The sequence below is a fragment of the Salinarimonas chemoclinalis genome (genome assembly GCF_041514305.1).
Lineage (GTDB): Bacteria > Pseudomonadota > Alphaproteobacteria > Rhizobiales > Beijerinckiaceae > Salinarimonas > Salinarimonas chemoclinalis.
In genome coordinates, this window is sequence record NZ_JBGMWH010000018.1 from 1 (window position 1) to 54,099 (window position 54,099).

Annotated in this window: 58 protein-coding genes (1 of these 58 only partly in view); 26 read left to right on the forward strand and 32 right to left on the reverse strand. The window is 72.7% G+C overall.

Annotated elements, in window-relative coordinates:
* The 5 genes from AB9M23_RS19230 to AB9M23_RS19250 form a co-directional block, all read right to left on the reverse strand.
* The coding region (locus tag AB9M23_RS19230) for a translation initiation factor IF-2 associated domain-containing protein (RefSeq protein WP_372426196.1) at positions 1-477 on the reverse strand (477 nt) is incomplete at its 3' end.
* Complete coding sequence (locus AB9M23_RS19235; RefSeq protein WP_443726257.1) at positions 470-1,138, reverse strand: RNA-binding protein; 669 nt, start codon at positions 1,136-1,138, stop codon at positions 470-472. The genes AB9M23_RS19230 and AB9M23_RS19235, both read right to left, overlap by 8 nt.
* A 98-nt stretch (positions 1,139-1,236) precedes the next feature.
* Positions 1,237-3,021: a transcription termination factor NusA gene (gene nusA / locus AB9M23_RS19240; RefSeq protein ID WP_372426198.1), complete on the reverse strand. Its 1,785-nt coding sequence runs from the start codon at positions 3,019-3,021 to the stop codon at positions 1,237-1,239.
* Between the two features lie 7 nt (positions 3,022-3,028).
* Positions 3,029-3,694 carry a ribosome maturation factor RimP gene (gene rimP, locus AB9M23_RS19245; RefSeq protein WP_372426265.1) on the reverse strand — a complete coding sequence of 222 codons (666 nt, stop codon included), beginning with the start codon at positions 3,692-3,694 and terminating at the stop codon, positions 3,029-3,031.
* Between the two features lie 278 nt (positions 3,695-3,972).
* Entirely contained in the window at positions 3,973-7,023 is a 3,051-nt protein-coding gene (locus tag AB9M23_RS19250; protein ID WP_372426199.1) for an EAL domain-containing protein, read from the reverse strand.
* Between the two features lie 344 nt (positions 7,024-7,367).
* Here AB9M23_RS19250 and AB9M23_RS19255 point away from each other — a divergent pair, with 344 nt between their 5' ends.
* Complete coding sequence (locus AB9M23_RS19255) at positions 7,368-8,489, forward strand: DUF2336 domain-containing protein (protein ID WP_372426200.1); 1,122 nt, start codon at positions 7,368-7,370, stop codon at positions 8,487-8,489.
* A 16-nt stretch (positions 8,490-8,505) separates the two neighbouring features.
* Here the strand turns inward: AB9M23_RS19255 and AB9M23_RS19260 are convergent, their stop codons facing one another.
* From AB9M23_RS19260 to AB9M23_RS19270, 3 genes are all read right to left on the reverse strand, one after another.
* Positions 8,506-9,156: a LysE family translocator gene (locus tag AB9M23_RS19260; RefSeq protein WP_372426201.1), complete on the reverse strand. Its 651-nt coding sequence runs from the start codon at positions 9,154-9,156 to the stop codon at positions 8,506-8,508.
* Between the two features lie 116 nt (positions 9,157-9,272).
* Positions 9,273-10,310, reverse strand: a complete 1,038-nt coding sequence (gene trpS, locus AB9M23_RS19265; RefSeq protein ID WP_372426202.1) for a tryptophan--tRNA ligase — start codon at positions 10,308-10,310, stop codon at positions 9,273-9,275.
* Between the two features lie 99 nt (positions 10,311-10,409).
* Positions 10,410-11,279, reverse strand: a complete 870-nt coding sequence (locus tag AB9M23_RS19270) for an NmrA family NAD(P)-binding protein (RefSeq protein WP_372426203.1) — start codon at positions 11,277-11,279, stop codon at positions 10,410-10,412.
* Positions 11,280-11,387: 108 nt separating this feature from the next.
* Between AB9M23_RS19270 and AB9M23_RS19275 the strand changes: the two genes are divergently transcribed.
* The 4 genes from AB9M23_RS19275 to AB9M23_RS19290 all read left to right on the forward strand — a co-directional run bounded on the left by AB9M23_RS19275 (position 11,388) and on the right by AB9M23_RS19290 (position 15,026).
* On the forward strand, positions 11,388-12,341 hold the full coding sequence (locus tag AB9M23_RS19275) for a LysR family transcriptional regulator (protein WP_372426204.1): 954 nt from the start codon (positions 11,388-11,390) through the stop codon (positions 12,339-12,341).
* A 133-nt stretch (positions 12,342-12,474) separates the two neighbouring features.
* Positions 12,475-13,032, forward strand: a complete 558-nt coding sequence (locus AB9M23_RS19280; protein ID WP_372426205.1) for a Spy/CpxP family protein refolding chaperone — start codon at positions 12,475-12,477, stop codon at positions 13,030-13,032.
* A gap of 42 nt (positions 13,033-13,074) precedes the next feature.
* A complete protein-coding gene (locus AB9M23_RS19285; protein ID WP_372426206.1) occupies positions 13,075-13,779 on the forward strand; it encodes a response regulator in 705 nt (234 codons plus the stop codon).
* Positions 13,779-15,026, forward strand: a complete 1,248-nt coding sequence (locus tag AB9M23_RS19290) for a sensor histidine kinase (RefSeq protein ID WP_372426207.1) — start codon at positions 13,779-13,781, stop codon at positions 15,024-15,026. Before AB9M23_RS19285 ends, AB9M23_RS19290 begins: the two co-directional genes overlap by 1 nt.
* Positions 15,027-15,041: 15 nt before the next feature.
* Here the strand turns inward: AB9M23_RS19290 and AB9M23_RS19295 are convergent, their stop codons facing one another.
* The 4 genes from AB9M23_RS19295 to AB9M23_RS19310 all read right to left on the reverse strand — a co-directional run bounded on the left by AB9M23_RS19295 (position 15,042) and on the right by AB9M23_RS19310 (position 17,882).
* Positions 15,042-15,260, reverse strand: a complete 219-nt coding sequence (locus AB9M23_RS19295; protein ID WP_372426208.1) for a hypothetical protein — start codon at positions 15,258-15,260, stop codon at positions 15,042-15,044.
* On the reverse strand, positions 15,253-15,399 hold the full coding sequence (locus AB9M23_RS19300; RefSeq protein ID WP_372426209.1) for a hypothetical protein: 147 nt from the start codon (positions 15,397-15,399) through the stop codon (positions 15,253-15,255). The genes AB9M23_RS19295 and AB9M23_RS19300 overlap by 8 nt, the downstream gene beginning before the upstream one ends.
* 314 nt (positions 15,400-15,713) lie before the next feature.
* Positions 15,714-16,391, reverse strand: a complete 678-nt coding sequence (locus AB9M23_RS19305; protein ID WP_372426210.1) for a response regulator transcription factor — start codon at positions 16,389-16,391, stop codon at positions 15,714-15,716.
* Between the two features lie 225 nt (positions 16,392-16,616).
* On the reverse strand, positions 16,617-17,882 hold the full coding sequence (locus AB9M23_RS19310; RefSeq protein WP_372426211.1) for a CaiB/BaiF CoA transferase family protein: 1,266 nt from the start codon (positions 17,880-17,882) through the stop codon (positions 16,617-16,619).
* 139 nt (positions 17,883-18,021) lie between these two features.
* Between AB9M23_RS19310 and AB9M23_RS19315 the strand changes: the two genes are divergently transcribed.
* On the forward strand, positions 18,022-19,593 hold the full coding sequence (locus tag AB9M23_RS19315; protein ID WP_372426212.1) for a hypothetical protein: 1,572 nt from the start codon (positions 18,022-18,024) through the stop codon (positions 19,591-19,593).
* Between the two features lie 48 nt (positions 19,594-19,641).
* Positions 19,642-20,361, forward strand: a complete 720-nt coding sequence (locus AB9M23_RS19320; protein ID WP_372426213.1) for an endonuclease/exonuclease/phosphatase family protein — start codon at positions 19,642-19,644, stop codon at positions 20,359-20,361.
* Positions 20,362-20,373: 12 nt separating this feature from the next.
* Here AB9M23_RS19320 and flgI read toward each other — a convergent pair whose 3' ends face one another.
* The 3 genes from flgI to flgG are packed head-to-tail and all read right to left on the reverse strand — an operon-like array spanning position 20,374 to position 22,825.
* Entirely contained in the window at positions 20,374-21,519 is a 1,146-nt protein-coding gene (gene flgI / locus AB9M23_RS19325) for a flagellar basal body P-ring protein FlgI (RefSeq protein WP_372426214.1), read from the reverse strand.
* A complete protein-coding gene (gene flgA / locus AB9M23_RS19330; protein ID WP_372426215.1) occupies positions 21,519-22,010 on the reverse strand; it encodes a flagellar basal body P-ring formation chaperone FlgA in 492 nt (163 codons plus the stop codon). The genes flgI and flgA overlap by 1 nt, the downstream gene beginning before the upstream one ends.
* A 26-nt stretch (positions 22,011-22,036) precedes the next feature.
* Positions 22,037-22,825 carry a flagellar basal-body rod protein FlgG gene (gene flgG, locus AB9M23_RS19335; protein WP_372426216.1) on the reverse strand — a complete coding sequence of 263 codons (789 nt, stop codon included), beginning with the start codon at positions 22,823-22,825 and terminating at the stop codon, positions 22,037-22,039.
* 150 nt (positions 22,826-22,975) lie between these two features.
* Here flgG and AB9M23_RS19340 point away from each other — a divergent pair, with 150 nt between their 5' ends.
* The gene (locus AB9M23_RS19340) at positions 22,976-23,608 is read left to right on the forward strand and encodes a helix-turn-helix domain-containing protein (RefSeq protein ID WP_372426217.1); all 633 of its coding nucleotides are present in this window, start codon (positions 22,976-22,978) and stop codon (positions 23,606-23,608) included.
* Between the two features lie 58 nt (positions 23,609-23,666).
* Positions 23,667-24,242, forward strand: a complete 576-nt coding sequence (locus AB9M23_RS19345; protein ID WP_372426266.1) for an RES family NAD+ phosphorylase — start codon at positions 23,667-23,669, stop codon at positions 24,240-24,242.
* A gap of 8 nt (positions 24,243-24,250) precedes the next feature.
* Here AB9M23_RS19345 and fliE read toward each other — a convergent pair whose 3' ends face one another.
* Genes fliE through flgB form a run of 3 tightly spaced genes read right to left on the reverse strand, consistent with a single transcriptional unit; the run spans position 24,251 to position 25,397 of the window.
* Positions 24,251-24,604: a flagellar hook-basal body complex protein FliE gene (gene fliE, locus AB9M23_RS19350; RefSeq protein ID WP_372426218.1), complete on the reverse strand. Its 354-nt coding sequence runs from the start codon at positions 24,602-24,604 to the stop codon at positions 24,251-24,253.
* Positions 24,604-25,020, reverse strand: coding sequence for a flagellar basal body rod protein FlgC (flgC, locus tag AB9M23_RS19355; RefSeq protein WP_372426267.1), 417 nt, complete (start codon positions 25,018-25,020; stop codon positions 24,604-24,606). Before flgC ends, fliE begins: the two co-directional genes overlap by 1 nt.
* Positions 25,020-25,397, reverse strand: coding sequence for a flagellar basal body rod protein FlgB (flgB, locus tag AB9M23_RS19360; protein ID WP_372426219.1), 378 nt, complete (start codon positions 25,395-25,397; stop codon positions 25,020-25,022). Before flgB ends, flgC begins: the two co-directional genes overlap by 1 nt.
* A 280-nt stretch (positions 25,398-25,677) precedes the next feature.
* On the opposite strand from flgB, the gene AB9M23_RS19365 reads away from it, so the two are divergent.
* The 11 genes from AB9M23_RS19365 (at position 25,678) to ppa (ending at position 33,134) form a co-directional block, all read left to right on the forward strand.
* A complete protein-coding gene (locus tag AB9M23_RS19365; RefSeq protein WP_372426220.1) occupies positions 25,678-26,742 on the forward strand; it encodes an acyltransferase family protein in 1,065 nt (354 codons plus the stop codon).
* Positions 26,743-26,845: 103 nt separating this feature from the next.
* Entirely contained in the window at positions 26,846-27,103 is a 258-nt protein-coding gene (locus tag AB9M23_RS19370; RefSeq protein ID WP_372426221.1) for an AbrB/MazE/SpoVT family DNA-binding domain-containing protein, read from the forward strand.
* Positions 27,100-27,510 (forward strand): type II toxin-antitoxin system VapC family toxin, encoded by a 411-nt coding sequence (locus tag AB9M23_RS19375; protein WP_372426268.1) that lies wholly within the window; start codon positions 27,100-27,102, stop codon positions 27,508-27,510. The genes AB9M23_RS19370 and AB9M23_RS19375 overlap by 4 nt, the downstream gene beginning before the upstream one ends.
* 196 nt (positions 27,511-27,706) lie before the next feature.
* Positions 27,707-27,949, forward strand: a complete 243-nt coding sequence (locus AB9M23_RS19380) for a glutathione S-transferase (protein ID WP_372426222.1) — start codon at positions 27,707-27,709, stop codon at positions 27,947-27,949.
* A 2-nt stretch (positions 27,950-27,951) separates the two neighbouring features.
* On the forward strand, positions 27,952-29,544 hold the full coding sequence (ffh, locus tag AB9M23_RS19385) for a signal recognition particle protein (RefSeq protein WP_372426223.1): 1,593 nt from the start codon (positions 27,952-27,954) through the stop codon (positions 29,542-29,544).
* On the forward strand, positions 29,541-30,110 hold the full coding sequence (locus AB9M23_RS19390; protein WP_372426224.1) for a GNAT family N-acetyltransferase: 570 nt from the start codon (positions 29,541-29,543) through the stop codon (positions 30,108-30,110). The genes ffh and AB9M23_RS19390 overlap by 4 nt, the downstream gene beginning before the upstream one ends.
* 22 nt (positions 30,111-30,132) lie before the next feature.
* Positions 30,133-30,504 carry a 30S ribosomal protein S16 gene (rpsP, locus tag AB9M23_RS19395; protein ID WP_372426225.1) on the forward strand — a complete coding sequence of 124 codons (372 nt, stop codon included), beginning with the start codon at positions 30,133-30,135 and terminating at the stop codon, positions 30,502-30,504.
* 5 nt (positions 30,505-30,509) lie between these two features.
* Entirely contained in the window at positions 30,510-31,172 is a 663-nt protein-coding gene (rimM, locus tag AB9M23_RS19400; protein WP_372426226.1) for a ribosome maturation factor RimM, read from the forward strand.
* Entirely contained in the window at positions 31,169-31,882 is a 714-nt protein-coding gene (gene trmD, locus AB9M23_RS19405) for a tRNA (guanosine(37)-N1)-methyltransferase TrmD (RefSeq protein ID WP_372426227.1), read from the forward strand. The genes rimM and trmD overlap by 4 nt, the downstream gene beginning before the upstream one ends.
* A gap of 69 nt (positions 31,883-31,951) precedes the next feature.
* The gene (locus AB9M23_RS19410) at positions 31,952-32,461 is read left to right on the forward strand and encodes a GNAT family N-acetyltransferase (protein ID WP_372426228.1); all 510 of its coding nucleotides are present in this window, start codon (positions 31,952-31,954) and stop codon (positions 32,459-32,461) included.
* 133 nt (positions 32,462-32,594) lie between these two features.
* The gene (gene ppa / locus AB9M23_RS19415) at positions 32,595-33,134 is read left to right on the forward strand and encodes an inorganic diphosphatase (protein WP_372426229.1); all 540 of its coding nucleotides are present in this window, start codon (positions 32,595-32,597) and stop codon (positions 33,132-33,134) included.
* A gap of 127 nt (positions 33,135-33,261) precedes the next feature.
* Here the strand turns inward: ppa and AB9M23_RS19420 are convergent, their stop codons facing one another.
* The 3 genes from AB9M23_RS19420 to AB9M23_RS19430 all read right to left on the reverse strand — a co-directional run bounded on the left by AB9M23_RS19420 (position 33,262) and on the right by AB9M23_RS19430 (position 36,438).
* Positions 33,262-34,353 (reverse strand): TRAP transporter substrate-binding protein, encoded by a 1,092-nt coding sequence (locus tag AB9M23_RS19420; protein WP_372426230.1) that lies wholly within the window; start codon positions 34,351-34,353, stop codon positions 33,262-33,264.
* A gap of 204 nt (positions 34,354-34,557) precedes the next feature.
* Positions 34,558-35,685, reverse strand: a complete 1,128-nt coding sequence (locus tag AB9M23_RS19425) for an AbrB family transcriptional regulator (RefSeq protein ID WP_372426231.1) — start codon at positions 35,683-35,685, stop codon at positions 34,558-34,560.
* 246 nt (positions 35,686-35,931) lie between these two features.
* Positions 35,932-36,438 (reverse strand): ferritin-like domain-containing protein, encoded by a 507-nt coding sequence (locus AB9M23_RS19430; RefSeq protein WP_372426232.1) that lies wholly within the window; start codon positions 36,436-36,438, stop codon positions 35,932-35,934.
* A 334-nt stretch (positions 36,439-36,772) separates the two neighbouring features.
* Here AB9M23_RS19430 and rpsO point away from each other — a divergent pair, with 334 nt between their 5' ends.
* A complete protein-coding gene (gene rpsO, locus AB9M23_RS19435) occupies positions 36,773-37,042 on the forward strand; it encodes a 30S ribosomal protein S15 (protein WP_372426233.1) in 270 nt (89 codons plus the stop codon).
* Positions 37,043-37,256: 214 nt separating this feature from the next.
* Positions 37,257-39,479 carry a polyribonucleotide nucleotidyltransferase gene (gene pnp / locus AB9M23_RS19440; RefSeq protein WP_372426234.1) on the forward strand — a complete coding sequence of 741 codons (2,223 nt, stop codon included), beginning with the start codon at positions 37,257-37,259 and terminating at the stop codon, positions 39,477-39,479.
* A gap of 74 nt (positions 39,480-39,553) precedes the next feature.
* On the opposite strand, the gene AB9M23_RS19445 is transcribed toward pnp, so the two are convergent.
* The 3 genes from AB9M23_RS19445 to AB9M23_RS19455 all read right to left on the reverse strand — a co-directional run bounded on the left by AB9M23_RS19445 (position 39,554) and on the right by AB9M23_RS19455 (position 40,876).
* Positions 39,554-39,748: a type II toxin-antitoxin system HicA family toxin gene (locus tag AB9M23_RS19445; RefSeq protein ID WP_372426235.1), complete on the reverse strand. Its 195-nt coding sequence runs from the start codon at positions 39,746-39,748 to the stop codon at positions 39,554-39,556.
* Positions 39,745-39,993 (reverse strand): DUF1902 domain-containing protein, encoded by a 249-nt coding sequence (locus AB9M23_RS19450; RefSeq protein WP_372426236.1) that lies wholly within the window; start codon positions 39,991-39,993, stop codon positions 39,745-39,747. Before AB9M23_RS19450 ends, AB9M23_RS19445 begins: the two co-directional genes overlap by 4 nt.
* Positions 39,994-40,069: 76 nt before the next feature.
* Positions 40,070-40,876, reverse strand: a complete 807-nt coding sequence (locus tag AB9M23_RS19455; RefSeq protein ID WP_372426237.1) for a helix-turn-helix transcriptional regulator — start codon at positions 40,874-40,876, stop codon at positions 40,070-40,072.
* A 120-nt stretch (positions 40,877-40,996) separates the two neighbouring features.
* On the opposite strand from AB9M23_RS19455, the gene AB9M23_RS19460 reads away from it, so the two are divergent.
* A complete protein-coding gene (locus tag AB9M23_RS19460) occupies positions 40,997-41,434 on the forward strand; it encodes a hypothetical protein (protein WP_372426238.1) in 438 nt (145 codons plus the stop codon).
* Positions 41,435-41,456: 22 nt separating this feature from the next.
* On the opposite strand, the gene AB9M23_RS19465 is transcribed toward AB9M23_RS19460, so the two are convergent.
* Positions 41,457-44,144 carry a bifunctional diguanylate cyclase/phosphodiesterase gene (locus AB9M23_RS19465; RefSeq protein ID WP_372426239.1) on the reverse strand — a complete coding sequence of 896 codons (2,688 nt, stop codon included), beginning with the start codon at positions 44,142-44,144 and terminating at the stop codon, positions 41,457-41,459.
* A gap of 205 nt (positions 44,145-44,349) precedes the next feature.
* Between AB9M23_RS19465 and AB9M23_RS19470 the strand changes: the two genes are divergently transcribed.
* Positions 44,350-45,981, forward strand: a complete 1,632-nt coding sequence (locus tag AB9M23_RS19470) for an HAL/PAL/TAL family ammonia-lyase (RefSeq protein ID WP_372426240.1) — start codon at positions 44,350-44,352, stop codon at positions 45,979-45,981.
* Between the two features lie 285 nt (positions 45,982-46,266).
* A complete protein-coding gene (locus AB9M23_RS19475; protein ID WP_372426241.1) occupies positions 46,267-46,998 on the forward strand; it encodes a Bax inhibitor-1/YccA family protein in 732 nt (243 codons plus the stop codon).
* Positions 46,999-47,104: 106 nt separating this feature from the next.
* Here the strand turns inward: AB9M23_RS19475 and AB9M23_RS19480 are convergent, their stop codons facing one another.
* The 7 genes from AB9M23_RS19480 to AB9M23_RS19510 form a co-directional block, all read right to left on the reverse strand.
* Positions 47,105-48,421: an MATE family efflux transporter gene (locus tag AB9M23_RS19480; RefSeq protein ID WP_372426242.1), complete on the reverse strand. Its 1,317-nt coding sequence runs from the start codon at positions 48,419-48,421 to the stop codon at positions 47,105-47,107.
* Positions 48,422-48,485: 64 nt separating this feature from the next.
* Complete coding sequence (locus AB9M23_RS19485) at positions 48,486-48,740, reverse strand: DUF6460 domain-containing protein (protein ID WP_372426243.1); 255 nt, start codon at positions 48,738-48,740, stop codon at positions 48,486-48,488.
* A gap of 74 nt (positions 48,741-48,814) precedes the next feature.
* Positions 48,815-50,509 (reverse strand): alpha-amylase family glycosyl hydrolase, encoded by a 1,695-nt coding sequence (locus tag AB9M23_RS19490; RefSeq protein WP_372426244.1) that lies wholly within the window; start codon positions 50,507-50,509, stop codon positions 48,815-48,817.
* 138 nt (positions 50,510-50,647) lie between these two features.
* Positions 50,648-51,265, reverse strand: coding sequence for a DUF4276 family protein (locus tag AB9M23_RS19495; RefSeq protein WP_372426245.1), 618 nt, complete (start codon positions 51,263-51,265; stop codon positions 50,648-50,650).
* Complete coding sequence (locus AB9M23_RS19500; protein WP_372426246.1) at positions 51,262-52,470, reverse strand: AAA family ATPase; 1,209 nt, start codon at positions 52,468-52,470, stop codon at positions 51,262-51,264. The genes AB9M23_RS19495 and AB9M23_RS19500 overlap by 4 nt, the downstream gene beginning before the upstream one ends.
* A 115-nt stretch (positions 52,471-52,585) precedes the next feature.
* The gene (locus AB9M23_RS19505; protein WP_372426247.1) at positions 52,586-52,978 is read right to left on the reverse strand and encodes a DUF4149 domain-containing protein; all 393 of its coding nucleotides are present in this window, start codon (positions 52,976-52,978) and stop codon (positions 52,586-52,588) included.
* A 93-nt stretch (positions 52,979-53,071) separates the two neighbouring features.
* The gene (locus tag AB9M23_RS19510) at positions 53,072-53,863 is read right to left on the reverse strand and encodes an alpha/beta fold hydrolase (RefSeq protein WP_372426248.1); all 792 of its coding nucleotides are present in this window, start codon (positions 53,861-53,863) and stop codon (positions 53,072-53,074) included.
* A gap of 156 nt (positions 53,864-54,019) precedes the next feature.
* Here AB9M23_RS19510 and AB9M23_RS19515 point away from each other — a divergent pair, with 156 nt between their 5' ends.
* Positions 54,020-54,099 carry the 5' end (the start) of an ABC-F family ATP-binding cassette domain-containing protein gene (locus tag AB9M23_RS19515; RefSeq protein WP_372426249.1) on the forward strand. Its footprint extends 1,543 nt past the window's final position, so only the first 80 of its 1,623 coding nucleotides appear in the window; its start codon is at positions 54,020-54,022; its stop codon lies beyond the right edge, outside the window.

Here is a 54,099-nt window from a genome sequence, read left to right on the forward strand (position 1 = left end):
CGCCTCCCGGCGGGTGCGCTCCTCGGCCTCGCGGCGGGCGCGCTCCTCCGCCTCGCGGGCCTCGGCCCGGGCGCTGGCCTCGGCGCGGGCGCGCTCCTCGGCTTCGCGGCGGCGGGCGTCCTCCTGGCGACGACGCTCCTCCTCCTCGCGCCGACGGGCGTCGAGCAGGGCGGCGGCGCGGGCGTCCCGCTCGCTCTCGGAGAGCGAGCGCAGCACCTGCGCGCCGGGACGCGTCGGCGTACCCGGGCGTGCGGGCTTCGCCGCCGGCGCCTGCGGCGCGGCGGGCTTGGCGGTCGGTGCCGCCTCCTTCGCCTCCGCAGGCGGACGGGTGCCGCGCTTGCGCTCGACGACGACCTGCTTGGTGCGCCCGTGCGAGAAGCTCTGACGCACCGTACCCTGCTCGATGCGGGGCTTGATGCTCAGGGTCTTCTGCGGCGCTTGCAGCGTCTTGTCGCCCGGGGTCTTGGTATCACTCATTCCGCTCACGATCCTGCGGGTTCGTATCGTCGTCGAGGCCTGCGCCCTCGGGGTCGAGGGGCGCGGCGTTCATGGCGATGGCTCCGCGATAGACGCATAGCCGCCGCCAGCGCTCCAGGAAGATGCGACTTCCGGCGCCCGCGACGAGGGCTGCATGTATCACACGAGACCGGCCCAAAGCCAAATCCAAATCGTCGACGGACAGCTCCGTCACGACCGGAATCCGCTCCGCGGTCTCGCCCAGGCGCCGTCGCAGCGCCTGCGCGACCTTCCTCTTGCCGTCGTCCGCCGCCTCGGAGGCGTGGACGAGGCAAGCGATGGACTTCGAGCCGACGGTCTTCACCACGGTGTCGAAGCCCGAGACGACCCGCCCCGCCTTGTTGGCGAGGGCGAGCCCCTGGCGGAGGTCCTCCACGAGCGCGGCGTCGATCGCCGCTGCGAGGTCCTCCCGGACGGTGACGGCGGCCTTGAGCCCCCGCGCGAAGAGCCGGCGCTTCACCGCGCTCTCCACCGCCTCTCGCCTGGCCGAGACCCACACGCCCCGGCCGGGCAGCTTTCCCTTCAGGTCGGGCGTCACCGCACCGTCGGGCGCGGCGACGAACCGGATCAGCTCCTCGGGCGCGCGGACCTCGCGGGTGGCGACGCAGGTGCGCTGCGGCACGTGACGGCTCGCCCGCCCGGCACCCGCGGTCTCCCGCCGGCTCTCGCCCCGCTCTGCCTCGCTGCGCGTCACGCCCGCGTCGTCTCCTCTCGCCCGCCTCAGCGCGACTGCGCCCGGGCATCGTCCTCGCCGGCTTCGCCCACGGGAGCCTCGTCCACGGAAGCCTCGCCCACGGGAGCCTCGTCCACGGAAGCCTCGCCCACGCCTTCGGTCTCGCCGCCCTCGTAGACCTCGCCCTCGTAGGCCTCGCCCTCGTAGACCTCGCCCTCGTAGACCTCGCCCTCGGCGTCCTCGGCCTCCTCGGCGTACGCGTCCTCGGGGACCTCCTCGGCCGGCGGCGGCTCGATCCAGCCGGCGCGCACGCGCGCGTCCATGATCATCGCCTCGGCGTCGGCCCGCGACAGCTCGAAGCCGTCGAGGAAGCCCGCATGGCGCTTGGCCTCGGCCCCGCGTCCCTCGGTGTAGCCGACGAGATCGTCGGTGGCGCAGCCCGCGAGGTCCTCGATCGACTTGACGTCGTTCTCGCCGAGCGCCACCAGCATGCCGCTCGTGACGCCCACCACCTCGCGCACCTCGTCGGCGACGCCGAGCGCGATGCGCTTCTCCTCGTTCTCCGCCTCGATCTTCTCCAGATGCTCGTTCGCGCGCATCTGGATCTCCTGCGCGGTCTCCTCGTCGAAGCCCTCGATCGAGGCGATCTCGCCGAGGTCGACGTAGGCGATCTCCTCGATCGTGCGGAAGCCTTCCGAGGCGAGGAGCTGGCCCACCACCTCGTCGACGTCGAGCGCCTCCATGAACAGGTTCGTGCGCTCCACGAACTCCTTCTGGCGCCGCTCGCTCTCCTCGGCCTCGGTGAGGATGTCGATGTCCCAGCCGGTGAGCTGCGAGGCGAGGCGCACGTTCTGGCCGCGCCGGCCGATGGCGAGCGAGAGCTGCTCGTCGGGCACGACGACCTCGATGCGCTCGGCGTCCTCGTCGAGCACGACCTTGACCACCTCGGCGGGCTGGAGCGCGTTGACGATGAAGGTCGCCTCGTCCTGGCTCCAGGGAATGATGTCGATCTTCTCGCCCTGCAGCTCGCCGACCACCGCCTGCACGCGCGAACCGCGCATGCCGACGCAGGCGCCGACGGGGTCGATGGACGAATCGCGCGAGATCACCGCGATCTTGGCGCGCGAGCCCGGGTCGCGGGCCACCGCGCGGACCTCGACGATGCCGTCGTAGATCTCCGGCACTTCCTGGCCGAAGAGCTTGGCCATGAACTGCGGATGCGTGCGCGACAGGAAGATCTGCGGCCCGCGGGTCTCGCGGCGCACGTCGTAGAGATAGGCGCGCACCCGGTCGCCGGGGCGGAAGGTCTCGCGCGGGATCAGCTCGTCGCGGCGGATGATCGCCTCGGCGCGGCCGAGGTCGACGATGACGTTGCCGTACTCCACGCGCTTGACGAGGCCGTTGACGATCTCGCCGACGCGGTCCTTGAACTCGTCGAACTGGCGATCGCGCTCGGCGTCGCGCACCTTCTGGACGATGACCTGCTTTGCCGACTGGGCGGCGATGCGGCCGAAGTCGAAGGGCGGCAGGCCCTCGGCGATGAAGTCGCCGACCATGGCGGCGGGGTTCTTGCGGCGGGCCTCCTCGAGGGTGATCTCGGTGGCGTCGTTGTCCACCTGCTCGACCACCTGCAGCAGCCGCGAGAGCGCGATCTCGCCCGTCTTCGGGTTGATCTCGGCGCGCACCTCGGTCTCGCTGCCGTAGCGGGAGCGGGCCGCCTTCTGGATGGCGTCCTCCATCGCGGCGAGCACGATCTGGCGATCGATCACCTTCTCGCGGGCGACCGCGTCGGCGATCTGCAAGAGCTCGAGCCTGTTGGCGCTGACGGCCATGGTCCTGTCACTCCTTCGGGGAGGGATGGTTGTCGTTGTCCACGGTCGCGTCCGGGGCGTCGGGCTCCTCGCCCTCCTCCCCGGCGCTCTCGATGGTCTCGTCCGCGCCCTCGGCCGAGGGCGCCGTTCCGCGCCTGAGCGATTCGCGGACGAGGTCGTCGGTCAGCACGAGCCGCGCCTCGCCGATGTCGTCGAGCGGCAGCCGCGCCAGCGGGTCGACGCCGTCGGGAACGTCTGGAAGGAGGATGAGCGCGTGCTCGTCCTCGACGCCCCGCACGAGCCCGCGGAAGCGCTTGCGCGCCCCCACCGGCCGGGCCATCTCGACCTTCGCCTCGTGCCCGGCCCAGCGGATGAAGTCGGCGGGCCGCACCAGCGGCCGGTCGATGCCCGGCGAGGAGACCTCGAGATTGTAGGCCGTGGTGACGGGATCGTCGACGTCGAGCGCCGGCGAGATCGCCCGGCTCACCGTCTCGCAATCGTCCACGCCCATCGTGCCGTCGGGCCGCTCGGCCATGACCTGGACCGTGCAGCCGTTCTGGCTCGAGATCTTCACGCGCACCAGCCGGTAGCCGAGATCCTCGATCACGGGCTCGACGATCGCCGCCACGCGGGCGGCGAGGCCGGTCTCGGCGATCAGGCGCTCTTCCAGCCGGTCCTGAAGTCGGTCGTGCATGCGATCCGCCACGGCGGCAGGTTTCCTCGTCGTCGGGAGCGCACCCGTCGTCGCGGGCATCGCTCGAAATGGCTCTCGTCCACGGCACGTGCCGCGGCGGCCCCGGCGAACCCGCGTCCAATATGAGAAAGGAGCGGACCCGGTCAGGGTCCACTCCCGCGAGGCGACGCTCTCACGCCGCTACCAGAGCTGACAGGGAGGCATATACGCGCCTGCGGCGGCGGATTCAAGTGCGCCCGCGGTCGGGATCGATCCGGACGGCGCACTCGCCCCGCCGGTCACCCCGCAGCGCGCAGCGCCGCCCCCGCCCGCTCCCCGATCAGCCGCCGCACCGCCTCCGGCGCCTCCCGCACGACCTCCTCCAAGGGCGCCGGGCGGGCGACGAGGAAGCCCTGGACCTCGTCGCAGCCGCGCTCCATCAGGCGCGCGAGCTGGTCTGGCGTCTCCACGCCCTCGGCGACGACGCGCACGCCGAGCCCCTCGGACAGCCGCAGGACCGATTGCACGATGTGCCAGGCGCTCTCGTCCTCGCCCATGCCGCGAATGAAGGAGCGGTCGATCTTGATCGTGTCGAAGGGAAAGCGCGTGAGGTAGGAGAGCGACGAATAGCCCGTGCCGAAATCGTCGAGCGCGACGCGCACGCCCGCGCGCTCCAGCGTCTGGAGGATGGCGATCGCCCGCTTGTCGTCGTCGACGAGGACGCTCTCGGTGATCTCGAGCTCGAGCCGCTCCGGCGGCAGGCCGGCGTCCTCGAGCGCGCCGAGCACGGTGTCGAGGAAGTCCGGGTCGCGGAACTGGCGGGGGCTCACGTTGACGCTGATCGACGCGCCCGGGAAGGCGTCCGCGCCGGCGCGGCAGGCCTCGCGCAGGACGAAGGCGCCGATCGGGACGATCAGCCCCGTGTCCTCGGCGACGGGGATGAAGTCGGCGGGCGCGATCGCGCCGTCCTCGCCGTGCGTCCAGCGCAGCAGCGCCTCGTAGGAGACGATGGCGCCGTCGGCCAGCGAGAGCCGCGGCTGCCAATGCAGCACGAGCTCGCCACGGTCGAGCGCGCCGGCGAGCGCCGCCTCGATGCGCTGGCGCCGGCGCTGGGCCTCGCCCATGCCGGGCTCGTAGAGCGCCCAGCCGTTGCGCCCGGCGTTCTTGGCGACGTAGAGCGCCGTGTCCGCCTGCTGGAACAGGCTCGTCGCGTCCGCACCGTGATCGGGGAAGAGCGCGAGGCCGATGGAGGCGCAGGGGCGGATCTCCTGGCCGCTCGGCAGGGTCACGGGCTTGGCGATCTCGCGCAGGATGCGGTGGGCGAGGTCGGTCGCCTGCGCGGCGAGCACCACGCCCGCCTGAACGACGGCGAACTCGTCGCCGCCGAGCCGCGCGGCGCAGTCGCCCTCCCGGCACAGCGCCCGCAGCCGGCTCGCCACCGCGACGATGACGGCGTCGCCCGCGGGGTGGCCCCACAGGTCGTTGATGTCCTTGAAGCGGTCGAGGTCGACGAGGAGCAGCGCCGCCCCCGTCTTGGCCTCGGCGCCGGGGGCGACGCGCCGGGCGAGCTCGCGGTTGAAGAGCGTGCGGTTGGGCAGGTCGGTGAGGGGGTCGTGGAGCGCGAGGTGGTAGATGCGGGCCTCCGCCTCGCGCCGCTCGCGCTGGTCGGCGATGGCGAGGACCTGCGCCCGAGCCCCGTTGACCACGATGGTGCGCCGCCGGATCTCGACGGGCACGAGCGCGCCCTCCGCCCCGCGCACCCGCAGTTCGCAGGGCGGACCGTCGGGCGTCTCCAGGGCGCGGCGCAGCTCCGGCCAGTCGGCGCCGGCGACGAGGTCGCGCAGCGGCGCGCCCCGCAGCGCGTCCGCGGGGCGGCCGAAGAGCGCGTGCGCCGAGCCGTTGGCGTCGGCGACGATACCGTCGCGCACGATCAGGATGCCCTCGAAGGTCGCCTCCGCCAGCGCCGCGAGCCGGGCCGCCTCCTCCCGCGTGCGCCGCCGCTCGGTCTCGTCGCCGCGCCGCGCCTCCGCCGTCTGGAGCGTGTCCATCAGCCGGTTGAACAGCTCGGTGAGGCTCTGGGCGTCGTCGCCGTCGACCACGGGCAGGCGCGCGGCGAGGTCGATGTCGCCGCGCACCAGCGCCTGCATGGCGTCCTCGACGTGGCCGGTGCCGAGCCGGGTCGCGTGCTCGGCGAGATTCAGCCCCGCGGCCTCGTCGGCTGCGTCGACGCGAAGCGGCATCACGCGCCCGAGCGCACCGAAGACGAGCCAGGCGATGCCGAAGGCCCAGGCCGCGTTCACGCCGACGCCGAGCGCCTGCACGCCGAACTGCGTCCAGGCGTCGCCGGTCGGGAGCGCCGCGGCCGGGGCGAGGAGCGCGAGCGCCAGCGTCCCGAAGGCGCCCGCGGCGCCGTGCGCCCCGACCGCGCCGACCGCGTCGTCGACCCGCCACCGCGTCTCCAGCAGCCGGTTCGCCTCGTTGGCGACGATCCCGCCGAGGAACCCGACGAGCATCGCCGCGCCGGGCGAGAGCAGGTGGCAGCCGGCGGTGACGGCGACGAGGCCGCCGACGACGCCGTTGATCGGCCGCTCCGGCGGCAGGCGCCCGTCGCGCGTCCAGCCGGCGACGTAGCCGCCCGCGCCGCCGGCGGCGCCGGCGAGCACGGTCGCGAGCACGATCCCCGCGACGGCGGGCGAGGCCTCCAGCGTGGAGCCGCCGTTGAAGCCGATCCAGCCCACGAACAGCACGAGCGCGCCGGCCGCCGACAGGACCGGGCTGTGCCCGGCGATCCGCACCGGTCGCCCGGCGGCGTCGAAGCGCCCCGCCCGCGGGCCGAGCGCGAGGCAGGCCGCGAGGGCGATCCAGGCGCCGGTCGCGTGCACCACCGTCGCGCCGGCGAAGTCGACGAAGCCGAGATCGGCGAGCCAGGCGCCGGACGCGGGCGCGAGCGCGCCCCCCCAGGCCCAGTGCACGAAGACCGGGTAGATCAGACCGGCCGTCACCAGGGCGCAGGCGACGTAGGCGGACAGCCGCATGCGCTCGGCCACCGCCCCCGCGACGATCGTCGCCGCCGTGCCGCAGAACATCACCTGGAAGACGAAGAAGCCGATCTCCTCCGGGCCCAGGTCGGCGAGCAGCACGAACCGCGGCTCGGCGCCCACCGGCAGGAGGCTCGACGAGGCGCCGAAGGCGAGCGCGAAGCCGACGCCCGCGAAGGCCAGGGTGGCGAAGACGAAGTCGAGGAGGTTCTTCTGCGCCACGTTGACCGCGTTCTTGGTGCGCACGGCGCCCGCCTCGAGCAGCATGAAGCCGATCTGCATCAGGAAGACGAGTGCCGCCGCGGTGAGCACCCAGGTCGCATCCAGCCGATCGGCGAGATCGGACGGGGCGGCGGCGGCCGGTGTCGCCCAAACAACAGGCAAAATGATGCATAGACGAGCAGATCGAACGACTGGACGCTGCATGGCGGAATTCCGATTTCGGCGCGCGAGGCAATGTCGTCCGCCACGCCTTAACGCTGGGTTCCTGTCGCGATGTTTCACCGCGTGCGGATCGGCGGCCGTGGCGGCGCCGCCGCGAATCGGCGGGCGCCCGCCGCATTGAGCCCTCGCCCTCAACACATCGCTTACGAAAGGCCGTTAAGTTCCACTCGACGCGGCGGCGGGGATGGCCGGCGCCCGGGGCCGATCTCTCGATGGACATGCTGACCTCGCTCGTTTCGGACGTGGAGGACGCCGTCGCCAACGGCGATCCGACCCGGCGCGTCGAGACGCTGCGGCGCATGACGGACCTCTTCATCGAGCAGGCGCCGCACCTCGCCGACCTGCACGTCGCCGTCTTCGACGAGGTGATCCTGCGGCTGGCGCGGGGCATCGAGTTCCGCGTGCGCGTCGAGCTCTCCGAGCGGCTCGCCGATCTCGTCAACGCGCCCGCGGGCGTGCTGCGCGACCTCGCCTTCGACGACGAGATCGCGGTGGCCCGCCCCGTGCTCGAGCGCGCGGTGCGGCTCGGCGAGGACGATCTCGCCGAGGTCGCGGCCAGCAAGAGCCAGGAGCATCTGCTCGCACTCACCCGCCGCGCGCGCCTGTCCGCGCGCATCACCGAGATCCTGGTCGATCGCGGCGACGAGCGCGTGGTCTGCGCGGTGGCCGGCAACGAAGGCGCGGCGCTCTCCGACCGCTCGCTGTCGTGCCTCGTCGAGAAGGCCCGCGGCGACGAGGGCCTGCAGAGCCAGCTCCAGGCCCGCGCCAGCCTCGGCAACGAGCAGCTCCAGCAGCTCGTCGCCATCGCCCGCGAGAAGGCGCGCGTGTCGATGCGCGCCGCGCTCGGGGGGCTCGACGGGCTCTCGATCGACGCCGCCGCCTTCGACGACGCGGTGGACGACGCCGCCGAGGACGTGGCGCGCACCTCGAGCTACAAGGCGCTCGTCGACGACTTCGCCGACGCCGCGAAGATCGTCACCGAATGCGCCGGTTCGGGCGCGCTCGACGAGGAGACCATCGCCGGCTGGGCGCGCGACGGGCGCATCGAGGAGGCGCTCGCGGCGATCGCCCACCTCGCGCACGTGCCGCCGACGGTGGTGGCGCGCGCCTTCCACTCGAACCACTACGATCCGTTGCTCTTCATCCTGCGCTCGCTGCGATTCGGCTGGTCGACCTTCAAGACCTTCCTCGTCGCCAAGGCGGGGCGAGACCTCACCGAGGAGGTCCACCGCTCGGCCTTCGCCGCCTTCCAGCAGCTCTCGGTCTCGACGGCGCAGCGGATCGTGCGCTTCACGGCGATGCGCGAGCGCACACTCGAGGCCGAGGCGCTCTGACGCCGGGGCGGCGCGCTCAGCGCACGGTGGCGAGGATCTGCAGCGCGAAGAGCCCGAACACGCCCGCGAACACGATGTCGACGCCGCGCAGCACCCGCGGGCGGGAGCGCGCCAGCGCCACCACCTCGTCCGCCGCCAGGATCGCGAGCGCCGCGAGCGGGGCGGAGAGCGCGACGAACCACAGCCCCAGGAAGACGAGCTTCTCGGCCGCGTGCGGATCGCCGGCGGCGACGAACTGCGGGAGGAAGCCGACGAAGAACAGGATCACCTTCGGGTTCGACAGGTTGATGCCCACGCCGAGCAGCCAAGTCGCGCGCAGCGACGCCGGCGCGGGCCCGCCCGGCCGCAGGCTGAGCGCCGAGCCGTTGCGCAGAGCGTCCCAGGCCATCCAGAGCAGGTAGAGACCGCCCACGATCTTCACCGCCCCGAAGGCCGCCGGCGAGGCGGCGAGCAGCGCCGAGAGCCCGAGCGCCGCGAGCAGCGTGTGCACGAGCGCGCCGGTGAAGGCGCCGAACATCGCCGCCATGCCGCAGGCGCGCCCGCCCTGCACGGTCTTCGACAGGAACAGGCTCATGTCCGGCCCCGGCGTGACGAACAGCACGAGGCAGGCGCCGGAGAACAGGAGGAGCGTGTGGAGGTCGGGCAGGAAGGTGGGGGCGAACGTCATGGTCGACGCGGCTCGGAGGGGTGGCTGGCGACGGCGCCGGACGATGCGCCCGGCGCGCACGCCGCGCCAGCCGCGCGCCGCGCGGGGCAGCAATTCCTACGCGGCATGCCTCAGCGTCAGCGCGGCCCGAAGCCCACGATCCGACGCACCGCGTCCATCGTCCCCGCGGCGATCTCGGACGCCTTGCGCGCGCCCTCGGCCAGGATCGCGTCGATGTGGCCCGGATCGGCCGAGAGCCGGCGCATCTCCCCGGTGATCGGCGCGAGCCGGTCCACGGCGACGTCGACCAGCGCCGACTTGAACGTCGAGAAGTTGGCGCCGCCGAACTCGGCGAGCACCGCCTCGCGCGGCACGTCCCGGAGCGCGGCGTAGATGCCCACCAGGTTGTCCGCCTCCGGGCGTCCGGCGAGGCCGGCGGCCTCGCTCGGCAGCGGCTCGGGGTCGGTCTTGGCCTTGCGCACCTTCTGGGCGATGGCGTCGGCATCGTCGGTGAGGTTGATGCGCGCGTAGTCCGACGGGTCCGACTTCGACATCTTCTTCGTGCCGTCGCGCAGGCTCATGACGCGGGTCGCCGGGCCCTGGATCATCGGCTCGGGCAGCGGGAAGAACGTCTCGCCGAAGCCGTGCTCGGCGATCGAGGCGGCGAAGTCGTTGTTGAACTTCTGCGCGATGTCGCGGGTGAGCTCCAGATGCTGCTTCTGGTCCTCGCCCACGGGCACGTGGGTGCCCTTGTAGAGCAGGATGTCGGCGGCCATCAGGGTGGGGTAGGCGAACAGGCCCACCGCCGCGTTCTCGCGGTCCTTGCCGGCCTTCTCCTTGAACTGCGTCATGCGGTTGAGCCAGCCCATCCGCGCGACGCAGTTGAACACCCAGGCGAGCTCGGCGTGCTCGTGGACGCGGGACTGGTTGAACAGGATCGAGCGCGCCGGGTCGATGCCGCAGGCGATGTAGGCGGCCGCGACCTCGCGGATGTTCGCGGCGAGCGCCTTCGGGTCCTGCGGCATGGTGATGGCGTGGAGGTCCACGACGCAGTAGATGCAGTCGTGGGTATCCTGCATGCGCACCCAGTTGACCATCGCGCCGAGGTAGTTGCCGAGATGGAGGGTGTGCGTCGGCTGCATGCCGGAGAACACCCTGTCCTTGAACTGCGTCATCGTCTCGTCCTCGGGCCGGCCCCGCGCGCGGTGCGCGTCTCGCGCGGGGCTGTAGCGGCTGGGGGACGGCGAGGCAAGGGGTGCGGGTGCGGCCAGGCGTCAGGCGGCGAGCCGCCTCGCCGCGCCGGCCAGCACCTCCTCGATGCCGACGCGCCCGCGGGTGAGCGGCACCGTGCCGGACATCGTCACCACGCCCGAGCCGATGCCGTCGTACATCTGCGCCATCAGCGCGGAGGCCTGCGGGCGCAGGCCGGCCTCCTGGAAGATGCCTTCCCACGCTGCGCGCGGGGGCGCCACGGGCGTCACGGCGCGGCCCAGCACGCGGGTCGCGGCGGCGGCGACCTCGGTGGGGGCGTAGTCCCTCGGCCCGGCGAGCTCGATCAGCGCCGGCGCGGTCTCGGCCAGCAGCGTCTCGGCGGCGACGCGGCCGATGTCGGCGGTCGCGACCATGCGCTGCGCGCGGTCGAGGTCGAGCATCGAGGGCAGGACGCCCTCCCCCGCCGCGAGCGGGAGAACCTGGAGCCAGTTCTCCTGGAAGTACGCCGCGCGCAGGAGGGTGAGCCGCGTCGGTGCGCCCGCTAGGATCGTCTCGACCGCGTGCAGGCTGCGGATCACGCCGGTGCCCTCCGGCACCTGCGCGCCCTCCGAGGACAGGAACACGAGCCGCGCGGGACGGGCCCGCTCGATCGCCGCGCGGGTGGCGCGGCCGACCGTGGCGACGGCGCCGACGAAGTCGTCCGCCGCGTAGGCCGGAGACGCGAGCACGTAGGCGCCCGTGACGCCCTCCATGGCCGCGGCGAGGTCGTCCGCCGAGGTCGCGTCGCCGCGCACGAGGGCGACGCCGCGGGCGGCCCAGGGGGCGGCGCGATCGAGGTCGCGCACCAGCGCGCGGACGGGGGCGCCGGCGGCGAGCAGGGTCTCGGCGACGGCGGCGCCGGTGTTGCCGGTCAGCCCGGTGACGAGGAACATGGGGGTCTCCTTCCGATGGGTCTTCGATGCCTTGGCGCGCGGCGGGCGATGACGGGGACCCTAGGGACGGGACTTGCATGCGTCCAATGCATCGTTGATATTTCGATCATGCGCGAGACGAATTTACGCGGGATCGACCTCAACCTCCTCGTCCTGCTCGACCACCTGATAACCGAGCGCAACGTCACGCGCGCGGCCGCGGCGGCCAACCTCAGCCAGCCGGCGATGAGCCGCGCGCTCGGCCGGCTGCGGGCGTTGCTCGACGACCCGATCCTGGTGCGCGGCGCCGACGGCCTCGTGCCGACCGCGCGGGCCCTGGCGCTGCGGCCGGCGCTCGCGCGCACGCTCGCCGACGTGCGCGACCTCCTCGTGCCGGAGGTCTTCGTGCCGGAGCAGTGGCGCGGACGGGTCGTGATCTCGGCGACCGACCACCAGACCATCATCCTCCTGCCGGAGGTGATCGCGCGCCTCGCCCGCGAGGCGCCTGGGCTCGACCTCGACGTGACGCCGCTGCGCGCGCGCGAGCTCGACGCCCTGCGCGACGGGCGCACGCACCTGAGCTTCGGCGTCGCCGAGGCCCCGCTGCCGCCGGGCCTGCTCCGGCGTGCGCTCTACGAGGACCGCTTCGTCACGGTGATGCGCCGCGATCATCCGGCCGCGGCGGACGCGTGGACCGCGGCGGCCTTCGCGGGGCTCGATCACGTGCTCGTCACGGTCCTGGGCGAGGGCCGCGGCTTCCTCGACGACCAGCTGGCGCGGCTTGGCCTCGCGCGCCGGCTCGCGCTGCGGCTGCCGCACTTCTACGCCGCCATGGAGGTCGTCGCGCGCTCGGACCGGGTCGTCACCCTCCCCCGCACGCTCGCCATCCGATTCGCTGCGGGCCTCGACCTCGCCGTGCGCGAGCCCCCGGTCGACGAGACGCGCTTCACGCCGACCCTGATCTGGTCGGAGGTTCACGACGCCGACCCGGCCATGCGCTGGCTGCGCGACCTGATCGCCGAGGAGGCGGCGCGCACGCCCGGCGCGACGGCGCTCGCGCAGGCGCGCGCGACCTCGGCCTGATGCGGACGCCCGGCGGCGCGCGCCCACGCCCGGCTTCACCTTTCTTCACGTCGCCCGCGCATACGCGACACGTGACGGGCGCATCGTCTCCCCATCGCAGCCGATCGCGCTGCCCCCCCGAGGAGACGAGACGATGACGACGACCCCGACCGAGACGAAGACCCCCGCCCGCTCCCGCTTCTCCCGCGGCCTCCTCGCCGCCACCGTCGGCGTGCTCGGCGTCGGCGCGATCGGCGCCGGCTTCGCGCTGGCGCAGGACGCGCCGATGCTGCGCCGGGCGGCCGGCGACGGCCCGCGCGCGGAGATGATGCAGGCCCGCTTCGGCGAGGAGCGCGGCCGCATGGCCGAGTTCATGGAGTGGCGCCTCGAGCGCACGCTCGAAAGGGTCGACGCCAGCCCCGAGCAGGTCGAGCGCATCAAGGCGATCGCCGAGGAGGCTCGCGCCGAGATCGTGCCGCTGATGCGCGGGTTCCGCGACACCCGCGAGGATCTCGCCGAGATCCTGGGCGCGGGGACGATCGACCGCACCGCCGCCGAGACCCTGCGCGCCGAGCGCCTCGCCGCCATGGACGCCGCATCCGCGCGCGGCCTCCAGGCCCTCCTCGACGCCGCCGAGGTGCTCGAGCCCGAGCAGCGCGCCGAGCTGATCGAGGAGATGGGCGAGCGCCGTCGCGGCTGGGGTCGTTGGTGATAGACTGAGCCGGATGGCTCCCGAGAGAGGACCGCAGCACCGATGCCGGACGAGATCCTGATCGTCGACGACGACGTGCGCCTGTCGGGCATGCTGCGGGACTACCTCGACCAGAACGGCTTTCCCTCCCGCGCGGCCGCGACCGCGCGGGAGGGGCTCGCCGAGATCGCGCGGCGCCCGCCCGCGGCCGTCGTGCTCGACGTGATGCTGCCCGATCTCGACGGCTTCGAGACGCTGCGCCGCATCCGCGCCTCCTCCGACGTGCCCGTCGTCATGCTCACCGCCAAGGGAGACGAGACCGACCGCATCGTCGGGCTCGAGATCGGCGCGGACGACTACGTGCCCAAGCCCTTCAACCCACGCGAATTGCTCGCGCGCTTGAAGGCGGTGCTGCGCCGGCGCAACGGCGGCGTCGGCAACGCCGGCCCGCCGCCGCTGCGCTTCGGGCGGCTCGAGATCGACCGCGGCGCCCGCCGGGTGCGCGTCGACGGCGGCGAGCGCCCGCTCACTTCCTACCAGTTCGACCTCCTCGCCGCGCTCGCCGAGAACGCGGGGCGCGTGCTCTCCCGCGAGCAGCTGATGGACCTCGTGCGCGGCGCCGAGCTCGAGGCCTTCGACCGCTCGATCGACGTCCACGTCTCGCGCATCCGCGCCGCGATCGAGGACGACCCGAAGCACCCGCGCCGCGTCATCACGGTGCGCGGGGCGGGCTACGTGTTCGCGCGGGTGCAGGACGAGGGGGCGTGATGGCGCGGCTCTCCGGCGTCCCGCGCCTCCCGCGCGGCCTCTCCCTGTTCTGGAAGGTCTACCTCACCGTCGTCGCGGCGGTGGTGATCGTCGCGATCGCGGTAGCGATCGTGTTCCGCATCGCCAACGCCAGCGAGGCGGGTCCGTGGACGGAGCGCGGGCGCACGTTCTTCGCGCGCACGCTTCCCGCGGACGATCCGGGCCCGACGCTGGAGCGGCTCTCGGATGCCCTGGGTGCCGATCTCGCGCTCGTCGGCCCCGACGGCCGCCTCGTCGCGGGCGACCCGCGCCTGCCGCACCTGCGGCGCGTCTTCGCGTTCTCCCTGCCGGACGGCCGCGTGGTCTACGCACGCTTCGGCCGGCCCGGCGCCGGCGAGGACGAGGACGACCACCGCAACCCGCTCGTCCCCATCGCGATCATCGCGATCCTGATCGCGCTCGTCGCCTACCCGGTCGTGGGCCACCTCACCCGCCGGCTGGAGCGCCTGCGCGTGGGGGTCGAGGCCTGGGGGGCGGGCGATCTCACGGTGCGCGTCGGCCTTTCCGGCGGCGACGAGGTCGCGGCCGTGGCGCGCAGCTTCGACGCCGCCGCCGAGACCGTGGAGCGCCTCGTCGCCTCGCATGCGGCGCTCCTCGCCAACGCCAGCCACGAGCTGCGCTCGCCGCTCGCGCGCCTGCGCATGGCGATCGACCTGTGGCGCGAGGACCCGCGCCCGGCACTCGAGCGCGAGATCGTGACGAGCCTCGCCGAGCTCGATGCTCTGGTGGAGGAGATCCTGATGGCGAGCCGGCTCGAGCACGTCGCCGGTCTCGAGCGGATCGAGCCCGTCGACCTGCTGGCGCTGGCGGCCGAGGAGGGCGCGCGCGTCGACGCGATCGTCGAGGGCGAGCCGGTGGAGGTCTCTGGCGATCCGCGGCTCCTGCGCCGGCTCGTGCGCAACCTCTTCCAGAACGCCGCGCGCCACGGTGCCCCGCCGATCGAGGCCCGCGTCGCGGCCCGCGCGGGCGGCGGCGCCACGTTGAGCGTGCGCGACCACGGCCCGGGCCTGCCCGACGGCGAGAGCGAGCGCGTGTTCGAGGCCTTCTACCGCCCGGTGGGCCGCTCCGAGGCGGCGGGCGGCTGGGGCCTCGGCCTCTCGCTCGTGCGCCAGATCGCACGCCGGCACGGCGGCGACGTGCGCGCGGTGCGGCCGGAGGGCGGCGGGGCGATGTTCGTGGTGGAGGTGGGAGCAGGGACGAGTGCGTGACGCCCCGGCTGGCCGTCAGCGGCCCACCAGCGGCGCGAGTTCGCGCTGGCGATCAGTGTCGCCCTCGATCACGGCGCGGTCGTAATCCAGCTCCAGCTCGAGCTTGCGTGCGCGACGCAGCACGTCGCTCTCGTCGAGCCGCTGCTCCAGGGCGCCGAGCCTGGGCGCCCCGCGCGTCTCGCCGCCGTCCCGAGGGCGGCTGCGCGTCGTGGGGATGACGACCGTCCTATGCATCTTCCAGGTCCTCGACGTTCGGGACGATCAGCTCGTAGGCCGCGGCGATCGCCTCGACCAGATCGGACAAATCGTTGCCGCCGGCGACTTCTGATCCGCGCCCTGCGCCGCGCTCGTCATCGATCGCCCCCCGGCGCACGCAACACTTGCGGGTTTAGCCGAAGCGAAGGCATCGAGCAATCGGGCTGACGTGCGAGCGACGGCTCCGGGCGGCGCTCCGGATCGAGCCGGGGATCGGCATGGCTCTGGCACGACTTCGTGCAAGTTCGGTCCCCGACGGGGAGCGGTGCTGAGGTCGCGGCGGGCGGTGTCGGGTCGGGTGGGACGCGGTGTCCCCGGGGTGGCGCGAAGGCCGGTACCAGTGCGTGATGCGAAACGATCGGATGGAAAACGTCGGGAGCAACGTCGGACCGACCGAAACGGCCGGGAGGCGGGCTGAAGAATAGCGTCGGATCAGGCGAACATGTAGCCGAGGAAGCGCTTGGAATCGATCGGGTCGTAGCCCAGCCGCCCGCGCAGCTTCTTGCGGAGCTTCGAGATGTGGCTCTCGACCACCGCCTCGTCCACGTTCTCGTTGAAGACGCCGTAGACCGCCGAGAAGATCTGCTCGCGCTGGACGCGCTTGCCCTTGTTCTTGAACAGGTACTCGAGGATGCGCCGCTCGCGACGCGGCAGCGCCAGCACCTCGCCGCGCACGATCGGGTCGCGGCCGTCGAAGAAGACCTCGAGGTCGTGCTCGACCGGCGCCGCCGCGCGCTCCTCCGGGCGGGCCTGCGCCCGACGGTTGAAGGCGCCGACCCGGGCCATGATCTCCTTGACGTGCACCGGCTTGCGCACGACGTCGTCGACGCCCGCGGCGAACAGCCCGAGCGTCTGCTCCAGGCAATGCGTGTCGTTCATGGCGATCACCGGCGCCTTGCAGCGGCTCTTGACGAGGCGCGGCAGCGTCTCGCGGGCGCTGCAATCGCCGATCAGGATCGCCTCGACGGCGCCGAGATCCTCCTCGGCGGCGCCGGCGATCCAGTCGTTGAAGTCGGACGGGTCGAACCCGACGGCGGACACGCCTTCCCGGTCGAAACCGGATCGGTAACCCGTGGTGACAAGCTCTCGTTCGTCGACGATGATGTACACGACAGTACCCCCGTTGTATCGGACACCATACGGATAAATCCGAAGATTTGTTGCGGCAACGCTTAAATGAGCGCACGCCGCGGGCAATCGTCGGCACCGTCAAGGGGGGGTTACTTGCCGTGGGACGAATCCGAATTCAAATTAGCGACGATTCGCACACGTTGGTAAGTTACCGTTAACTCGCGCGAAGACTACGAGAATTCGACGAAAGACCGCGAGATCTCCTCATGGCACCCGCCCGAAAGCGCCCGCCCGCGCCAGCGCCGCGATCGCCTCCGCGTCGAGCCCGAGCACCTCCGCGAGCACCGCGTCGCGATCCGCGCCCAGCGGGGGCGGTGCCCTGTCGTAGGCCACGGGGGTGGCGCGGAGCTTGAGCGGGTTGCCGAGAAGCGAGAGGGTCTCCCCGTCCACGACGGGCGAGGGCATCTCGATGACCATGCCGCGCGCGCGGGTGTGAGGATCGGCGAGCGCCTCGGGCACGCTCGCGACGGGCCCCGCCGGAACCTGCGCCGCCTCGAGCCGCGCGCCCCAGCCGGCGACCGTGTCCCCGGCGACGATCGGGTCGAGGAGCGCGTTCAAGGCGTCGAGATGCGCGAGCCGGCCGGCGTTCGTCGCGAAGCGCGAGTCCCGAGCCAGCTCGGGCGCGCCGAGCGCCGCGCAGAACCGGCGGAACTGCGCGTCGTTGCCGACCGCGACCACGAGATGCCCGTCCGCCGCGCGGTAGGTCTGGTAGGGCGCGATGTTCGGGTGGCGGTTGCCCAGCCGCCGCGGTGCCCGGCCGGAGACGAGCGTGTTGGTGGCCGCGTTCACGAGCCAGGAGATCTGCGTGTCGTAGAGCGAGACGTCGAGGAATTGCCCCTCGCCCGTCGCGTCCCGGTGGCGCAGGGCGGCGAGGATGCCGACGACCGCGTACATGCCGCACATCAGGTCGGAGATGCCCACCCCCACCTTCATCGGCTCGCCGTCCGGCTCGCCGGTGATGCTCATGATCCCGCCCATCGCCTGGACCAGGAAGTCGTAGCCGATCCGCTCGGCATAGGGCCCGTCGTGGCCGAAGCCGGTGATCGAGCACCAGACGAGGTCCGGCTTGACGGCCCGCAGGTCCTCGTAGCCGAGCCCGCGGCGGGCGAGGTCGCCGGGCTTGTAGTTCTCGATCACCACGTCCGCCCGCGCGGCGAGGTCGCGCACGAGCCCCGCGCCCGCCTCGCTCGCGAGATCGATCGCGATGGAGCGCTTGTTGCGGTTGGCCGCGAGGAAGTAGGCGGAGAGATCGCTCGGCGCGCCGTCCGCGCCGGGCACGAAGGGCGGGCCCCACGCGCGTGTGTCGTCGCCCGTGCCGGGGCGCTCGACCTTGATCACGCGTGCGCCGAGATCGCCCATCAGCTGCGTCGCGCTCGGGCCGGCGAGCACGCGGGTCAGGTCGAGGATCGTCAGGCCTTCGAGGCTGCGAGGAGCAGCGCTGGCATGGGCGGCGGGGGCGGCATCGACCATGGGGACCTCGCTCTGCGGAAACGGCAGGCACCGGCATAGCCCGCGCGACGCCCGCGGGAAAGCGGTCGCATCGGCCCCTTCCGCGCCGGGCGCGAGGGGCGTACAGTCGCGGCAGGGAAGCGACGGGCCGGGGGCGGAGATGACGAGCGGGTTGGACGAGGCGACGAGCCGGGCGCGAGTCCGGCTTCGGCTCGCCGGGACGTGTGCGGCGATCGGGCTGCTCGCGAGCCTCGCGGCCCACCCCGCGGCCGCCCGCGACGCCGGTCCCGGCTTCGTCTGGGGCGACGATTCGAGCCGTTTCGCGAACGACGGCGAGTGCGACGATCCGCGCTTCCAGGGCGCCGGCATGGCCAAGGTCACGCTCGAGGAGAACCGCGGCGCCGACGCGGGCGACTGCCGGCGGCTGTTCGAGGCCGGCGCGATCGACCTGATCGCCGCGCCCGACGCCGGGCGGCGGGCGCAGATCGACTTCGGCGACGATTCGGGCCGCTGGCCGAACGACGGCGAATGCGAGGATCCCCGCTTCACCGGCGAGGGCATGGCGGCGGTCCTCCTCGAGGAGGACCGCCTGCGCGACGCGAGCGACTGCCGCCGCCTCTTCGAGGAAGGCGCCATCACGCTGCGCGGTTCCGCGCCGGGCACCGACGCCGATAGCGGCGCGTCCTCGGCCGGCATGGACTTCGGCGACGATTCGGGGCGCTGGCCCGACGACGGCGAGTGCGACGATCCCCGCTTCGAGGGCGCCGGCATGGCCGCCCAGCCCTTCGAGCAGGAACGCCGCCGCGACGCCACCGACTGCCGCCGCCTCTTCGAAGCCGGCGCGATCGCGCTGCGCGCCGACGACGTCGAGCCCACGCCGCGATCGGCGGAGGGCATCGATTTCGGCGACGATTCCGGCCGCTGGCCGAACGACGGCGAGTGCGACGATCCCCGCTTCGAGGGCGCCGGCATGGCGGCGCAGCCCCGCCCGCAGGAACGCCGACGCGACGCCACCGACTGCCGCCGCCTCTTCGACGCGGGCGCGATCGCGCTGCGCGCCGACGACGTCGAGCCCACGCCGCGATCGGCGGAGGGCATCGATTTCGGCGACGATTCCGGCCGCTGGCCGAACGACGGCGAATGCGACGATCCGCGCTTCGAGGGCGCGGGCATGGCCGGCGCCCCGTCCGACGAGGAGCTGATGGGCGACGCGAGCGACTGCCGGGCGCTCTTCGAGGCCGGACTGATCGCGCGCAGCACGGGTCCCCGCTGGGGCGCCCCCGCCGCGGTGCAGCCGCCCGTCGACGCGATCGCCTTCGGCGACGATTCCGGCTCCTGGCCGAAGGACGGCGAGTGCGACGATCCCCGCTTCGTCGGCGCGGGCATGGCCTTCGCGGTCCAGGAGGAGACCACGCTCCGGGACGCCAGCGACTGCCGCAGGCTCTACGAGGCGGGCACGATCGCGCTCGCGGCGACGGCGGCGGACGCGTCGGAGGCCGGCTCGGAGGCGGCGCCGTCCCCCCCGCGCTCCTCCGCCGCGCCCGCCCCGGACGCGTTCGCCGGCATCGATTTCGGCGACGATTCGGGCCGCTGGCCGAACGACGGCGAGTGCGACGATCCGCGCTTCGAGGGCGAGGGCATGGCCGCGATCCCGCTCGACGAGGACCGCATGGCGGACGCGAGCGACTGCCGGGCGCTGTTCGCCCAGGGGCGAATTCGCCTGCGCGAGTGAGGCCGCGCACCTTCCAACGCGGCCCCCGAGACCCCATCTCGCGGGGCGATGCTGCGTCTCCTCACCTACAACGTCCACTCCTTCACCGGCACCGACCGCCGTCGCGAGCCCGGGCGCATCGAGGCCGTGATCCGCGAGAGCGGCGCGCGGATCGTGGCCCTCCAGGAGGTGCGCTGGAGCGCACGGGCCGAGGGCGCACACGCGCTGACGGCGCTCGCGCGCAATCTCGGCATGGCCTGGCACGTCCAGCGCACGGCGACCTTCGCCGGCGAACAGTTCGGGCTCGCGGTCCTCTCCGACCTGCCGATGCGCCTGGTGAAGGGGGGCCCGCTGCCGCGGCTCGGCCCGGCCCTGCCGGAGCGGCGCTCGGCCCTGTGGGTCGAGGTCGAGACCGGCGCGGGGCCGCTCCAGGTGATCTGCACGCACCTCGCGGTGCTCAGCGCCCGCGATCGCATGGCCCAGGCGCAGGCGCTGCTCGGGCCGGACTGGATCGGCGGCGCCGACGGCCCCGCCGTGCTGATGGGCGACCTCAACGCCGGCCTGCGCTCGGCCGCCTACAAGCACCTCTCCGCCGCGCTGGCCTGCGCCCGCGCCGGCAGCGCCGAGCGCCACGCGACCTTCCCCTCCTGGATGCCGCTGACGCGGATCGACCACATCATGGGGGCGAACGGCGCGCGGCTCGCGAACCCACAGTCCCTGCGCACGGCGACGAGCCGGGTGGCGTCCGACCACCTGCCCTTCGCGGCGGAGCTGACGGGGGAGGGCTGAGGGCGCGCCCCCTCACTGGATCACCAGATCCGCCTGCAGCGCCCCCGCCGACTTGATCGCCTGGAGGATCGCGATGATCCCCGCGGGCCGCAGGCCGATCTGGTTGAGGCCGGCGACCAGCGTCTGGAGCGAGGAGCCCGTGAGGATGGCGAGCCGGCCCTCGCCTTCCTGGACCTCGACGCGGGTGTCGGGCAGGACGACCGTCTGGCCGTTGGAGAAGGGCGGGGGCTGGGAGGCGACCGGAAGCTCCGTGACGCGCACCGTGAGGTTGCCGTGCGTGACGGCGACCGTCGAGATCCGCACGTCCGCGCCGATCACCACCGTCCCCGTGCGCTCGTCGACGACGACGCGCGCCGGTGTGTCGGGGGTCACGACCAGGTCGCCGAGCTCGGCGAGGAAGCGCACCGGGCTCACGTCCGGCGGGTTGACCACGAGCACGGAGCGGTAGTCGCGCTCGTAGGCGCCGCGGCCGCCGAAGCGGGCCTGGGTGTAGACGTTGATGGCGTCGGCGATGCGCACCGCGGTGCGGAAGTCCGGGTTCCGCAGCTCGAGGATGAGCGAGCGCATGTTGCCGAAGTGATCGGGCAGCTCGCGCTCGACCAGCGCGCCGTTGGGCACGCGCCCCACCGTCGGCACGCCCTGGGTGACGATCTCCGCTTCGCCGGCGGCCGAGAAGCCGGTGACCGCGACGGGCCCCTGCGCCACCGCGTAGATCTGGCCGTCGGCCCCCATCAGCGGCGTGATCACCAGCGTGCCGCCGAGCAGCGAGCGCGCGTCGCCCAGCGCCGAGACGGTGACGTCGATGCGCGAGCCGCGGCCGATGAAGGGCGGCAGCTCGGAGGTCACCACCACGGCGGCGACGTTGCGCGCGCGCAGCTGGTCGGCGCCGACGTTGACGCCCATGCGGTCGAGCATCGAGGTCAACGACTGCTCGGTGAAGGGCGCGTTGCGCAGCGTGTCGCCGGTGTTGGCGAGGCCCACCACGAGCCCGTAGCCGACGAGCTGGTTCTCGCGCATGCCCTTGAGGGTGGTGATGTCCTTGATGCGCGTGACCCCGCCGGGGAAGGCGTCGGCGCGGGCGGCGGTGGAGAGGGCGGGCGCGAGCGTGCTCGACGCGGCCATGGCGAGCGCGAGGAGGAGCGAGGCGGCGCGGTGCATCACGGGCTCCCCACGCGCAGCGAGCCGTCGGCCTGGACGACGCCGACGACGACGAGGCCGGAATCGAGGTTGCGCGCCCGCACCCGATCCCCCGCCCCGCCGGATTCGAGCGGGGTGACGAGGGTCGAGATCACGAGCCCGTCCGCCTGGAAGACGATCTGCGTCGTCCCCCCGCGCACCACGAGCCTGGCTTCCTCGACCGCGTTCTGCGGCACGACGCGCCCGGGCAGGAGCGTGCGCCGCGCGACCTTGCCGACGAGGGCGCCGGCGTCGCGGATCACCGCGAGCTGGCCGGTGCTGGCGGGAAACGCGCGCTCGACGAGCACGGTCTCCTTGATCGTCTCGCCGGGATAGATCGTGACCGTCGGCACGGGCAGGGTCACGCCGGATGCGCCGGCCGCCGACGGCGCGGCGAGCATCGCGAGGGCGAGAGCGGCGGCGGCGAGGACGGCCGGGCGCCGGCGGGCGGCGGTCTCGGATACGGGGATCATGGCGGTGCTTCGGTCGTCGCGCACGCTCAGCGGATGCCGTTCGTCACGGTGGAGGCCATCTGGTCGGCGGCCTGGATCACCTTGGAGTTCATCTCGTAGGCGCGCTGGGCGGAGATGAGGTTGGTGATCTCCTTCACCGGATCGACGTTGGAGGCCTCGAGGTAGCCCTGGTGGATCTTGGCGTAGCCGGGGTCGGCGGGCACGCCGACGACCGGCTGACCCGACGCCTCGGTCTCGCGATAGAGGTTGCCGCCCATCGGCTCGAGGCCGGTCTCGTTGGCGAAGTTGGCGAGCGTCAGCTGCCCGAGGTTCTCGAGCTGCTGCTGATCGGGCACGCGGGCGAAGACCTGGCCGGACTGGTTGACCACGATCTCGACCGTGTTCTCCGGCACCTCGATCGCCGGGTCGACGAGGTAGCCCTCCATGGTGACGAGCTGGCCCTCGGCGTTGGTGTTGAACGAGCCCGCGCGGGTGTAGAGGATCTCGCCCTCCGGCCCCTGCACCTGGAACCAGCCGCGCCCGTCGAGCGCGAGGTCGAGCTTGTTGCCGGTCTGCGAGAGCGCGCCCTGCAGATGCAGGTTCCGGATCGCGGCCGTGCGCACGCCGAGCCCGAGGTTCGCCCCCTCCGGGATCGCCGCCTCGCCCCCGCGCATGGGCACGCCCTGGAGCCGCTCGGTCTGGTAGAGCAGATCGGTGAACTCGGCACGCGCGCGCTTGAAGGCGGTGGTGTTGATGTTGGCGATGTTGTTGGCGATGACCTCGACGTTGAGCTGCTGGGCGTTCATGCCGGTAGCGGCGATTGCGAGCGCTTTCACGGGGTCTCTCCTCGTTGTCCGGATGGGCGAGGGGAACGCTCCCACGCGGAGCCTGCGCGAGGCTTGTCGAGGCTCACGCGTCGACGCCGGCCGGACGGCGGATTTGACAAAGCTTACGGATTTTACCAATCTCACATCCGGGAGGTCGGCATGGCGGAAGTCGAGCGAGAGCGGCGGCGAGAGCGGGTTATCGGGCACGCGCGCACCACGGCGTCGCGCGGACGATCGGCTCTGGCCGAGATCGTCGAGACGGCGGTTCAGCTCGACGAGGACGAACGCGTGATCGCCGCGCGATTCCTGCGGAAGATGCTGGCGGATCATCGTTCGATCCTGCCCGAGGTGGTTTCGGAGAAAGACGCGGGATCGGCGTTCCTCTCCTATCGCGACGCGGCCCTCGAGCGGGCGCGCGAGCGCGGACGCACGAGCGCGGCCGTGACGCTGTCCTCGCCGGACATGCTGAGCGCGCAGGAGATCGCCGAGCGTCTCGGCGTCACCCGGATGACGGTGAACGCGTGGCGCAAGGCCGGGCGGCTGATCGGTCTCTCCGGCGCCAAGCGCGGCTACCGCTTCCCGGCTTGGCAGCTCGACGAACACGGTCGGCCGTTCGCGCAGCTGCCGCGTCTCCTGGAGCTTCTGGACGGAAGCGGCTGGGCCGTGCACCGGTTCATGACGAGCCCGCAGCCCGAGCTCGGGGGATCGACCGGCCGTGACGCGCTCGGGGAGGGACGCGGCGAAGCAGCGCTGCAGGCGGCCGAGAGCATCGCCCGCGGAACCTTCGCCTGATCGACGAATGCCGGCCGCAGCACCGCCGCCCGCATTCGCGACGAGCCGGCTCGTGACAATGCGCCTCGAAGCGGGCGTTCGGCTGCGCCGCATCTTCGGACGCGGCTTTCCGGATCCGCTCGGCTTCGCGAAGACCCCGAGCCGTTTCAGCGATCCGCGACACCTGCCCGAAGCGGAACGCTACGGTGTCCTCTACCTCGGCGACGGAGCAAAGGTCTGCTTCCTCGAAGCCGTCCTGCGTGATCGGCGCGACGGCGTCGTCGGCGGCGTCGAGATCGAGGAGCGGGAGCTGATCGCACGCTCGATCGCCACCGTCACGGTGCGCGCGCCACTGGCCCTCGTCGACCTCCGCGTCGACGGCGCGGTCCGCATGGGCGTGCCGAGCGACGTCGTCCGAGGGTCGGACCAGCTGCCGGCGCGGGACTGGGCGCTCGCCCTTCACGAGCATCCCTCGCGGCCGGACGGGATCGCCTACCCGTCACGCCTGAACGCCCAGACGAACGTCGCGGTCTTCGAGCGGGCGATCCACAAGCTCGAGGTCTCATCCGTGACGCCGCTCCTCGACGATCGGGAGATCGCCGACATGCTCGATGTCTTCGAGATCGCGCTCGTGCCGGACGGCGCGGGTGCCTGACGCCCGCCTCAGATCTGCATCCGGCTGATTTCCTGGTAGGCCTGCACTACCTTGTCGCGCACCGCGATGGCGGTCTGGAGCGTGCGCTCGGCGTTCATCACGGCCTCGACCACCTGCTGGACCGAGGCCTTGCCGTTCATGCCGGCGATGGAGGCGGCCTCGGCCTCGCGCAGGACGTCGACGCCCTGCGCGGCGACGTCGGCGAGGACCGCGCCGAAGTCCGGCCCGCCGGCCGCGGCGGCGGAGCCCGCTTGGGCCGGCGGCGCCGTGAGGGCGAGGCGCTCGGCTGCGCGCGCGGCGCCGAGGCCGGACACGCCCGAGAGGCTGGAGAGGCTGGAGAGGGAACCGACGGCGTCGATCATCACTGGCTCCTGAGCAGGTCGATGGTCTGGGCGACCATGGAGCGGGTCTGGCGGATCACCGCGAGGTTGGCCTCGTAGGCGCGGTTGGCCTCGCGCATGTCGGCCATCTCGACGAGCATGTTGACGTTGGGCAGCTTGACCATGCCGTTCTCGTCGGCGGCGGGGTGCGACGGGTCGTACTCCGTGCGGAACGGGGCGCGATCGGCGCCGACCCCGTCCACCGAGACGAGGCTCGCCCCCGAGGCCCGGTCGACGAGGCTCTCGAACGTCACCGTCTTGCGCCGGTAGGGGTCCGCGCCCGCAGCGTCGCCGGTGGCGTTCGCGTTGGCGAGGTTCTCGGCGATGATGCGCATGCGGGTCGACTGGGCCTCGAGGCCCGAGCCCGCGATGCGCGAGGCGGAGGTCAGGGGATCGATCATCGGGCGCTCTGCATCAGCATGCGGTGGAAGGACTTCACGACCGAGGTCGCGAGCGAGTGCTCGCGGCTCGCGGAGGAGGCCTTGATCAGCTCCTCCTCGATGCTCACCGAGTTGCCGGAATGGGTCACCGCCCAGCCGTCGCGGGTGCGCGTCTCGGAGACCCGCGAGTCCTGCGTCGGCAGGAGGTGATCCGGCCGCGTCGCCGCGAGCTGGAGGCTCGTGCGGTCGAACACGTCCCGGAACGGCTCGACGTCGCGAGCGCGGAAGCCCGGCGTGCTCGCGTTCGCCACGTTCTCGGCGATCGTCGCCTGGCGCACGGAGAGCCATTCGGACTTGCGCGAGGCGAGGCTGAAGAGGTGGATGCCGTCGACCACGGACGAAGCTCCTCGTCGTTTCGGACGAGGCGAGACTGCCCGGCGTGCCTTGCGTCGGGCTTGCGGCCCGGCGCGGAGCGCCCGAGGCGATCGGTTCACGGAGGATGAACCATACCGGCCAACGGGGCGGCGCGCGGGGCGGGACCTTTACCCTGCCCGTGCGACGACGGCTCGGATCGGCGCACGTGGCCCGGAATCTGCGCAATTCGTCGCGAATGCCGCACAGGCGTCCCGCGGCGGGACGCATCCGCGGCGCACGGGTACGCAAGAGGAGATCGCCATGCACCGGATCGGGACGCCGGCGGACGCCGGCCGGATCGGCTGGGTCGACGCCGCCAAGGGGATCTGCATCGTCTTCGTTGTGATGATGCACGCGACCCTCGGCGTCGGCGAGAGCATGGGCGGCGAGGGCTTCATGCACGTGGTCGTCGCCTTCGCGGCGCCCTTCCGCATGCCGGACTTCTTCCTGATCTCGGGCCTGTTCCTGGCGCGCGTGGTCGACCGCGACTGGCGCACCTACGGCGACAAGCGCATCCTCCACTTCGCCTACTTCTACCTGCTCTGGCTCGTGATCCAGTCGCTCGCGAAGATCGGCTCGGTCTCGGACGGCACGCTCGTCGGCTTCCTGGAGCACCTCGCGGTCTCCCTCGTCGAGCCGTACTCGACGCTGTGGTTCGTCTACATGCTGGCGATCTTCTCGGTCGTGGCGAAGCTCGTGCGCCGGCTGAGCCCCGTGCTGGTTCTCGCGGTGGCGGCGGCGCTCGAGATCGCGCCGATCCACACCGGCTGGTTCCTGCTCGACGAGTTCTGCGCGCGCCTCGTCTACTTCCTCGCGGGCTGGCACCTCGCCCCCGCGCTGTTCCGCCTCGCCGAGGCGGCCGTCGCCCGCAAGGGCGCCGCGCTCGCCTTCCTCGGCGTCTGGGCCGTGGTCAACGGCGTGCTGGCCCTGACCGAGGTGACGGTTCTCGGCGCCACGACGACGCTCGCCGCGCTCCCCGTGGTGAGCCTCGCGCTGGGCGGGGCGGGCGCGGCGGCGATCGTCGCCGTCTCGGCGCTGATCGCGGGGACCGCGGTCGGGCGGCCGTTCGCCTACGCCGGTGCGCACTCGATCGCGGTCTACCTCGCCTTCTTCTTCCCCATGGCCGCCACCCGCGAGGTGCTGCTGCGCACGGGCGTCGTCGACGATGTCGGCGTGGTCTCCCTCGTCGTCACGCTCGCCGCGGTGATCGCGCCGCTGGTGCTCGAGCGCATCGTCCGGCACGGGCCGGCGTCCTTCCTGTTCGAGCGGCCGGCCTGGGCGCGGCTCGGGCCGCGGCGGCGGACGGTGGCGGCTCCGGCGGAGTGAGGCGCGCCGGCTTCGCGGCGCGGAGGGGACGGTTGCGGGGCGCGCCGGAAGGCGCCATCTTGTCGGGTGTTCGGCGATCGCGGAGCGGTGGAGGATCGACGTCATGAGCGAGGTCACCAGCCGGGTGACGGCCGAGGGCACCGTCACGATCCCGGAGGATCTCCGGACGCTCGTCGGGCTCGCCCCCGGGAGCCGGGTCGCGTTCGACCGGACCGAGGATGGCCACATCGTGATGCGCAAGGTCGATCCGGAGGTCGCCGCGCGCGTCGCGCGCTATCGCGGTCACGCGGGACCGGGGATGACGACGGACGAGGTGCTGCGGCTCACGCGTGGCCGCGCGCCTGGGGATCCGTTCGACTGATGCTCGTCGACGGCAACGTCGTGCTCGATCTGGTCACGAGCGATCCCGTCTGGGGCGACTGGTCGAATGCACGGATCGACGAGGCGCTGAGCGCCGGGCCGCTCTTCATCACGGATATCGTCTACGCGGAGCTCGCCGTGCGCGACGCGCGCGTGGACGATCTGGAGGCCATGCTGGCGGGCATCGGCCTGCAGCTCGCCCGGACGCCGCGCGCCGCTCTCCACGTCGCCGCGCAAGCGTTCGGCCGCCTGCTCGCGAACGGCGGGCGGCGCACCAGCGTCATTCCCGACTTCTTCATCGGTGCTCATGCCGTGGTCGAGGGCTGGCCGTTGCTGACGCGCGACCCCAAGCCGTTCCGTCGCTACTTCCCGCAAGTCCGCCTGATCACCCCACCCGCAAATCCTTGACTCCCCGCCCTTCCCCCTGTAGGCCCCCTCCCGCAAGCTCTTCGTCGCAGACGAACGCTCGATCCGCCGACCGGTCCCGCGAGGCCGGAGGTCAACGCCCGACAGCGCGTCGCGCCCTCGGGCGCGATCCGCGTTGCGTCCGTGGCGGGAGCGGTGGCGAGGCGGGGGCGTGGTCCCCATATCGAGCCGGGTGAGCATGAGCGAGACGACGCGCGAGGGCGAGACCCTCGACATCGCGCAGGCGGTGAACGACACCTGCCCGTGGTCGGGAAAGCCGATCGCGGCGGATTCGCTCGCGCGCTATCGCGGCCGCGTGGTCGGCTTCTGCAATCCCGGCTGCCGCGACGAGTTCGTGGCGGCGACGGCGCATTTCGACGCGGCCATCGACGCCGCGGAGGAGGCCGACCAAACCCCGCTCATCGCCAAAGGGCTCGACTGACCATGTTCGAAGGCCTCTCAGACCGCCTCTCCGGCATCCTCGACGGGCTCACGCGCCGCGGCGCGCTCTCCGACGCCGACGTCGCCGAGGCCCTGCGCGAGGTGCGCCGGGCGCTGCTCGAGGCGGACGTGGCGCTCGAGGTGGTGCGCTCCTTCACCGACCGCGTGCGCGAGCGGGCGGTGGGCGCCGAGGTGGTGAAGTCGGTCACGCCCGGGCAGATGGTCGTCAAGATCGTCAACGACGCGCTCGTCGAGATGCTCGGCGCCGACGCCGAGACGATCGACCTGCGCGCCGAGCCGCCGGTGCCGATCCTGATGGTCGGCCTGCAGGGCTCGGGCAAGACCACGACCACCGCCAAGATCGCCAAGCGCCTCTCCGAGCGCGAGAAGAAGCGCGTGCTGATGGCCTCGCTCGACACGCGCCGCCCGGCCGCGATGGAGCAGCTCGCGATCCTCGGCAAGCAGGTCGGCGTCGACACGCTGCCGATCGTGGCCGGCCAGTCGGCGGTGCAGATCGCCCGGCGCGCCATGCAGGCGGCGCGGCTCGGCGGCTACGACGTGGTGATGCTCGACACGGCCGGCCGCGTCACGGTCGACGAGCAGCTGATGGCGGAGGCCGCCGAGGTCGGCCGCGCGGTCGAGGCGCACGAGGTGCTCCTCGTCGCCGACGCGCTCACCGGCCAGGACGCGGTGAACACCGCGCGGGCCTTCGACGCCCGCATGGGCCTCACCGGCATCGTGCTGACCCGCATGGACGGTGACAGCCGCGGCGGCGCGGCGCTCTCGATGCGCGCGGTGACGGGCAAGCCGATCAAGCTGATCGGCACCGGCGAGAAGGTGGAGGCGCTCGAGGAATTCCACCCGAGCCGCGTCGCCAACCGCATCCTGGGCATGGGCGACATCGTCTCGCTGGTCGAGAAGGCCGCGCAGACGATCGACCAGGAGAAGGCCGTGCGCATGGCCGAGCGCATGCGCAAGGGCAAGTTCGACCTCGAGGATCTCTCCGAGCAGCTCGGCCAGATGGAGAAGATCGGCGGCGTCGGCGGGCTCATGGGCATGATGCCCGGCATGGGCGCCATGAAGAAGCAGCTCGAGGGCGCCAAGGTCGACGACAAGATGATCAAGCGCCAACGCGCGATCATCTCCTCGATGACGCCGGCCGAGCGCAGGAATCCGGACATCCTCAAGGCCTCGCGCAAGAAGCGCATCGCCGCGGGCGCCGGCATGAAGGTCGAGGACGTCAACAAGCTCCTCAAGATGCACCGCCAGATGGCCGACGTGATGAAGGCCATGGGCAAGAACAAGAAGGGCGGCATCGCCGGCGCGCTCGGCGGCATGTTCGGGCTCGGCGGCGGCGGCATGGGTGGCGGCATGGGCGGAATGGGGGGCGGAATGGGCGGCATGCCCGAGCCGACACCCGAGATGATCGCCGACATGCAGAAGAAGCTCGGTGTCGGAGGCGGCGGGTTGCCGCCGATGCCGCCCGGGCTCGGTGGACCCGCGAAGCCCGGCCTGCCCGGGCTCGGCGGCCCGAAGGGCGGCGGCGGCCTGCCCGGCCTGGGTGGCGGCTTCCCGTTCGGGGGCAGGAAGAAGTGAGCGCGTTCGCCCTCGAGATCCCGCGGCTGGAGACCGAGCGGCTCGTCCTGCGCGGATGGCGCGAGGCGGATTTCGAGCCCTTCGCCGCCTTCTACGCGGACGAGGAGAGCGCCCGCCACGTCGGCGGCTTGGCCGACCGCATCGACGCCTGGCGCCGCATGGCGAGCTACGCGGGCCATTGGCAGCTGCGGGGCTACGGTTTCTGGGCGCTCGAGGAGAAGGCGTCGGGGGAGTTCGTGGGCTATTGCGGCCTCTGGTTCCCCGAAGGCTGGCCCGAGCCCGAGGTCGGCTGGGGGCTGATGCCCGCCTTCCGCGGTCGCGGCCACGTCGGCGAGGCGGCGCTGCGCGCCCGCGCCTACGCCTACGGTACCCTGGGGTGGACGACGCTGATTTCGTCGATCGACCCCGACAACCATGCCTCCGCGCGCGTGGCCCAGCGACTGGGCGCATGGCGGGACGGCACGTTCGACCTGCGCGGGGAGGTGATGGACGTCTGGCGCCATCCCGGCCCCGACGCGCTCGATCCGACGTCCGGGATGCACCGGACCTCACCCACGCGACCCTAGACCTCATCCAGGAGAGAAGAGCATGCCCCTCAAGATCCGCCTCACCCGCGGCGGCGCCAAGAAGCGTCCGTACTACCGCATCGTCGTCGCCGATTCGCGCTCCCCGCGCGACGGCCGCTTCATCGACCGGATCGGTTCCTACGACCCGATGAAGCCCAAGGACGCCGCCGACCGCATCGTCCTCGACGTCGAGAAGGCGAAGGCCTGGCTCGAGAAGGGCGCCCAGCCGACCGACCGCGTGCTGCGCTTCCTCGACCAGGCGGGCCTCGCCAAGCGCCCCGCGCGCGCGAACCCGGAGAAGGGCAAGCCCGGCAAGAAGTCCCAGGAGCGCGCCGCCGAGCGTGCCAAGCGCGAGGCCGACGCGGCCGAGGCCGCCTCCGGCGCCGAGGCGTGAAGCCGATGCCGGGCCGCAGGCCGGCCGCGCGCCGCGGCGCGCGGACGCCCGGCCCGGCCGAGCAGACCCGTCCGGCCTCCCCGCCCGCGGCAGGCGCCGCGGCTCCCGCGGGAGATCTCGTGCGCGTGGCCGAACTCGGCCGCGCCCACGGCGTGCGCGGCGAGATCCGGCTCAAGTCCTTCACCGAGGACCCGCTGGGCGTCACCCGGCTCGGGCCCCTCGCGGCGCCGGACGGACGGCGCTTCACCATCGAGAGCGCGCGGCGCGCACCGGGCGGCGCGCCCGACCTGCTCGTCGTGCGCCTTTCCGGCGTGAGCGACCGCACCGCGGCCGAGGCGCTGACCCGCACGCCGCTCCACGCGCCGCGCACGGCGCTGGCGCCCCCCGATCCGGACGAGGACGCGTATCTCGCCGCCGACCTGATCGGCCTCGCCGTCCTCGACGAGGGAGGCGGGCCCATCGGCCGGATCGTCGCCGTGCCCGATTTCGGCGCGGGCGATCTCCTCGAGATCGCGCCCGCGCAGGGCGGCCCCACCGCCTTCCTCCCCTTCACCCGCGCCTTCGTGCCCGAGGTCGCCGTCGCCGCCGGCCGCGTGGTCGTGCGCCCGCCCGCGGACCTGTTCGCCCCCGCCCGCGGCGCGCCGCCGCCGGAGGACGATGCGCCATGACCGCGCCCGAGCCCCCGCTCGGGGCGGCGCCTTTCCGCGCGAGCGTGCTGACCCTCCACCCCGACATGTTCCCCGGCCCGCTCGCAGTCTCGCTCTGCGGCGAGGCGCTGGCGCGCGGGACCTGGTCGCTCGAGGCGCGCGACATCCGCGCCTTCGGGCGCGGGCGGCATCGGGCGGTGGACGACACCCCCGCCGGCGGCGGCCCGGGCATGGTGATGCGCGCCGACGTCCTCGCCGAGGCGATCGACGCCGCCTCCCCCGCCGACGACCCGCGCCCGCGCCTGCTGATGAGCCCGCGTGGGCGCCCGCTCGAGCAGGGCTTCGTGCGCGCGCTCGCCGCCGGCCCCGGTGCCCTGATCGTCTGCGGGCGCTTCGAGGGCGTCGACGAGCGGGTGATCGAGGGGCGGGATCTCGTCGAGGTCTCGATCGGCGACTACGTGCTCTCCGGCGGCGAGATCGCCGCGATGGTGCTCCTCGACGCGATCGTGCGGCTCCTGCCCGGCGTGATGGGCGCCGCCGCCTCCGGCGAGGAGGAGAGCTTCGAGGGCGGGCTGCTCGAGTACCCGCACTACACCCGCCCCCGCGGCTGGGAGGGACGCGCCATCCCAGACGTCCTCCTCTCGGGCGACCACGGGCGCATCGCCCGCTGGCGGCGCGAGGCGGCGCGCGCGCTCACCCGCGCGCGGCGGCCCGACCTGCTCGGCGACTGATCCTCGCATCCGCCGGCTGCGATCAACGCGCCTCTTCCCACGGCGCACGGGCCGGCTTAAGCTTCGTGCATGAGCGAGCTCGTCACAGGCATCAGACACGCGAAGCCGGCCGATGCGGCCGCGATCTCGAAGGTCTTCGACGCGGCCTGGCGGGAGGCGTACGGCGGCATCATCCCCGGCGTCGCGCTCGAGCGGATGATCCAGCGCCGCGGCCCGCGCTGGTGGGCGTTCTCGCTGCGCCGCGGGCGACCGCTCGCGGTGCTCGACGTGAGCAAGACCATCGCCGGATACGCGTCCTACGGCCGCTGCCGCGATCGGTCCCTGCCCGCCGAGGGCGAGATCGACGAGCTCTACCTCGCGCCCGAGTACCAGGGCGTGGGCCTGGGCCGGCGGCTCTTCCGCGCCGTCGTGAACGATCTCGGCGATCGCGGAGCGCGCGCCGTCGCCGTCTGGTGCCTGTCCGACAACGAGCGCGCGTGCCGGTTCTACGAGCGGCTGGGCGGGCGGCTCGTGGCCGAGGGGCGCGAGCGAATCGGCTCCGACCAATTGCCCAAGAAGGCCTACCTGTTCGAGCGGTGAGCGCCGCTCGGGCTCCCCCGCGGGCGTGCCGGCGGCGAAAGTCGTCCTTGTGCGCCGCCGCGCGGGAAGCTACCAAGCCGCCACCGCAAGCCCCCGCGACGCGCGCGGCGCGTCCGCGACGAGGAGGATCGCCATGCGCATCGACGCCGTCTCCATCGGCAAGAACCCGCCCCACGAGGTGAACGTCATCGTCGAGGTGCCGATCGGCGGCGAGCCGATCAAGTACGAGCTCGACAAGGAGGCGGGCACGCTGGTGGTGGACCGCTTCCTCTACACCTCGATGCGCTACCCGGGCAATTACGGCTTCGTGCCCCACACGCTCTCCGACGACGGGGACCCGGTGGACGTGCTCGTCGCCAACACCCGCGCCATCGTGCCCGGCGCCATCATCGCCGTGCGCCCGGTCGGCGTGCTGATCATGGAGGACGAGGCGGGGCAGGACGAGAAGATCATCGCCGTGCCGACGACGAAGCTCACGCGCCGCTACGAGAACGTCAAGACCGTCGCCGACATGCCGAAGATCACGCTCGAGCAGATCGAGCACTTCTTCGCGCACTACAAGGATCTCGAGCCCGGCAAGTGGGTGAAGATCGTGCGCTGGGGTGACGCCGAGGAGGCGCTCGCCATGATCTCGGCGGGGATCGAGAAGGCCAGGGCCAAGCGCGGCGGGTGAAGGGCCGGGAGGCCGTGGCCGCACCCGGCCTTCCTCGACGCACGTGCACGCACCGACCGATCCGGAAGAAGAGAAGCCCGGGCCTCGCGGCCCGGGCTTCTCGATGCGTACGTGGGGACGCCGTCCGTCAGAGCGTGAAGAACCGCTCGCGCGCCGCGATGAAGCGCGCGTCGTTCTGCTCGGTGCGCGTGCGCACGAGCGCCAGCGCCTCGAGGTAGCTCTCGGTGGTCCGAGCGGTGAGCGCGTCGCTCGAGTTCCGAAGCTCCTCGATGATCTCCTTGGCCGCGTTGGCGCCCGCCTCGAGGATCTCGTCGGGGAAGTAGCGGACCGTGACGCCGTGATCGTTGACGAGCGTGGCGAGCGCACGCGGATCGTTGGCGTAGAAGTCGGACGCGACCTGATCGTACTCGGCCTGCGAGCAATCGCGCACGATCGCCTGGAGATCGGACGGCAGTTCCTGATACTTGGCCTTGTCGACCACGAGTTCGGTCGCGAGGCCCGGCTCGATGAAGGAGGGGAAGTAGTAGTTCTTGGCGATCTGATGGAAGCCCAACGCCAGGTCGTTGTAGGGGCCGACGAACTCGGCCGCGTCGAGCGTGCCGGCCTGCAGCGCCGGGAAGATCTCGCCGCCTGCCATGTTGGTGACCGAGGCGCCCAGCTTCTCCCAGACCCGGCCGCCGAGGCCCGGCGTGCGGAAGCGCAGCCCCTGGATGTCGGACAGGCCCGTCAGCTCGGTGCGGAACCAGCCCCCGGCCTGCGTGCCGGTGTCGCCGGAGAGGAAGCCCTGGACGCCGAACTGGTCGTAGATGTCGTCCCAGATCTCCTGGCCGCCCATGAAGCGCACCCACGCGGCCAGCTCGCGCGAGGTCATCCCGTAGGGAACGCCGGTGAAGAAGGCCAGGCCCTGGCTCTTGTTGAGCCAGTAATAGGCCGCGCCGTGGCTCATCTCGGCGGTGCCGTCGATGACCGCGTCGAGCGACTGGAGCGGCGGCACCAGCTCGCCGGCCGAGAACACCTGGACCGTCAGCCGGCCGCCGGAGGCGGCGGTGATGCGATCGGCCAGGCGCTGCGCGCCGACGCCGAGGCCCGGGAAGTTGCGCGGCCAGGTCGTGACCATGCGCCAGGTGATGTTGCCCTGCGCGATCGCCGGGGCCGCGAGGCCGGATGCGGCGGCGACGCCGCCGACGGCAGCGCCCTTCAGGAATTGACGACGTTCCATTACGTGAACCCTCCATCGTTATGGGCTTACCGGACCCGTACCCTCCGCGCGTGGAACCGCGGGAGGGGTGCGCGGCTCGCGGGCGCGGACTGGCGTGTCGCGCACCGCCGGACCCGGCGCGCGCGCACCTTAGCAACACCGGAACGAAAGACAACAGAGCGCAACCGTGCCGGACCACGTCCGCTCGGTCGTTTGCATCGCCGGTCAGGCGGCGGGCCCGTCTCGGGGATCGCGCGCGGGCGCCGGCGCGTCGTCCGGCGGCCGGCGCGTGCGGAACACCACCGGCAGCACGAAGCCGATGCCGAGGAAGCGCGCGAGGTGGTGCACGCCGACATAGAGCGGGTCGAGCCCCATCACGAGCGCGAGCACCACCATCGCCTCGAGCCCGCCCGGCGCGAAGGCGACGAGCGCCTCCGCGAGCGGAGCGCCGGCGAAAGCCACCGCGAGGCCGGCGAAGGCGCCCGCCACCGCCATGCCGACGACGAAGGCGGTCAGCGCCGCGGGCACGAGCCAGCGGATGGCGGCGAGATCGAGCGTGTTGAAGCGCTGCGCGATGTACACGCCGATGAGCACGAAGCCGAGCGTGGCGATCGCGTCCGGGATCGGCCCCGCCACGGTGCCGCTGACGTAGGCCACGCCGCTGAACAGGGTCGCGCCCAGGAGCAGCGGCGCGGCGAGCCCGATCCGCTCGAAGCCGACGCCGACCACCACGCCCCCGAGCAGCACGACGGCGAGCGTGAGGGCCCCCGCCGTCTCCGGCGCGGGCGCCGTGCCCGCGATTCCACCGGCGACGGCGGGGGCCTCCCCACCCCCGCCGCCGGCGGCGACGAGGAAGGGCAGGACGATGATGAGGAAGAGCAGGCGCGTCGACTGGACGATGCCGATCCCCGCGACGTCCGCACGGCGCTCGGCGGCGATCGCCATCACGGCGGTGAGCGCGCCCGGCACGGTCGCGAGCACCGCGTCGTCGCGCCGCCAGCCGAAGCCGCGCGTCAGGACGAGCGAGGAGGCGAGCGTCGTCGCGACGACGGCGGCGGCGAGGAAGAGGAGGCTCAGCGGATAGCGGCCGGCCGCGGCCAGCGTGTCGGGCGTCATGCCCGCGCCGATCACGGCGCCGGAGACCACCATCGCCGTCTCGGCGAGCGCGCGGGGCATGATCACGGCGAGCCCGAAACGCCCCAGCAGGATCACCGCGACGACGGCGCCCGAGAGCCACGAGGCCGGCACGCCCAGCACGGTGAACAGCCACCCGCCGCACCAGGCGACGGCGACCTGCACCACCTGCGCGACCGGCGACGCGCGGTAGGTCTCGAGGCGCAGGCGCGGTGTCACGGCGACGGTGCCACTTTCTCGCGCGCCTTGCGATCGATCAATGTTCGGGGCGCGCGACCCTGCCATTGTCCTCCGCGACGGGGCGCTGTTCCTGGCGGTTGCCGTCGCGGACGCCCGGCGTAATCTCGGGGGAGTTGCGCCGGGCGTCTTGTTCTCTCGTCGGGTCCGCGATCCTAGCGGATCCGTTCGCGCGGGGAAGCCCGCGCGACGCACACCGGGGCTGTGCGCGGTGCGCAGGGGCGCCCGTCAGCGGCTCGCCGTCTCCCCGGAGAGCGTCAGCTCCAGATAGGTCGCCGTCACCGGCTCGATCTGCGCGGCGACGCGCGCGGCCATCGACTCCTCCTCGGCGAGGGACTGCCTGAAGGCCGTGACCGAGGCCGTGTCGCCCGCGCGCTCGGCGATGGCGATGAGCGAGCGGTAGGCGGCGATCTCGTAATTCTCCAGCGCGTGGTCGGCGTAGAGGTTCTTGAGAATCTCGTCCTGCGCCGGGGCGTGGAAGATCGCGGCGAGGTTCCCGGCGATGCCGAGCGCGCCCTCCTTGACGCTGGAGGGGGAGGAGCCCTGGCCGTCGAGCGCGGTGGCGAGGCGGTCGCGCTGGTGCTTCGTCTCCTCGATGTGCGCCTCGAGGATGGCCTTCATCTGCGGATAGCGCTCGAGCCGCTCGACCTGGCGCTCCATGGCCTGGAGCGCCTGGAGCTCGAGGGCGTGGGTGTTCTTCAGTGCGGTGACGTAGGTGGATTGGAGATCCGTCATGGCTCTCTCCCTTTCGCGATGGCGTCGATCGCCGGGCGAACGGCGCGGCGCCCCGCGGGTTCCGACGCGCGAATGGGCTGGCATCCCACGAAAATTAGTCTATGGTCCGCGCCGTCGGCTCCGATGACGGGGCCGGCCGCTCGTGCACGACCCCGCTGGACGACATCCCGGCCGGGCCGAGGCGCGCGCGAGATCGAGCCGGGCGGCGCATGCGCCGCGCTCACCCGCTCCGCAGGACGCGCTCCCCTCCGTGAGATCCGTGTCCCGCCGGCGGGACGGCGCCCGCGGGGGCGTCGCCGGTCGGCTCACCGCACGAACGAGAAGGACGAAGACGATGTCGATCACGCCCGAGCGCAAGGCCGCGCTCATCAAGGAGTATGCGCAGAAGGACGGCGACACGGGGTCGCCGGAGGTGCAGATCGCGATCCTCACGGAGCGCATCACCAACCTCACGGACCACTTCAAGAGCCACGCGAAGGACAACCATTCGCGCCGCGGCCTCCTGAAGATGGTCTCCCAGCGCCGCTCCCTCCTCGACTATCTCAAGCGCGGCGACGAGGCGCGCTATCGCTCCGTCATCGAGCGCCTCGGCATCCGCCGCTGAAGACGGCGCCGGGCGCCCGGGGGGCATCCTCCGGCGCCCGGCGCCTTCGCCCCGCCGGTCCCGGACCGGCGCCGGGCCCATCGTCATCGCCCGGTCGATGACCATGGACAGGATCGCCGGAGGCTCCCCGCACCGCGCGCGGAGCCTCCCGCCGTCTTGCCCATGGCGTCGCGCGGGCCGACCGACCGCACGCAGGCAAGAGAGACCGACAGACATGTTCGACATCCAACGCGAAGAGCTGATCTGGGCCGGGCGCAAGCTCGTCCTCGAGACCGGCAAGATGGCCCGCCAGGCCGACGGCGCCGTGGTCGCCACCTACGGCGACACCACCGTGCTCGCCACCGTCGTCGCCGCCAAGGAGCCCAAGCCCGGCATCGACTTCATGCCGCTCACGGTGAACTACCAGGAGCGCACCTACGCCGCCGGCCGCATCCCCGGCGGCTACTTCAAGCGCGAGGGCCGCCCGACGGAGAAGGAGACGCTCGTCTCGCGCCTGATCGACCGCCCGATCCGCCCGCTCTTCCTCGACGGCTGGCGCAACGACACGCAGGTCATCGTGACCGTGCTCTCGCACGACCTCGAGAACGATCCCGACGTCGTCGCCATGGTCGCCGCCTCCGCGGCGCTGACGCTCTCGGGCGTGCCCTTCACCGGCCCCGTCGGCGCGGCGCGCGTCGGCTGGATCAACAATGCCTACGTGCTGAACCCGACGCTGGCCGAGATGGAGGACTTCACCCTCGATCTCGTCGTCGCCGGCACGCAGGACGCGGTGCTGATGGTCGAGTCCGAGGCGCGCGAGCTGCCCGAGGACGTGATGCTCGGCGCCGTGATGTTCGGCCACAAGCACTTCCAGCCGGTCATCGACGCGATCATCCGCCTCGCCGAGAAGGCCGCCAAGGAGCCGCGCGACTTCGCCCCGCCGGAGCGCGAGGAGGTCATCGAGGCCGTGCTCGCCGCCGCGGGCGACGACCTGCGCGCCGCCTACAAGATCACCGACAAGCAGGCGCGCTACAAGGCGGTGGACGCCGCCAAGGCGAAGGTCATGGCCGCGCTCGTGCCGGCAGAGGGCGAGGCGCGCTTCGAGGCCGAGGCGGTCAAGGGCGCGTTCAAGGAGGCCCAGGCGCGCGTCGTGCGCTGGAACATCCTCGACACCGGCGCGCGCATCGACGGCCGCGACCTGAAGACGGTCCGCCCGATCGTCTCCGAGGTCGGCGTGCTGCCGCGCACCCACGGCTCGGCGCTGTTCACCCGCGGCGAGACGCAGGCGCTCGTCGTCGCGACGCTCGGCACCGGCGAGGACGAGCAGTTCGTCGACGCGCTGGAGGGGACGCGCAAGGAGCGCTTCCTGCTGCACTACAACTTCCCGCCCTATTCCGTGGGCGAGACCGGCCGCATCGGCTCGCCGGGCCGCCGCGAGATCGGCCACGGCAAGCTCGCCTGGCGCGCGCTGCGCCCGATGCTGCCGCCGGCGCACGAGTTCCCCTACACGCTGCGCGTCGTCTCGGAGATCACCGAGTCGAACGGCTCCTCCTCGATGGCCACCGTCTGCGGCACCTCGCTGTCGCTGATGGACGCCGGCGTGCCGCTGCGCCGCCCGGTGGCGGGCATCGCCATGGGCCTCATCCTCGAGGGCGAGCGCTTCGCGGTGCTCTCCGACATCCTCGGCGACGAGGACCATCTCGGCGACATGGACTTCAAGGTGGCCGGCACGGAAGCGGGCATCACCTCGCTCCAGATGGACATCAAGATCGCCGGCATCACCGAGGAGATCATGAAGGTCGCCCTCGACCAGGCCAAGGGCGGGCGCGAGCACATCCTCGTGGAGATGGCGAAGGCGCTGACCGCGCCGCGCGCCGAGCTCGGCGAGTACGCCCCGCGCATCGAGGTGATGAAGATCCCCACCGACAAGATCCGCGAAGTGATCGGCACCGGCGGCAAGGTCATCCGCGAGATCGTGGAGAAGACCGGCGCCAAGGTGAACATCGAGGACGACGGCACGGTGAAGATCGCCTCCTCCGACGGCGCGGCGATCAAGGCGGCCTTCAACTGGATCCGCTCCATCGTGGCGGAGCCGGAGGCGGGCGCGATCTACGAGGGCAAGGTCGTGAAGGTGATGGAGTTCGGCGCCTTCGTGAACTTCTTCGGCTCGCGCGACGGCCTCGTCCACATCTCCGAGCTCGCGCCCCAGCGCGTCGCCACGGTCAAGGACGTGGTGAAGGAGGGCGACACCGTGAAGGTGAAGTTCCTCGGCATGGACGACCGCGGCAAGATCAAGCTCTCGATGAAGGTCGTCGACCAGGCGACCGGCGAGGACCTCTCCAAGAAGCGCGCCGAGAGCACGCCCGAGGGCGAGGCCCCGGCCGCCGAGGCCGGCGAGGGCTCCGGCGGCAACGGCGAGGGCCGCCCGCGCCGCCGCGGCGGGCGCCGCGGGGAGTGATGCGGGGGCGGCGGTGGCCGCCTTTCGCTACCATCGAGTTCTGGGAGCGCGGCCCTTCGGGGCCGCGCTTTTTGTCAGAACGCGTTGGGCAATCCGGCATGCTTCAGGGTGGCGTTGGCCGTATGGCGCGACTCGATCGCGCCGTCGACGGTCACGGAGCGGCCTGTGATCGGGCTCCACCAGATCTCGTGATCGCGGCGCCCCTGGCGCCTGGAAGTGCAGCCGGCCTCGGTGCGCAGCTGCCTGACGAGCTTCGTGTAGTCGTTCACGCCACGTCGCGCAGCGCCACGCGCTGTCCATGGGATGCCACGACCTCGAGGGCGACCTCCTCGACCGCCCCACCCTCGAACCCGTTCTCCTCGATCAGGTCCGCCACCATCCCCGGCAGCCGGGCGATGAGCGCGTCGAGGCTCGTGGCCTCCGCGGCGAGGCCGGGGAGCGAGCTGTGCTCCACGTACCAGACGTCGGCTTCGTCGTCGAAGACGGCCTTCACGAGGACGAGACGGCTCGCCATCGCAGTGCTCCAGGATGTCGCGCTCGCGCGTTTCCGAGCACAGGATAGCCGCACCGCCGCGTGACGCGAAGCCCTCTCACCTCCCCATCAGCGCCCGCTTCGTCGCCGCGTCCGCGGGGAAGAACGCCTCGATGGCCAGCTCCGAGAGCGTGACGTCCACCGGCGTGCCGAACACCGTCACCGTCGAGACGAAGGCGAGCTCGCCCAGCGGCGTGCGCAGGCGCAGCGGCAGGGCGATCGCGGCCGCGGCGCCGCCGCCCGGCGACGGGACGTCCGGCGGCGGGGCGGGATAGGCGGCGATCTCCTCGGCGAGCGCGGCGAGGATCGGGTCGGCGGTCGTCGCCACCTGCCGGGCGAGCCGCTCGAGGATGTGGGCGCGCCAGTCGCCGAGGTTGACGATCGCCGGCGCGAGCCCGCCCGGATGCAGGCTCAGCCGCAGCACGTTGACCGGCGGCTCGAGCAGCGCCGCATCCGCGACGCCAGCGAGCAGCGGCGGCACGGCGGCGTTCATGGCGAGAAGCGTCCAGTACCGGTCGACCGCGAGCGCCGGATAGGGCTCGTGGCCCTCGAGCACGCGCGTCACCGCCTCGCGCGCAGCGGCGAGCGTCGGATCGTCGAGCCGCCGCTCGGGATAGAGCGGCGCATAGCCCGCCGCGAGCAGCAGCGCGTTGCGCTCGCGCAGCGGGACGCCGAGATGCTCGGCGAGCCGCAGCACCATCTCCCTGCTCGGTCGCGCGCGCCCGCTCTCGCAGAAGCTCAGATGCTTCTGCGAGATCTCGGCGTCGAGCGCCAGATCGAGCTGGCTCAGCCGCCGGCGGCGGCGCCACAGGCGCAGGTGATCGCCGAAGGAGCCCGGCGCGGGCGAGAGGGCGGCGTCGTTCATGGAGCGGAGGCTACGCCGCTGCGGGCGCGCGGCCAATTACCTCGCGCACCATCGACCCGCGGTCGCGTTCGGGCGAGCCTCGCCCCGTTCCCGATCGTCCATCCGCACTGGAGACACGCCATGACCGCCCCCGTCGCCGCCACCCCGGTCGCGCACCGCGCCTACCCCATGGACCGGCGTCTCCGGCGCGCCCTCCTCGTCGACGTCGCCGCGAGCGGCGCCCTCGGCATCGCCCTCACGATCGCCGCGGGCGCGCTCGCCGACCCACTCGGCCTGCCGGAGATCCTCCTGCGGATCGTCGGTGTCGTCTGCCTCGGCTGGGCGGGCGTTCTCCGGCTCGCGGCGACGCGCCCGCGTCTCCCGCGGTTCGCCGCCTGGGGGATCGTCGAGGGCAACGCGCTGTGGGTCGCGGCGAGCCTCGTCCTCCTCGCGAGCGGCCTCGTCGCGCCGACCGCCCTCGGCCTCGCCTTCGTTCTCGCGCAGGCGGCGCTCGTAGCCGGCTTCACGGTCGCGCAGGCCCTCGCGCTGCGCGGCCCGCGCGCCGCCGGCGCGGCGTGAGGCGCAGCCCCCGAGCCGACCCTCAGCCCGCCTCGCGCAGGCGCGCGTCGAGCGCGCGGCCGCCGTCGCGCAGGTATCGGCCCACCGCCTGCGCCGGCATCGGCCGCGCGTAGAGATAGCCCTGCGCCTCGTCGCAGCCCATGGCGGCGAGCATGGCCGCCTGGCCGGCGTCCTCGACGCCCTCGGCGACGACGCGCAGGCCGAGCGCCCGGCCGAGCCCGATCACGGCGGCGACGATGGCGGCGTCGCCGGCGTCGCGCTCCAGGTCGCGCACGAAGGAGCGGTCGATCTTGATGTCGTCGACGGGGAACTGCTTGAGGTGGGTGAGCGAGGCGTAGCCCGTGCCGAAGTCGTCGAGCGCGATGCGCAGGCCCGCCTCGGCGAAGCGCGCGAGCGTCTCCGCCACCGCGCCGGCCCGCTTTCCGAGGAACACGGTCTCCGTCACCTCGATGCCCAGCCGCCAGCGCGGCACGCCCGCCTCGTCGAGGATGGAGAACAGCGTGCGCGGCAGGTCGGAACGGCCGAACTCGGCCGCCGACAGGTTGAGTGCCACGGTGCCGGGCTCGAGCCCGTCGGCGAGCCAGCCGGCGAGGTCGGCGGTCACCGCGCGGGCCATGCGCGCACCGATGCCGCAGGCGATCTCGGCGTCCTCGAAGGCCTCGGCGAAGGCGCCGGGCGCGAGCAGGCCGCGGCTCGGATGGCGCCAGCGGGCGAGCGCCTCGAAGCCGACGACCTCGCCCGTCGCGAGATCGATCTTCGGCTGGTAGTGCGGAACGATGGCGTCGCCGGCGAGCGCCGCGCGCATCTCGGCGGCGAGCGCCACGCGGGCCTCCACCGCCTCGCGCAGCGCCGGCCGGTAGAGCTCGGCGCGGTTGCGACCCTGCGCCTTGGCGGCGTAGAGGGCGAGATCGGCGCTCTTCATCAGCTCGGCGGCGCTCGCCGCGTGATCGGGAAAGCCCGCGACGCCGACGCTGACGCGGCACGACAGCACCCGCCCCCCGTAGACGAAGGGCGCGCGGAAGCGCGCGACGATGCGCTCGGCGAGCGCGAGCCCGCAGCCGACGTCCGCCTCGCCGGGCGCCTCGCAGGGCACCTCGCAGGGCACCTCGCAGGGCACCTCGCAGGGCACCTCGCAGGGCACCTCGCAGGGAACCAGGACCGCGAACTCGTCGCCCCCGAGGCGCGCCACGAGCGCCGCGGCGCCCGAGGCGTCGGAGAGGCGCAGGCCGGCCTCGCGCAGGAGCGCGTCGCCCGCGTCGTGGCCGGCGGAATCGTTCACGTCCTTGAAGTCGTCGAGGTCGACGAGGACGATCGCGAGGCGCCCGCCCGCGCGGGCGGCGTCCGAGAGCGCGCCGTCGAGGCTGCGCTGGAAGGAGGCGCGGTTGGACAGCCCGGTGAGCGCGTCGCGGTTCGCCGCGCGCCACGCGCGGTCCTCCGCCTCCTTGCGCTCGGTGATGTCGAAGGTCACGCCGACGATGCGCCGGCGCCCGTCCGAGTCGCGCATCTCGACCCCGCGGGAGGAGAGCCAGAGCGTCCGTCCGTCGGGGTGATGGTAGCGGAAGGCCTCGACGTTCATCGACCCGCCCGGCTGCCAGGCGGCGTCGACGGCCGGCCAGTCCTCCGGATCGATGCGGGAGAGATAGGCGGCGAAATCGTCGTCGGGCACGCCGAACAGCGCCGATCCGTCGTCGCGGCGGATCATGACCTTCGCCTCCGGGTCGGCCTCCCAGGTGACGAGGCGCCCGGCCTGGAGCGCGAGGCGCAGCCGCTCGGCCTCGCGGCGCCGGGCGTCGTCGGCGAGCATGCGCTCGTGCGCGTCCGCGCCCTTGCCGATCCACTCGCGCACGGCGCCCGTCGTGCCGTCGACGAGGGGGACGGCCCGCAACTGCGTCCAGCGCCAGCGCCCGGTGGCGTCGAGCAGCCGGTGCGTCCCCTCGAACGGCGCCGCGCGCCGGGCCGCGCGCGCCGCCGCGCGCAGGGCCGCGGGGCGATCCTGCGGGTGGATCAGCCCGAGCCAGGCGAAGTCGAGGAAGTCGCCGGCCGCACGGTCCGCGAACGGGCCGGAGATCGCCACCTCCCCCACGGCGCCGTCGGCGCAGGCGCGCCAGACGATGCAGGCGTTCGCCGCCGCGAGCGCGCGGAAGCGCTCCTCCGTGACGAAGGGCGCCGACCGCGCGGCGGGGGCGGGTCCGGCCGCGCGGTGCTGCTCGATCTCGTGCACGGCGGCGCGGGCGAGCTCGGTCAGCAGCATCCGATCGGTGGGATCGAGCCGGCGCGGCACGGTGTCGAGGACGACGAGCGCGCCGATGCGGGTGCCGCAGGAGGCGGCGAGCGGGGCTGCGGCGACGAACCGCACGGGCGTCTCGCCGAGCGGCGCGCCGGCGCGGGTCCGCGGGTCGCTCGCGGCGTCCTCGACGACGACGACCTCCCCCGCATCGAGCGCCAGCCGGGCGTAGCCGGCGTCGCGGGGTACCTCCCGCGCCGCTGGACCGGCGACGGCCTTGCGCCACTCGCGGGCCTCCGCGACGAAACCGACATAGGCGACGGGCACACCGAACAGCTCGCGCGCCGTCGCCGCGATACGCTCGAAGCCCGGCTCGGGCGGAGTGTCGAGGAGCCGAAGCCGCCGCAGGGCCGCGAGCCGACGCGCCTCCGCGGCCCGCGGGTCCGCGGGCTGCAAGCCGGCCGTGCCGCTCGACGTCTCGCTCATCGGATGATCACCGCCGTCGCGCCTCTCGCCCGCATGCCGGGAACGTCGGTTGTTCCCTAGGGTAACGCTGCCGACGAAAGCTCAAGCCGGAGTTAATGCGGAGCCCACCTGCTCGGCCGTGCCGCGTGCGCGGACGCCAACCCGCGTTGCCAGCCCGCCCGCGGCGCGGTAACGCTCGACGGGCCAACCCTCCAGGAGATCCGGCATGATCGTCGCGCTCGACGGCACGAGCCTCACCATCGACGCCGCGGTGGCGGTGGCGCGGCCCGACGCGGCGGGGGGCTTCGCGCAGGCCCGCCTCGCGGACGAGGCCCATGCCCGCCTCGCCGCGACCCGCGCCTTCATCGACGCGCATTGGATGCACGACGAGGCGCCGCTGATGTACGCCTTCAACACGGGCGTGGGGCTCTTCAAGGAGCATCGCGTGCTGATGGCGGACATGGTGGCCTATCAGGCCAAGACGGTCTACGCGCACGCCACCGGCGTCGGCGAGCCGTTCCCCGAGGACGTCACCCGCGCCATGATGCTCGCGCGCGCGAACGCCTTCGCCTCGAACTATTCCGGGCCGCGCGTCGAGCTCGTCGAGCGCCTACTCGCCTGCCTGAACGCAGGGCTCCATCCGGTGGTGCCGCAGAAGGGCTCGGTCGGCGCGTCGGGTGATCTCGCGCCGCTGGCTCACCTCGCGGCGGCCGTGTGCGGCTTCCCCGAGGCGGAAATGATCTGGCGGAGCCGGCGTATGCCCGCCCGCGAGGCGCTCGCCGCCGCGGGCCTCGAGCCGGACGTCGCGCTGGGCGCGAAGGACGCCTCCGCGCTGATCAACGGCTCGACCACCTCGCTGGCGCTGGCGCTGCTCGCCACCCACGACGCGCGGCGCCTGCTCAAGGCCGCCGACGTCGCGCTGTGCCTCACGCTGGAGGCGCTGCGCGGGGAGCGCGACGCCTTCGACCCGCGCATCCAGCGCGCCCGGCCGCATCCCGGGCAGATGAAGGTGGCGCGCAACGTGCTGCGCATCCTCGACGGCTCGCGGCGCACGACGCAGGACGCCCGCGACGTCGTCTTCCCCGAGGAGAGCCGCGCCGCCGGCACGCCCGCCGCGCCGCGGGTGCAGGACGTCTATTCCCTGCGCTGCGCCCCGCAGGTGCACGGCCCGGCGGACGAGGCGGTGGCCTATGTCGAGCGCATCGTCGGCACCGAGCTGAATTCGGCCACCGACAACCCGCTCGTCGTCGAGGACGGGTCGGGCGGTCTCGTCTCGCTCTCGGGCGGGCACTTCCACGGGCAGTACGTGGCGCAGGCGATGGACCTGCTCGCCATCGCCATGGCCGACATGGCCTCGATCTCCGAGCGGCGGCTCGCGCGGCTGATCGATCCGGGCATGAGCTACGGCCTGCCGCGCAACCTCCTCGCCGGCAAGAAGGGGCTCAACACCGGCTACGCGACGGTGCAGTGCTCCGCTTCGGCGCTCGTGATGGAGAACCGCACGCTGGCGATGCCGGCCTCGGTGGATTCCATCCCCGGCAAGGGCAACGCCGAGGACCACGTCTCGAACTCGACCTGGGCCGGCCGCAAGGCGCGTACCGTGGTCGAGAACGCCGAGCAGGTCGTCGCCTGCGAGCTGCTCATGGCCGCGCAGGCGCTCTCCCTCGTCGAGCCGATTGCGCCGGACCACCCGATCGGTCGCGGCTCGCGGGCCGCGCTCGACGCGATCCGCGCGGTGATTCCCCCGGCGCTCGAGGGCGACCGCTGGTATGCCGCCGAGATGGCGCAGGCGCTGGACCTCGTCCGCTCCGGCGCCGTGGTCCGGGCGGTGGAGGATGCGGTCGGCGCGCTGGAGTGAGGCGCCGCCACCGTGCCGGATGAGTGACGCCTCCGGCCGCCTCGCCCAATATACATGTGGAGCGCGGGGATATACGCGCGCGCGCCGCGGTTCTTCGGGAGACGACGGAAACTGTTCACGATTCTTCTTCGCCTGCGACGTCTCGCGCGCGAGAAGGGCTTGCGAAGCGGGGCGCGACCCCACATATTCCAGGTCGACAACCGCCGCCCCGCGCGGCGACGGGTCGTCGACGCCTTCGAGACGTCGTGCGGACCGTGGCTCAACTCTCGAGAGGATGGGGTTCCGATGAACGACCAGAACCGCTTCGCCTACGGCACCGGCGTGGCGCGTCCGCAGGCCGAGATCGACCAGGGCCTGCGGGCGTTCATGCTCGGCGTCTACAACAACATGGTGGTGGGCCTCGGCGTGACCGGCGTCGTGGCGCTGGGCACCTATCTCGTCGCCTCGGCGTCGCCCGCGGTGGCGCAGGCCCTGTACGGCAGCCCGCTGCGCTGGGTGCTGATGCTCGCCCCGCTCGCCTTCATCTTCTTCTTCACGTTCAAGATCGAGTCGATGAGCGCCGCCAAGGCGCGGTCCATGTTCCTGCTGTTCTCGGCGGTGATGGGCCTGTCGCTGTCGACGATCTTCCTCGTCTTCACGGGCGAGTCGATCGTGCAGGTGTTCTTCGTCACCGCCGCGGCCTTCGCCGGCCTGAGCCTCTACGGCTACACGACGAAGCGCTCGCTGTCGGGCATGGGCTCGTTCCTGATCATGGGCCTCATCGGCCTGATCATCGCGATGGTGGTCAACATCTTCCTCGCCTCGTCGGCGATGGCCTTCGCCATCTCGATCATCGGCGTGCTGATCTTCGCGGGCCTCACCGCGTGGGACACGCAGCGCCTGAAGGAGATGTACCTCTACGGGAACTTCGACGGCGAGACCGCCGGCCGCGTCTCCGTGATGGGCGCCCTGTCGCTGTACCTGAACTTCATCAACATGTTCCAGTTCCTGCTGGCCCTGATGGGCAACCGCGAGTGATCCGGACCCGGTGAGGCGGGCCTTCGCGGCCGCCGCGCCCCGACGATGCGAGACGCCCCGGCCTCCCACGAGGCCGGGGCGTTCTCGTTTCCGCCTTCGGGCGCCGTCAGCCGCGCGTGGGCGGCGGCGCGTCCGAGCAATCGAGCGGGATGTGGCGGCGCGCCAGCGCGGGGAAGGCGAGCTGCTGGCCGACGCCGCGCGAGGCCAGGAACGCGAGGAAGGCGATCCAGAGCCCCGTGTTGCCGAGGTCCCGCAGGAGGAAGAGCAGCACGAGATAGAACGCGAAGGACGCGAGCATCAGGTTGCGCAGGGCCGCCGTCCAGGTCGCACCGATGTAGACGCCGTCGTGCGCGAACGCGAGCGCACCCACCAGCGGCGAGAGCGCGGCGAAGACGAGATGGAGCCGCGCGGTCTCTCGCACCCGAGGGTCGGTCGAGACGAAGTCGATGAAGGCGCCCCCGCCCACGAGGAAGCCGGCGGCGACCGCCACCCCGAAGACGTGCGCCCACAGCGCCGCGATGCCCGCCGCCCGCCGGAAGTCCCGCGGGCGGCGCGCGCCGTAGGCCTGGCCGCACACCGCTTCCGCCGCCGTGGCGAAGCCGTCGAGGAAGTAGGCTCCGATGGCGAACATGTTGTAGAGCACGGCATTGGCGGCGAGCGTCTCGTCGCCGGCGCGCGCGCCGAGCGCGTTGAAGATCAGGAACGCGGCGCCGAGCGCCATCGTGCGCACGACGATGTCGCCGTTGACCGCGAGCATGCGCGCGAGCGCGGCGCGGTCGAGCAGCGCCGCGCGGCGCACCGCGAACGGGTCGTCGCCGAGCCGCAGCACGACGGCGAAGCCGAGCGCGAGCCCGAGCACCTCGGCGATCACGGTGCCGAGCGCCGCGCCGGCGACGCCCATCTCCAGGCCGACGACGAAGAAGACGGTCAGCCCGATGTTGACGACGTTGGTCGCGACCTGCGTCAGGAAGGCGAGATCGGTGCGCCCGCGGCCCGTCAGCGAGCCGAGGAGCGCATAGTTCATCAAGGTGACCGGCGCAGCCCAGATGCGGATCGCGAAGTACTCGGCGAGCGCCGCGTTCACCGCGTCCGATGCGCCGATCGCCGCGAAGGCGGCCCACGCGATGGGCGCCTGGAGGAGGACGATCAGGAGGCCGACCCCGGCGCCCACGGCGAGCGCGCGGGCGAGCGTCTCCGCGACCCCGCGGTCGTCCCGCCGCCCCACGGCCTGCGCGGTCATGCCCGCCGTGCCCATGCGCAGAGCGCCGAAGGTCCAGAAGACGTAGTCGAAGACGATCGCGCCGACGGCGACGGCGCCGAGCAGCGCGGCGTCGCCCAGCCGACCGATCACGGTCGTGTCGACGAAGCCGAGCAGCGGCACCGTGATGTGCGAGAGCATCATCGGCAGCGCGATGAGGAACATGCGCCGGTGCGAGACCTCCGGCGGGGCGGCCGACGCGGGCGCCTTCTCGGCGGGCGCGCTCACGTCAGCGCAGCGCGGCGATGATGCGCAGGACGACGAACACGGGCACGACCACCATCGCCCCGTAGATCAGCCAGCGCCCGAGCGTCCCGAAGGCCTCGAAGCCGGTCTCCCAGAGGTCGCGCACGAGCCCGAAGGCGCCCTCGAACAGCCCCTGCGGCGTGATGCCCAGCAGCGCCATGAAGGCGCCCACGACGAGCGACAGGAAGACGAGCTTGACGAGGACGGCGGCGGGGGACCCGCCGAGGAGGCGCTGCATGGGGCTCGCTCCGTTGATCGACGCCGCCGCGTCATCGCAGGCGCCGCGCGCGTTGGCAAGGTACCCCGCCGTCCTCACCCCCGCCGCGCGGCGAAGAGCCCGTCGTACGCGCCCAGCGCCAGCACCCCGCCGTCCCGGATCGCGCCGCCGAAGCCCGGCCCGTCCACGACCTTCCAGGCATCCCGCTCCTCCTCGGGCAGGCGCCAGCCGAAGGGGCGGTCGGAGAGGTTGAAGGCGCACAGGAGGCGCGCGCCGTTCGCCTCGCGCTCGTAGACGACGAGCGGCTCCGGCGCGTCCTCGAGCAGGCGCTGGGAGCCGCCGCGAAGGGCCGGCTGGTCGCGGCGCCAGGCGAGGATGCGGCGGTAGGCGTTCAGCACGCTGTCGGGGTCCGCCTCCTGGCGGTCGACGGCGAGCGGGCGGTGGTCCTCGCACAGCGGCAGCCAGGGCGTCTCCGCGCCGAAGCCGGCGTAGGGAGCGTCCGCCTCCCACGGCATCGGCGTGCGGCAACCGTCGCGCCCCTCGAAATCGGGGTAGAGATGCAGGCCCCAGGGGTCGCGCAGGTCCTCCCGGGCGAGTTCGGCCTGCGTGAGGCCGAGTTCCTCGCCCTGGAAGACGAGGGCGCCGCCCTTCTGGGTCGCCATGAGGCCGCACATCAGCTTCGCGAAGGCGCGCCCGAAGCCCCGACGCGCGGGCCGCGCGCCCCAATTGCTCATCAGCCGCGTCGAATCCTGGTTGCCCGCGACCGTCATGATCGCCGCCTCCGGCCGCGCGGCGGTGTCGCGGATCTGCCGGCGCAGGACGCCGACGTCGAGGTCGGAATTGATCAGGTCGAAATGGTAGGCGGCGTCCAGGCGCCCGGGCGCCGTCGCCTCCGCGCAGAAGGGGATCGAGTCGACGTCGGAGACCTCGCCGAGCAGGAAGCGGTCGTCCCCGTAGCGGTCGGCGAGCGCGCGCATGCGCTCGAGCAGCCGCATCGAGGCCGGCAGGCCCCGGTCGAAGACGTGCTCCTGGCGGCCGAAGGGGTTGTTCGGCCCGCCGCCGACCAGGATCGAGGGGCCGCTCGAGGCGATCGGCGGGTTGTCGCGCAGGTCCGGATCGCAGAGCAGGCACTGCACGGCGTCGAGCCGGATGCCGTCGATGCCGCGATCGAGCCAGAACGCCATCTCGCCGAGGATCGCCTCGACCACCTCGGGAGTGCGCAAATTCAGGTTCGGCTGGCAGGCGAGGAAGGCGTGGTAGCGATACTGGCTGCGCCGCGGCTCCCAGTCCCAGGCGCTGCCGCCGAAGGAGGAGAGCCAGTTCGTCGGCGGCGTTCCGTCCCGCCGCGCGTCCGCCCAGACGTACCAATCCGCTTTGGGGTTGTCGCGCGAGGACCGGCTCTCGCGGAACCAGGGGTGCTCCTCGGAAGTGTGGCAGGGCGTGAAGTCGACGATCGTCCGCAGGCCCCGCTCGCGGGCGGCGAGCACGAGCCGGTCGAGGTCGGCGATCTCGCCGTAGGTCGGGTCGACGGAGCGGAAGTCGCTGATGTCGTAGCCGAAGTCCCGCATGGGCGACTCGTGGAAGGGCGACAGCCACAGCGCGTCGACGCCCAGCGCCGCGATGTAGTCGAGCTTCTCGGTCACCCCGTTCAGGTCGCCGATCCCGTCACCGTTCGTGTCGCGGAAGCTGCGCAGGTAGAGCTGGTAGATCACCGCGCTCGCCCACCAGGGCGGCGCGGGGGGTGCGCCGCCGCCCGCGGCGCGTCGGGATTTCGTGCTGGTCTCGCTCATCGCTCCCCGCTCCGGCTTCTCGTTGGTCGCGAGCGGAACGAGGCGAGCGGCGGTGCGGTTTCACGGCGCGCCTTCGGAGCACCCGAGGATCGATGCCACAGGCTCGCAGACCCGTGTGTCGGATGCGCTTTGGAGCGATCAGGCCGGCGGCGACAAGAGGTCCTCGACTCCCGCCCGGAAGGCTTGGAAGCTGGTGGATCTGTTCCGATCGGGATCCATTCGCCCGGCGATCCGGCGGGCACCGTCGATCTTGGCGTAGCGCTTGGGATAGCCGTGCTTGCGCAGCAGCTTCTCCAGCTCCTCCCAGGTTCCGCCATTGTCGGGATTGGCGAACGGCCGCTTGCCGGTATTCAGCCGCGGCAGCTTCGTGTAGGCGGCGCACAGCGCATCGGGATCGCCCAGGAACCAGGATTCCAGCTCCTCGACGACGATGCGCGTCACGAGCCTGAAGGTACCGTCCCGTGCGCGTGCCCGGCGTGTCGGTAGCCCAGCGCGTCGCGCGGCGGTTTCGAGCTTTTCCTTCAGCGCTACGCAGTCGTCCGCATCACGGTCGACGAGAAGAACGAAGCGCAGATCGTCGCGCTCGCATATCTCGGCGTAGCCGCGCAGGCGGCTTTCGATCACTTTGAGGAAATTCGACTTGTTCTGTAGATTGATCACCTTGAAGGTACAGCGACCGCGGATCAATCGGGGGAGAAGGTGTCCCAGAGCCGCCTCGGCGGATTCTTCCTCGACGAAGACGATCAGCTGCGTCATGCCGCACCCGCCGACGCGAAGGGGTGGCCCACGCTGAAGTGGCCTTCGATCCAAAGCTGCCCCAGGTCGGCTCCCTCGTCGAGAAGGTTCTGTACGCCCGGCATGTCCGCGACACGGCGCGAGCGCGTGAACCCGTCTTCCGCACGATACAGGACCCGCACCTCGGCCGGATCGAGCCGCTTGATGAAGAAGGGCGAGTGCGTCGTCACGATCAGCTGGGCGTTCGCCGAAGCTTGCTGGCATTCCTCCGCCAGCTCGGGCAGGAGGAGTGGATGGAGGAAGTTCTCCGGCTCCTCGATGCCGATCAGTCGCGGTGGGGCGGGATCGTACAGCACGGTGAGGTACGCGAGGAGCTTCAAGGTGCCGTCCGAGGCGTAGCGCGCGAGAATCGGGTCGGCGAACGGCCCGTCCTTGATGCGCAGCAGGAGACGCCCGTCGTCCAGCGGCTTGGCCTCGACCCGCTCGATCCGGGGAATGCGCCGTTGCAGCGTGGCGAAGATCTGCTCGAGGCGATCGGGGTGTTGCTCGCGCAGGTACTGGATCACGTTCGCCAGGTTGTCGCCGCTTTGGGAGAGCCGTTCGGCGGGGCCGGACTCGGGGCTTCCTCTCGTGTCGTCGGCCGACAGATAGGACATGTGCCAGCCGGTGATGAAGTTCTTCAGAGCGATCACGCGCGGGTTCTCGGCAAGGGTGCCGAGCGTGCTCACGGCGAGCACGTCCGGGCCGGACAGCTTGCGCTCCTGCCGCCGATCCTCACGCTCGGGTACCTCGCCGGTGATGACGCTGCCCTCGCCGCGGCCGTACTCCAGGATGTTGTACGGCTTGCCTCCGGCACCTCGGGTCCAGCGCAGGAACTCGCGCGCCACCACCGGACGCGCACCGTCCTCGTCGATCTGGAGATGATAGGTGATCAACGGGGTTCGACCCGGACCCTGAGGCACCTCGCGATACTTGATCTCGATCTCGATCGACCCTTCGCTTCCGCGCGTTCGCAGCTCGCGAAATTTGCCGCGGCGGTCCCACGCTTTGCGAATGCCATCGGAGAAGCACTCCGACAGGAAGGCGAGGACATCGAATACGGTCGATTTACCGCTTCCGTTCGGGCCGACGAGCGCAGAGAGCGGCGTCAGCTTGTCGAGCGTCACATCCTTCAAGGCCCGGTAGTTCTTGATCTTGAGCTGCTCGATCCGTGGCGGCACGGTCATGACGCGGGGCTCCGGTGTTCCTCTCGTATGCGGGCCTTAGCACCTTTGCGAGCGGCGCGCAGCCCGGCGCGGACCGCCGATCCGCCGGCTCCGGCGTAAACCGGCGCACTCCCGCTCAGCCGAGTCGGGTGAGCGCCCAGCCGGCGGCGGCGATGTGGGCGAGGGTGATCGCGACCGAGAGCGCGTGCAGACGCGCGAAGCGGCCCTTCGCCCCGGCGTCGGTCGCCGCGTTGATGGCGGGCATCAGGATCTGGCGGGTCGGGACGGTCGTCGCCGCCACGGCGGTCATCAGCGCCGCGGCGAGCGGGTCGATCGGCCACAGCAGCAGCGCCGCGACGGCGGCCGTGCCGATCACGAACAGGTAGAAGTGCGGGAACGCCTTGCGGATCGTCGGTCCCGCGGTCTCCGGCGGCAGGGCCGTGAACAGGAAGGCGGCGAAGCCGAAGGAATACAGCACCATGCCTCCGAACAGGAGGGCGAGGACGAGGAGCGCGAGCGTGGCGAGCATGGCCGGGTCCGTCTTCGGGGCGACGCCGGCGAAGTGGCGCGCGCCGCCCGCGCGTCGATGCGGCGGGACGTCTCGGCGGGCGTGGCCCGCCGGCTACGACGCGACCGGCTCCGCGGTCGCCCGAAGGACGAGGTCCGCGGCCGCCTCCGGCGCGTCCCAGACGGGGAAGTGGCCGCAATCGGGAAACCAGTGCAGCCGCGCGGACGGGAACGCGGCGCAGGCGCGCTCGGCCTGCGCGGGGCGGCAGAGCCGGTCCTTGCGGCCCCACCCGATCGCGACCGGGCCGCTCGGTGCGGCGGCGGGTCCCTCCTGCGCCGGGCCGGCGGCGAGATCGCGGATCAGCGGGCCGACGGTCGGGGTCAGGGCCAGACCGTCGATCTCGCGCGCGGCGAGGTCCGCGGGAACGCGGGCGGGGTGGGCCGAGAGCTGGGCGAGGAGGAGGCTGCGGGTCGCGGCGTTGCGCGCGAGCGGTCCCCGCAGCGGCCCGAGGCCGCGCAGCGCGACGAGGGAGGCCGTGAGCGTGGCGCGGAACCAGGTCCGCTCGCGTCCGCGCCAGAAGCCACCGGGGTCGAGCGCCACGATCGGCCCGCCGACGCCGCGGCGCGCCATCTCCAGCACGAGCCGCGCCCCGAGCGAGGCGCCGACGAGCGCCGCGCGGTCGAGCCCCTCGGCGCGCAGGAACGCCTCGAGGCTGCGCGCCAGGCCATCGAAGCCGCCGCTGTCGGGCGCGCCCGGCGTCTCGCCGTGGGCGGGCAGGTCGAGCGCGATCACCGTGCGCCGCGCACGCAAGGCCGGCAGGATCGGATCCCAGGAGCGGCGGGTGCCGCCCAGGCCGTGAACGAGGACGATGGCGGGCCCCTCCCCGCTGCGGTCGTATCGAAGCATGCGTTCGCGCTCCCTCGCGTCTCGCCCCGCCCGTCAAGACCCGAGCGGCGACGGTCGTTCCGGCCGGCGCGCCGTTCGCCCCCGGCCGGGGAGGGTCGCCGCCGGCGCCCGCCCGTGCCATAAGGCCGCCGAACCACTTCCCGGGCCGGCGAGCACATGATCCGTATCGAGAGCGTCACCAAACAGGCGAGCCATCGCATCCTGTTCATCGAGGCGTCCGCCACGATCCAGCGGGG

Bases quoted from the DNA above. Each gene is read 5' to 3' on its own strand.
- AB9M23_RS19290 (WP_372426207.1), top strand. From the start codon at position 13,779: ATGGCGCGGCTCTCCGGCGTCCCGCGCCTCCCGCGCGGCCTCTCCCTG.
- AB9M23_RS19295 (WP_372426208.1), bottom strand. From the start codon at position 15,260: ATGCATAGGACGGTCGTCATCCCCACGACGCGCAGCCGCCCTCGGGAC.
- AB9M23_RS19260 (WP_372426201.1), bottom strand. From the start codon at position 9,156: ATGACGTTCGCCCCCACCTTCCTGCCCGACCTCCACACGCTCCTCCTG.
- AB9M23_RS19345 (WP_372426266.1), top strand. From the start codon at position 23,667: ATGCGCCTCGAAGCGGGCGTTCGGCTGCGCCGCATCTTCGGACGCGGC.
- AB9M23_RS19365 (WP_372426220.1), top strand. From the start codon at position 25,678: ATGCACCGGATCGGGACGCCGGCGGACGCCGGCCGGATCGGCTGGGTC.
- nusA (WP_372426198.1), bottom strand. From the start codon at position 3,021: ATGGCCGTCAGCGCCAACAGGCTCGAGCTCTTGCAGATCGCCGACGCG.
- rpsO (WP_372426233.1), top strand. From the start codon at position 36,773: ATGTCGATCACGCCCGAGCGCAAGGCCGCGCTCATCAAGGAGTATGCG.
- AB9M23_RS19450 (WP_372426236.1), bottom strand. From the start codon at position 39,993: ATGGCGAGCCGTCTCGTCCTCGTGAAGGCCGTCTTCGACGACGAAGCC.
- AB9M23_RS19465 (WP_372426239.1), bottom strand. From the start codon at position 44,144: ATGAGCGAGACGTCGAGCGGCACGGCCGGCTTGCAGCCCGCGGACCCG.
- AB9M23_RS19370 (WP_372426221.1), top strand. From the start codon at position 26,846: ATGAGCGAGGTCACCAGCCGGGTGACGGCCGAGGGCACCGTCACGATC.
- AB9M23_RS19410 (WP_372426228.1), top strand. From the start codon at position 31,952: ATGAGCGAGCTCGTCACAGGCATCAGACACGCGAAGCCGGCCGATGCG.
- AB9M23_RS19380 (WP_372426222.1), top strand. From the start codon at position 27,707: ATGAGCGAGACGACGCGCGAGGGCGAGACCCTCGACATCGCGCAGGCG.
- AB9M23_RS19455 (WP_372426237.1), bottom strand. From the start codon at position 40,876: ATGAACGACGCCGCCCTCTCGCCCGCGCCGGGCTCCTTCGGCGATCAC.
- AB9M23_RS19270 (WP_372426203.1), bottom strand. From the start codon at position 11,279: ATGTTCCTCGTCACCGGGCTGACCGGCAACACCGGCGCCGCCGTCGCC.
- flgA (WP_372426215.1), bottom strand. From the start codon at position 22,010: ATGATCCCCGTATCCGAGACCGCCGCCCGCCGGCGCCCGGCCGTCCTC.
- AB9M23_RS19500 (WP_372426246.1), bottom strand. From the start codon at position 52,470: ATGACCGTGCCGCCACGGATCGAGCAGCTCAAGATCAAGAACTACCGG.
- ffh (WP_372426223.1), top strand. From the start codon at position 27,952: ATGTTCGAAGGCCTCTCAGACCGCCTCTCCGGCATCCTCGACGGGCTC.
- AB9M23_RS19340 (WP_372426217.1), top strand. From the start codon at position 22,976: ATGGCGGAAGTCGAGCGAGAGCGGCGGCGAGAGCGGGTTATCGGGCAC.
- AB9M23_RS19275 (WP_372426204.1), top strand. From the start codon at position 11,388: ATGCGCGAGACGAATTTACGCGGGATCGACCTCAACCTCCTCGTCCTG.
- AB9M23_RS19315 (WP_372426212.1), top strand. From the start codon at position 18,022: ATGACGAGCGGGTTGGACGAGGCGACGAGCCGGGCGCGAGTCCGGCTT.
- AB9M23_RS19505 (WP_372426247.1), bottom strand. From the start codon at position 52,978: ATGCTCGCCACGCTCGCGCTCCTCGTCCTCGCCCTCCTGTTCGGAGGC.
- AB9M23_RS19280 (WP_372426205.1), top strand. From the start codon at position 12,475: ATGACGACGACCCCGACCGAGACGAAGACCCCCGCCCGCTCCCGCTTC.
- AB9M23_RS19470 (WP_372426240.1), top strand. From the start codon at position 44,350: ATGATCGTCGCGCTCGACGGCACGAGCCTCACCATCGACGCCGCGGTG.
- AB9M23_RS19460 (WP_372426238.1), top strand. From the start codon at position 40,997: ATGACCGCCCCCGTCGCCGCCACCCCGGTCGCGCACCGCGCCTACCCC.
- rimM (WP_372426226.1), top strand. From the start codon at position 30,510: ATGCCGGGCCGCAGGCCGGCCGCGCGCCGCGGCGCGCGGACGCCCGGC.
- flgI (WP_372426214.1), bottom strand. From the start codon at position 21,519: ATGCACCGCGCCGCCTCGCTCCTCCTCGCGCTCGCCATGGCCGCGTCG.
- AB9M23_RS19320 (WP_372426213.1), top strand. From the start codon at position 19,642: ATGCTGCGTCTCCTCACCTACAACGTCCACTCCTTCACCGGCACCGAC.
- AB9M23_RS19475 (WP_372426241.1), top strand. From the start codon at position 46,267: ATGAACGACCAGAACCGCTTCGCCTACGGCACCGGCGTGGCGCGTCCG.
- AB9M23_RS19285 (WP_372426206.1), top strand. From the start codon at position 13,075: ATGCCGGACGAGATCCTGATCGTCGACGACGACGTGCGCCTGTCGGGC.
- ppa (WP_372426229.1), top strand. From the start codon at position 32,595: ATGCGCATCGACGCCGTCTCCATCGGCAAGAACCCGCCCCACGAGGTG.
- trmD (WP_372426227.1), top strand. From the start codon at position 31,169: ATGACCGCGCCCGAGCCCCCGCTCGGGGCGGCGCCTTTCCGCGCGAGC.
- AB9M23_RS19430 (WP_372426232.1), bottom strand. From the start codon at position 36,438: ATGACGGATCTCCAATCCACCTACGTCACCGCACTGAAGAACACCCAC.
- AB9M23_RS19490 (WP_372426244.1), bottom strand. From the start codon at position 50,509: ATGAGCGAGACCAGCACGAAATCCCGACGCGCCGCGGGCGGCGGCGCA.
- AB9M23_RS19495 (WP_372426245.1), bottom strand. From the start codon at position 51,265: ATGACGCAGCTGATCGTCTTCGTCGAGGAAGAATCCGCCGAGGCGGCT.
- AB9M23_RS19480 (WP_372426242.1), bottom strand. From the start codon at position 48,421: ATGTTCCTCATCGCGCTGCCGATGATGCTCTCGCACATCACGGTGCCG.
- pnp (WP_372426234.1), top strand. From the start codon at position 37,257: ATGTTCGACATCCAACGCGAAGAGCTGATCTGGGCCGGGCGCAAGCTC.
- fliE (WP_372426218.1), bottom strand. From the start codon at position 24,604: ATGATCGACGCCGTCGGTTCCCTCTCCAGCCTCTCCAGCCTCTCGGGC.
- AB9M23_RS19510 (WP_372426248.1), bottom strand. From the start codon at position 53,863: ATGCTTCGATACGACCGCAGCGGGGAGGGGCCCGCCATCGTCCTCGTT.
- AB9M23_RS19255 (WP_372426200.1), top strand. From the start codon at position 7,368: ATGGACATGCTGACCTCGCTCGTTTCGGACGTGGAGGACGCCGTCGCC.
- rpsP (WP_372426225.1), top strand. From the start codon at position 30,133: ATGCCCCTCAAGATCCGCCTCACCCGCGGCGGCGCCAAGAAGCGTCCG.
- AB9M23_RS19485 (WP_372426243.1), bottom strand. From the start codon at position 48,740: ATGCAGCGCCTCCTCGGCGGGTCCCCCGCCGCCGTCCTCGTCAAGCTC.
- rimP (WP_372426265.1), bottom strand. From the start codon at position 3,694: ATGCACGACCGACTTCAGGACCGGCTGGAAGAGCGCCTGATCGCCGAG.
- trpS (WP_372426202.1), bottom strand. From the start codon at position 10,310: ATGACGCAGTTCAAGGACAGGGTGTTCTCCGGCATGCAGCCGACGCAC.
- AB9M23_RS19420 (WP_372426230.1), bottom strand. From the start codon at position 34,353: ATGGAACGTCGTCAATTCCTGAAGGGCGCTGCCGTCGGCGGCGTCGCC.
- AB9M23_RS19310 (WP_372426211.1), bottom strand. From the start codon at position 17,882: ATGGTCGATGCCGCCCCCGCCGCCCATGCCAGCGCTGCTCCTCGCAGC.